The sequence below is a fragment of the Mesorhizobium sp. M1004 genome (assembly GCF_040318795.1).
Classification (GTDB): Bacteria; Pseudomonadota; Alphaproteobacteria; order Rhizobiales; family Rhizobiaceae; genus Mesorhizobium.
This window is the reverse complement of record NZ_JAMYNB010000014.1, coordinates 1-57671: the sequence shown is the minus strand read 5'-3', so window position 1 is coordinate 57671 and position 57671 is coordinate 1. Positions and strand designations below refer to the sequence as shown.

Annotated in this window: 49 protein-coding genes, 1 tRNA gene and 1 pseudogene (1 of these 51 running past the window's edge); 33 read left to right on the top strand and 18 right to left on the bottom strand. The window is 64.1% G+C overall.

The window, feature by feature from the left end:
• The 6 genes from NKH54_RS25620 to NKH54_RS25595 form a co-directional block, all read left to right on the top strand.
• Positions 1 to 985 carry the 3' portion of a COG4223 family protein gene (locus NKH54_RS25620; RefSeq protein ID WP_023821973.1) on the top strand. 506 nt of this gene lie to the left of the window's left edge, so 985 of the gene's 1491 nt are visible here — the last part of the coding sequence; its start codon lies off the left edge, out of view; it ends in the stop codon at positions 983 to 985.
• Between the two features lie 10 nt (positions 986 to 995).
• Positions 996 to 2594 (top strand): heme biosynthesis protein HemY, encoded by a 1599-nt coding sequence (locus NKH54_RS25615; RefSeq protein ID WP_023828723.1) that lies wholly within the window; start codon positions 996 to 998, stop codon positions 2592 to 2594.
• A 75-nt stretch (positions 2595 to 2669) separates the two neighbouring features.
• Positions 2670 to 3149 carry a tellurite resistance TerB family protein gene (locus tag NKH54_RS25610; protein WP_023702389.1) on the top strand — a complete coding sequence of 160 codons (480 nt, stop codon included), beginning with the start codon at positions 2670 to 2672 and terminating at the stop codon, positions 3147 to 3149.
• A gap of 14 nt (positions 3150 to 3163) precedes the next feature.
• Positions 3164 to 3880 (top strand): glutamine amidotransferase, encoded by a 717-nt coding sequence (locus tag NKH54_RS25605; protein ID WP_286487908.1) that lies wholly within the window; start codon positions 3164 to 3166, stop codon positions 3878 to 3880.
• 187 nt (positions 3881 to 4067) lie between these two features.
• Positions 4068 to 4331 carry a YMGG-like glycine zipper-containing protein gene (locus NKH54_RS25600; protein WP_023670477.1) on the top strand — a complete coding sequence of 88 codons (264 nt, stop codon included), beginning with the start codon at positions 4068 to 4070 and terminating at the stop codon, positions 4329 to 4331.
• 56 nt (positions 4332 to 4387) lie between these two features.
• Positions 4388 to 5023 carry a LolA family protein gene (locus NKH54_RS25595; protein WP_023828722.1) on the top strand — a complete coding sequence of 212 codons (636 nt, stop codon included), beginning with the start codon at positions 4388 to 4390 and terminating at the stop codon, positions 5021 to 5023.
• Positions 5024 to 5053: 30 nt separating this feature from the next.
• Here the strand turns inward: NKH54_RS25595 and NKH54_RS25590 are convergent.
• From NKH54_RS25590 to NKH54_RS25550, 9 genes and pseudogenes are all read right to left on the bottom strand, one after another.
• Positions 5054 to 8257 (bottom strand): annotated as a pseudogene (locus NKH54_RS25590) (efflux RND transporter permease subunit).
• Positions 8254 to 9360, bottom strand: coding sequence for an efflux RND transporter periplasmic adaptor subunit (locus tag NKH54_RS25585; protein WP_050589163.1), 1107 nt, complete (start codon positions 9358 to 9360; stop codon positions 8254 to 8256). Before NKH54_RS25585 ends, NKH54_RS25590 begins: the two are co-directional and overlap by 4 nt.
• Before the next feature lie 361 nt (positions 9361 to 9721).
• On the bottom strand, positions 9722 to 10963 hold the full coding sequence (locus tag NKH54_RS25580; protein WP_352546033.1) for an MFS transporter: 1242 nt from the start codon (positions 10961 to 10963) through the stop codon (positions 9722 to 9724).
• 158 nt (positions 10964 to 11121) lie between these two features.
• Positions 11122 to 12222, bottom strand: coding sequence for an aminotransferase class I/II-fold pyridoxal phosphate-dependent enzyme (locus NKH54_RS25575; RefSeq protein ID WP_023755618.1), 1101 nt, complete (start codon positions 12220 to 12222; stop codon positions 11122 to 11124).
• A 133-nt stretch (positions 12223 to 12355) separates the two neighbouring features.
• A complete protein-coding gene (locus tag NKH54_RS25570; RefSeq protein ID WP_023687743.1) occupies positions 12356 to 12820 on the bottom strand; it encodes a Ros/MucR family transcriptional regulator in 465 nt (154 codons plus the stop codon).
• A 214-nt stretch (positions 12821 to 13034) separates the two neighbouring features.
• Positions 13035 to 13739, bottom strand: coding sequence for an ROK family protein (locus NKH54_RS25565; RefSeq protein WP_023715876.1), 705 nt, complete (start codon positions 13737 to 13739; stop codon positions 13035 to 13037).
• A 117-nt stretch (positions 13740 to 13856) separates the two neighbouring features.
• The gene (zwf, locus tag NKH54_RS25560; RefSeq protein WP_023737960.1) at positions 13857 to 15230 is read right to left on the bottom strand and encodes a glucose-6-phosphate dehydrogenase; all 1374 of its coding nucleotides are present in this window, start codon (positions 15228 to 15230) and stop codon (positions 13857 to 13859) included.
• 23 nt (positions 15231 to 15253) lie between these two features.
• Entirely contained in the window at positions 15254 to 16267 is a 1014-nt protein-coding gene (gene gnd, locus NKH54_RS25555; RefSeq protein ID WP_031355699.1) for a phosphogluconate dehydrogenase (NAD(+)-dependent, decarboxylating), read from the bottom strand.
• A gap of 41 nt (positions 16268 to 16308) precedes the next feature.
• Complete coding sequence (locus tag NKH54_RS25550; RefSeq protein WP_353029254.1) at positions 16309 to 18729, bottom strand: glucan 1,4-alpha-glucosidase; 2421 nt, start codon at positions 18727 to 18729, stop codon at positions 16309 to 16311.
• 204 nt (positions 18730 to 18933) lie between these two features.
• Between NKH54_RS25550 and NKH54_RS25545 the strand changes: the two genes are divergently transcribed.
• The 8 genes from NKH54_RS25545 (at position 18934) to NKH54_RS25510 (ending at position 28272) form a co-directional block, all read left to right on the top strand.
• Complete coding sequence (locus NKH54_RS25545) at positions 18934 to 19947, top strand: ABC transporter substrate-binding protein (RefSeq protein WP_353029253.1); 1014 nt, start codon at positions 18934 to 18936, stop codon at positions 19945 to 19947.
• 48 nt (positions 19948 to 19995) lie between these two features.
• Positions 19996 to 21513, top strand: coding sequence for a sugar ABC transporter ATP-binding protein (locus NKH54_RS25540; protein ID WP_353029251.1), 1518 nt, complete (start codon positions 19996 to 19998; stop codon positions 21511 to 21513).
• A 1-nt stretch (position 21514) separates the two neighbouring features.
• The gene (locus NKH54_RS25535; protein WP_023694460.1) at positions 21515 to 22486 is read left to right on the top strand and encodes an ABC transporter permease; all 972 of its coding nucleotides are present in this window, start codon (positions 21515 to 21517) and stop codon (positions 22484 to 22486) included.
• A gap of 2 nt (positions 22487 to 22488) precedes the next feature.
• Entirely contained in the window at positions 22489 to 23436 is a 948-nt protein-coding gene (locus NKH54_RS25530) for an ABC transporter permease (RefSeq protein WP_023694459.1), read from the top strand.
• A 128-nt stretch (positions 23437 to 23564) separates the two neighbouring features.
• Complete coding sequence (locus NKH54_RS25525; protein ID WP_023670460.1) at positions 23565 to 24590, top strand: BMP family protein; 1026 nt, start codon at positions 23565 to 23567, stop codon at positions 24588 to 24590.
• 174 nt (positions 24591 to 24764) lie between these two features.
• Positions 24765 to 26276 (top strand): ABC transporter ATP-binding protein, encoded by a 1512-nt coding sequence (locus NKH54_RS25520; RefSeq protein WP_353029250.1) that lies wholly within the window; start codon positions 24765 to 24767, stop codon positions 26274 to 26276.
• The gene (locus NKH54_RS25515) at positions 26276 to 27331 is read left to right on the top strand and encodes an ABC transporter permease (RefSeq protein WP_023683937.1); all 1056 of its coding nucleotides are present in this window, start codon (positions 26276 to 26278) and stop codon (positions 27329 to 27331) included. The genes NKH54_RS25520 and NKH54_RS25515 overlap by 1 nt, the downstream gene beginning before the upstream one ends.
• Positions 27328 to 28272, top strand: a complete 945-nt coding sequence (locus NKH54_RS25510) for an ABC transporter permease (RefSeq protein ID WP_023694455.1) — start codon at positions 27328 to 27330, stop codon at positions 28270 to 28272. The genes NKH54_RS25515 and NKH54_RS25510 overlap by 4 nt, the downstream gene beginning before the upstream one ends.
• 71 nt (positions 28273 to 28343) lie before the next feature.
• Here the strand turns inward: NKH54_RS25510 and NKH54_RS25505 are convergent, their stop codons facing one another.
• A complete protein-coding gene (locus tag NKH54_RS25505; RefSeq protein WP_023730205.1) occupies positions 28344 to 29111 on the bottom strand; it encodes an SDR family NAD(P)-dependent oxidoreductase in 768 nt (255 codons plus the stop codon).
• 233 nt (positions 29112 to 29344) lie between these two features.
• On the opposite strand from NKH54_RS25505, the gene NKH54_RS25500 reads away from it, so the two are divergent.
• On the top strand, positions 29345 to 29500 hold the full coding sequence (locus tag NKH54_RS25500) for a hypothetical protein (protein ID WP_023670454.1): 156 nt from the start codon (positions 29345 to 29347) through the stop codon (positions 29498 to 29500).
• A gap of 158 nt (positions 29501 to 29658) precedes the next feature.
• The gene (locus NKH54_RS25495) at positions 29659 to 30615 is read left to right on the top strand and encodes an LLM class flavin-dependent oxidoreductase (RefSeq protein WP_023726079.1); all 957 of its coding nucleotides are present in this window, start codon (positions 29659 to 29661) and stop codon (positions 30613 to 30615) included.
• Between the two features lie 244 nt (positions 30616 to 30859).
• Here NKH54_RS25495 and NKH54_RS25490 read toward each other — a convergent pair whose 3' ends face one another.
• A complete protein-coding gene (locus NKH54_RS25490; RefSeq protein ID WP_353029249.1) occupies positions 30860 to 31534 on the bottom strand; it encodes a cysteine hydrolase family protein in 675 nt (224 codons plus the stop codon).
• 325 nt (positions 31535 to 31859) lie between these two features.
• Between NKH54_RS25490 and exbB the strand changes: the two genes are divergently transcribed.
• From exbB to NKH54_RS25430, 12 genes are all read left to right on the top strand, one after another.
• Entirely contained in the window at positions 31860 to 32849 is a 990-nt protein-coding gene (gene exbB, locus NKH54_RS25485; RefSeq protein ID WP_353029248.1) for a tonB-system energizer ExbB, read from the top strand.
• A gap of 6 nt (positions 32850 to 32855) precedes the next feature.
• Positions 32856 to 33314, top strand: a complete 459-nt coding sequence (gene exbD / locus NKH54_RS25480; protein ID WP_023710186.1) for a TonB system transport protein ExbD — start codon at positions 32856 to 32858, stop codon at positions 33312 to 33314.
• Positions 33311 to 34270 (top strand): energy transducer TonB family protein, encoded by a 960-nt coding sequence (locus tag NKH54_RS25475; RefSeq protein ID WP_023713408.1) that lies wholly within the window; start codon positions 33311 to 33313, stop codon positions 34268 to 34270. The genes exbD and NKH54_RS25475 overlap by 4 nt, the downstream gene beginning before the upstream one ends.
• Positions 34271 to 34441: 171 nt before the next feature.
• Positions 34442 to 35536 (top strand): transporter substrate-binding protein, encoded by a 1095-nt coding sequence (locus NKH54_RS25470; RefSeq protein ID WP_023698725.1) that lies wholly within the window; start codon positions 34442 to 34444, stop codon positions 35534 to 35536.
• On the top strand, positions 35533 to 36132 hold the full coding sequence (locus tag NKH54_RS25465; RefSeq protein WP_023693236.1) for an ANTAR domain-containing response regulator: 600 nt from the start codon (positions 35533 to 35535) through the stop codon (positions 36130 to 36132). The genes NKH54_RS25470 and NKH54_RS25465 overlap by 4 nt, the downstream gene beginning before the upstream one ends.
• Positions 36110 to 37012, top strand: coding sequence for an ABC transporter permease (locus NKH54_RS25460; protein ID WP_023693235.1), 903 nt, complete (start codon positions 36110 to 36112; stop codon positions 37010 to 37012). Before NKH54_RS25465 ends, NKH54_RS25460 begins: the two co-directional genes overlap by 23 nt.
• Before the next feature lie 13 nt (positions 37013 to 37025).
• A complete protein-coding gene (locus NKH54_RS25455) occupies positions 37026 to 37946 on the top strand; it encodes an ABC transporter permease (RefSeq protein WP_023693234.1) in 921 nt (306 codons plus the stop codon).
• Between the two features lie 76 nt (positions 37947 to 38022).
• Entirely contained in the window at positions 38023 to 39618 is a 1596-nt protein-coding gene (locus NKH54_RS25450) for an ABC transporter substrate-binding protein (RefSeq protein ID WP_460221783.1), read from the top strand.
• Entirely contained in the window at positions 39608 to 40552 is a 945-nt protein-coding gene (locus NKH54_RS25445; RefSeq protein ID WP_023693232.1) for an acetamidase/formamidase family protein, read from the top strand. Before NKH54_RS25450 ends, NKH54_RS25445 begins: the two co-directional genes overlap by 11 nt.
• A gap of 187 nt (positions 40553 to 40739) precedes the next feature.
• A complete protein-coding gene (locus tag NKH54_RS25440; RefSeq protein WP_023715886.1) occupies positions 40740 to 42521 on the top strand; it encodes an ABC transporter ATP-binding protein in 1782 nt (593 codons plus the stop codon).
• Between the two features lie 128 nt (positions 42522 to 42649).
• Positions 42650 to 43600 (top strand): hypothetical protein, encoded by a 951-nt coding sequence (locus tag NKH54_RS25435; RefSeq protein ID WP_031196424.1) that lies wholly within the window; start codon positions 42650 to 42652, stop codon positions 43598 to 43600.
• A 52-nt stretch (positions 43601 to 43652) separates the two neighbouring features.
• Positions 43653 to 44867, top strand: a complete 1215-nt coding sequence (locus NKH54_RS25430) for a hypothetical protein (protein ID WP_023668596.1) — start codon at positions 43653 to 43655, stop codon at positions 44865 to 44867.
• 47 nt (positions 44868 to 44914) lie between these two features.
• On the opposite strand, the gene NKH54_RS25425 is transcribed toward NKH54_RS25430, so the two are convergent.
• The 3 genes from NKH54_RS25425 to NKH54_RS25415 form a co-directional block, all read right to left on the bottom strand.
• The gene (locus NKH54_RS25425) at positions 44915 to 48340 is read right to left on the bottom strand and encodes an acyl-[ACP]--phospholipid O-acyltransferase (protein ID WP_353029247.1); all 3426 of its coding nucleotides are present in this window, start codon (positions 48338 to 48340) and stop codon (positions 44915 to 44917) included.
• Positions 48341 to 48431: 91 nt separating this feature from the next.
• On the bottom strand, positions 48432 to 48719 hold the full coding sequence (locus tag NKH54_RS25420; protein WP_023668598.1) for a YiaA/YiaB family inner membrane protein: 288 nt from the start codon (positions 48717 to 48719) through the stop codon (positions 48432 to 48434).
• Between the two features lie 111 nt (positions 48720 to 48830).
• Entirely contained in the window at positions 48831 to 49517 is a 687-nt protein-coding gene (locus tag NKH54_RS25415) for a PspA/IM30 family protein (protein WP_023681449.1), read from the bottom strand.
• A gap of 107 nt (positions 49518 to 49624) precedes the next feature.
• Between NKH54_RS25415 and NKH54_RS25410 the strand changes: the two genes are divergently transcribed.
• Positions 49625 to 50233 carry a TetR/AcrR family transcriptional regulator gene (locus NKH54_RS25410; protein ID WP_023681448.1) on the top strand — a complete coding sequence of 203 codons (609 nt, stop codon included), beginning with the start codon at positions 49625 to 49627 and terminating at the stop codon, positions 50231 to 50233.
• Positions 50234 to 50337: 104 nt separating this feature from the next.
• A complete protein-coding gene (locus tag NKH54_RS25405; RefSeq protein WP_084633816.1) occupies positions 50338 to 52299 on the top strand; it encodes an acyltransferase family protein in 1962 nt (653 codons plus the stop codon).
• Between the two features lie 47 nt (positions 52300 to 52346).
• Here NKH54_RS25405 and NKH54_RS25400 read toward each other — a convergent pair.
• A tRNA-Ala gene (locus NKH54_RS25400) sits at positions 52347 to 52422 on the bottom strand.
• Positions 52423 to 52570: 148 nt separating this feature from the next.
• Here NKH54_RS25400 and NKH54_RS25395 point away from each other — a divergent pair.
• The gene (locus tag NKH54_RS25395) at positions 52571 to 52861 is read left to right on the top strand and encodes a YggT family protein (RefSeq protein ID WP_023668602.1); all 291 of its coding nucleotides are present in this window, start codon (positions 52571 to 52573) and stop codon (positions 52859 to 52861) included.
• A 13-nt stretch (positions 52862 to 52874) separates the two neighbouring features.
• Positions 52875 to 53189: a DUF167 family protein gene (locus NKH54_RS25390; protein ID WP_023681446.1), complete on the top strand. Its 315-nt coding sequence runs from the start codon at positions 52875 to 52877 to the stop codon at positions 53187 to 53189.
• A gap of 3 nt (positions 53190 to 53192) precedes the next feature.
• On the opposite strand, the gene NKH54_RS25385 is transcribed toward NKH54_RS25390, so the two are convergent.
• From NKH54_RS25385 to NKH54_RS25375, 3 genes are read right to left on the bottom strand one after another with little or no spacing between them, the layout of a single operon-like run.
• Entirely contained in the window at positions 53193 to 54074 is an 882-nt protein-coding gene (locus NKH54_RS25385; protein ID WP_023681445.1) for a MurR/RpiR family transcriptional regulator, read from the bottom strand.
• A gap of 50 nt (positions 54075 to 54124) precedes the next feature.
• Positions 54125 to 55192 carry an ABC transporter ATP-binding protein gene (locus NKH54_RS25380; protein WP_353029246.1) on the bottom strand — a complete coding sequence of 356 codons (1068 nt, stop codon included), beginning with the start codon at positions 55190 to 55192 and terminating at the stop codon, positions 54125 to 54127.
• A 2-nt stretch (positions 55193 to 55194) separates the two neighbouring features.
• On the bottom strand, positions 55195 to 55965 hold the full coding sequence (locus tag NKH54_RS25375; protein ID WP_352543867.1) for an SDR family oxidoreductase: 771 nt from the start codon (positions 55963 to 55965) through the stop codon (positions 55195 to 55197).
• A 178-nt stretch (positions 55966 to 56143) separates the two neighbouring features.
• On the opposite strand from NKH54_RS25375, the gene NKH54_RS25370 reads away from it, so the two are divergent.
• Positions 56144 to 57376, top strand: coding sequence for an ABC transporter substrate-binding protein (locus tag NKH54_RS25370; RefSeq protein ID WP_353029245.1), 1233 nt, complete (start codon positions 56144 to 56146; stop codon positions 57374 to 57376).
• Positions 57377 to 57671 lie beyond the last annotated feature (295 nt).

Sequence of the window (57671 nt, the reverse complement as noted above, 5' to 3'; positions counted from 1 at the left end):
TGCCGCCGGCGGGCTGCAGTTTGCCGGCGTGCTTGGCGCTCCGGGCTCAGGGGCGGGCACGGTCTCGCTCGACGGCGTCAATGGCGAGATCGCTTCGCTGAAGCGCGAAATCGCCGACCTCAGGGAAGCCAGCGGCAATGGCGCCGCAACGGCCAAGGTCGACGGGCTGTCTTCGGCGCTGGATCAGGTCAAGGCCGATGTCGCATCGCTGAAATCGGCGGTCGAAAAGGGCGGCGCCGGCGACAATGCCGGGCTTGCCGCGCTTGGCGACAAGGTCAAGCAGATCGAGACCGCGGTCGCCGCCCTTGGCCAGGCCGGTGGTGCAGCGCCCGTCGATCTCGCGCCGCTCAATGAAAGACTGGCGGGCCTCGACGCACTGGTGAAATCGGCCGGCGAGGCAGCCAAGGCGCAGGAAGGCAAGATCGCCGCGCTGGAGCAGTCGGTGATGCAGCTCGCCGGCAAGGTCGATGCGCAGGCCTCGCAGCCAAAGATCGCGATGGCCATCGCCGCTTCGGCCTTGAAGGCGGCGCTTGACCGCGGCGCGCCGTTCGCCGCCGAGTTGGAGACCTTCGCGGCGATCTCGCCCGATGCACCGCAGATTGCAGCGCTGCGCCCCTACGCTGAAAAGGGCGTCCCGACCCGCACCGAGATCGCCGGCGAGGCCGACGCCGCGGCCAATGCGATGGTCGCGGCGGCGACGCCGGTCGATGAAAATGCCGGCTTCTTCCAGAACCTTTTGTCGAGCGCCGAATCGCTGGTCAAGGTCCGGCCGATCGGCGCCGTCGAAGGCGCCGGCGCGCCGGAAACCGTGGCGCGCATCGAAGTGGCGGTCAACCAGGGCGACTACGCCAAGGCGCTCAGCGAATACGCAACGCTGCCGGATGCGGTCAAGGCTGCCGGCGCCGACTTTGCCGGCAAACTGAAGGCGCGCATCGACGTCGAGACGCAGGTCGACGCGCTGATTGCAGGTGCGATGAAGGCATGAGGACGACACGATGATCCGCATTCTCATCTTTCTCGCCGCCGTCTTCGCGCTCGGCCTCGGCTTTGCCTGGCTGGCCGATCGTCCCGGCGAGATGGTCGTCACCTTCAACGGTTACCAATACCAGGTCAGCCTGATGGTGGCGGCGGTGGCGATCGTTGCCGTCGTCGCCGCGGTGATGATCGTCTGGTGGCTGATCAAGTCGCTGTGGAACAGCCCGTACACGATCTCGCGCTATTTCCGCGTCCGCCGCCGCGACCGCGGCTACCAGGCGCTGTCGACCGGCATGATCGCAGCCGGCGCCGGCGATGGCGCGCTGGCCCGCAAGAAGACCAAGGAAGCCGCCAAGCTGATCCGCTCCGACCAGGAGCCGCTGATCCAGTTGCTCGAAGCGCAAGCCTCGCTGCTCGAAGGCGACCATGGGGGCGCGCGCGAAAAATTCGAAGCCATGCTCGACGACCCCGAAATGCGGCTGCTTGGCCTGCGCGGGCTCTATCTCGAAGCCGAACGGCTCGGCGACCGCAACGCCGCGCGTCACTATGCCGGGCGCGCCGCTTCCGTCGCGCCGCAACTGGCTTGGGCCGCCGAATCGACGCTGGAGGATCTGACCGGGCGCGGCGACTGGGACGGCGCGCTGAAGCTGGTGGAGGCGCAGAAGTCGACCAGGCAGATCGAACGCGACGCCGCCAATCGCCGCCGCGCTGTGCTGTTGACCGCCAAGGCGCAGGCGCTGACAGATAGCGACCCCAATGCAGCCAAGACAGCGGCACTCGAGGCAAACAAGCTCGCGCCCGATTTCGCACCGGCCGCGGTTGCAGCCGCCAATCTTCTGTTCAAACAGAACGATGTGCGCAAAGGCTCGAAGATCCTTGAGGCAGCCTGGAAGGCGGAGCCGCATCCCGAGATCGCCGAGCTCTACACCCATGCAAGGCCGGGAGATGCCGTGGTCGATCGTCTCAACCGGGCGAAGAAGCTGCAGGAGCTGAAGCGCAACAATGCCGAATCGTCGATGACGGTGGCGCGCGCCGCGCTCGATGCGCAGGATTTTTCCACCGCCCGCCGCGAGGCGGAAGCCGCGATCCGCATGGATCGCCGGGAAGGCGCTTACCTGCTGCTGGCCGATATCGAGGAGGCAGAGACCGGCGACCAGGGCAAGATCAGGCAATTGCTGTCCAAGGCGGTCAGGGCGCCGCGCGATCCGGCCTGGGTCGCCGACGGCGTCGTCTCCGAACGCTGGGCGCCGGTATCGCCGGTCAGCGGCAAGCTCGACGCTTTCGCCTGGCGCGCACCGATGGAGCGGCTGGGCCAGCTCATCGACAGCCATGAAGACGAAGCCGATGTGCCGGTGCTTGCGGCACCCGCCAAGCCGACAAAGGAAGCCGAAGTGATCGATCATCCCGCCGTTGCCAGGAGCAGCGAGGCGCCGACCGAGTCGAAGCCCGCTGTGGGCGATGAGCAGGTCACACCGGTCACTTCCGCCGCTTTCGCCGCAATACCGCCCGATGCCGAACCCGTCGAACCTGCCGAGGAACTGGCTCGGCTGCCCGACGACCCTGGCGTCGACCCCGACGACGAAGCGGAGAAGTCACCGCGCCGCTTCCGCCTGTTTTGATCCCTGAAGCATGATCCCAAAAAGTGGATAGCGGTTTTGGAAAAGATCATGCTCCAATAAAGTGAAGTGAGCACCATGTTCGAACGCGTCCTGGCCTTTCTGAAAGACCTGCCCTCCGGGGCTGGGGCTCGCGCCAATGCGGACGATCCGCGCGTTGCGGCGTCGGCTTTGCTCTATCATGTGATGAATGCCGACGGCGTGCGCCAGGATGTCGAGTGGGAGCGGTTCAAGCAGGTGCTGGCGCAGAGCTATTCGATCAGCGGCGACGAGCTCGATGCACTGGCTGCCGCCGGCGAGCGCGCCGACAATGAGGCGATCGACCTCTATGCCTTCACCAGCGTCTTGAAGCGCCATCTCGACGCCGAGGCGCGCAAGGCTTTCATCGGCCTGATGTGGGAAATCGTCTATGCCGACGGCGAACTGCATGAACTGGAGGACAACACCGTCTGGCGCGTCGCCGAGCTAATCGGCGTCGAGCGCCAGGATCGCGTCGAGGCGCGCCGCAAGGCGGCGGCCGCCGCGCCCGGCGCCAGCGGAACGTCGAGCGACGAATAGGATTCCGCCTTTCCATGCCGCCCAGACCGAGCTCGAAACCAAAAATCCTGATCGTGCTGCATCAGGAGACTTCGAGCCCCGGCCGGGTTGGCCACATGCTGCTCGAGGAAGGTTTCGACCTCGACATCCGCCGGCCGCCTCTCGGCGACAGCCTGCCGGAGACGCTGGAGGGACACGCCGGCGCCGTGGTGTTCGGCGGGCCGATGAGCGCCAATGACGAAGATGAGTTCGTCCGCCGCGAGACCAACTGGCTCAATGTTCCGCTAAAGGAGAACCGGCCCTTCCTCGGCATCTGCCTTGGCGCGCAGATGCTGGCCAATCATCTCGGCGGCAAGGTCGAGGGGCATGGCGAGGGGCTGGTCGAGATCGGCTGGTATCCGCTGAAGCCGACCGAAGCCGGCAAAAAGCTGCTGCCCTGGCCCGACATGGTTTACCAGTTTCACCGCGAAGGCTTTTCGCTGCCCAGGGATGCGACGCTGCTGGCCACGGCGGAAACCTACCCCAACCAGGCTTTTCGCTATGGCGACAATGCCTGGGGCATCCAGTTCCATGGCGAACTGACCCAGTTGATGATGCAGCGCTGGGTGGTGCGCGGCGCACACCGTTTCGAATTGCCCGGCGCGCAGCCCGGCCGCGACCATCTCGGCGGCCGGCTGATCTGGGATATGCACCTCAAGCGCTGGCTGAGCGAGTTTTTGAGCCTGATCTTCGGCAAGCCTACTGAGGGATAGAGCAAATCCAACTACTCTGAACGGCCGAGCTTGCCCAAAGACGACTTACCTCTGGGAGGCGTGTACGATGGATCCGGGACCTTAGCCCGTTCCCGCAGATTTGGATTGCGCCCCAAACACTCCGATGGATCGAAAAACTCCGTGGCGCATTTAAGCTTCGGCTAATAACGGCCCCAGGAGAGAACCAATGAAGAAGACGCTGCTCATTTTAAGCCTACTCATTCCGCTCGCGGCATGCTCCCGCACCGAACAAGGCGCTGCCGTCGGTGGTTTGGGTGGCGCAGCTGTAGGCGCAGCAGTGGCCGGCGACCCGGTAAAAGGGGCGGTTGTTGGCGGGGCGGTCGGAGCGCTGGCCGGGGCGGTCATCGGGCACGCCAGCGAAGCCGGCCAGTGCAGATATCGCGGTCGGAACGGTCGAGTTTACGTTGCTCAGTGCCCGGACGGCTACTGATCTCAAAGGCGCGTGATCTCTTTCGATCACGCGCCTGCTCGGGGTAGGATAACTGAATGGCATATAACAGCAAAAGACTGCTGGCTTTCTGGTTCGCCGTTGTCAGCGCTGTCGCGATAAACGCCGAACTTTCGACCGCGGCCTTGGCCGCACCTGTAGAAGCGAAGACGATTGCCGATCACTTCTCATCGGTAAAGTCCATGTCCGGGGACTTTGTCCAGTCGGGCCCAAGAGCGGAAAGGACCAAAGGGAAATTTTTCCTCCAGCGGCCGGGCAAGATCCGGTTCAACTATGCAGGCCAATCAGGGGTCAGCGTAATTGCAGATGGAAAATCCTTGGTGGTCTATAACAAGAAGCTCAAGACATCGCGGCTTTATGCTCTCTCGAAGACGCCGCTCAAGCTGCTCCTCGACAATCAGGTCAACTTTTCCGGCAATCGCCTCAAAAGTATCAGGGACGATGGCGCCCAGGTGATCATCAGGCTGGCCGACAAGTCGGCCTTCGGCAATTCGAATATCACTATGGTGTTTGACAGGGAATCGCTCGATCTACGCAGATGGACCCTGACTGACGAGAGGGGCCTTACCTCGACAGTCACCATATCCAACGTGAAGCAGGGCGTTCGCGCTCCTGCGGGCACCTTCACTATCAACTATGCTGCAAACCGTGAATTCAACACCAAAACGAAATAGTCGGCAGCGCCACGAACTGCCCGTGTAACACTACTCGGCGGCCGTCTCGGACGGCACCTCTGCCGGTGCCGAAGACTCGGCCTCGGCATGCGGCTTGCGCCGTGAGAACAGCGACCTGAGCGTGACGTAGAACACCGGCGTCAGGAACAGGCCGACGAAAGTGACGCCCAGCATGCCGGAGAACACCGCGGTGCCGAGCGACTGGCGCATTTCCGCGCCCGGGCCCGTCGCGATCATCAGCGGCACGACGCCGAGGATGAACGAGAAGGCGGTCATCAGGATCGGCCGCAGCCTGAGCCGGCAGGCTTCGACGGCAGCCTCGGCTGCCGACAGGCCGCGTTCCTGGGCCTGCCGCGCGAACTCGACGATCAGGATCGCGTTCTTGGCGGCAAGCCCGATCAGCACGATGAGGCCGATCTGCACGAGGATGTTGTTGTCCAGCCCTCGGAACGACACGCCGAGCAACGCTGCGAGCACGCCGAGCGGCACCACCAGCACGATGGCGAACGGCAGCACCCAGCTTTCATATTGCGCCGCCAGCGCCAGGAACACGAACAGCACCGACAGTCCGAAGATATAGACAGCGGCATTGCCGGTGTTGCGCTCCTGATAGGCGAGTTCGGTCCATTCGTAGGAGGTACCGGCCGGCAACGTCTGTGCCGTGATCGCTTCCATCTTGGCAAGCGCATCGCCGGTGGAAACACCGGGCGCGGCGTTGCCCTGCAGCGGCACGGAGACGTACATGTTGTAGCGCTGGACCAGCGCCGGGCCGGTGACGTCGCGGATCTCGATCAACGTGCCCAGCGGAACCAGCGCGCCGGTCGCCGAGCGCACCTTCAGTTTCAAGATGTCGGCGCGATCGAGGCGGAACGCCTGGTCGGCCTGCGCGCGCACCTGGTAGACGCGCCCGAAAGCGTTGAAGTCGTTGACGTAGGCGGTGCCCAGATTGATCGACAGCGTCTCGAAGATGTTGGGGATCGGCACGTTCAGGATGCGCGCCTTGTCGCGATCGATCGCCAGGAAGAATTGCGGGCTGGACGCGGAGAAGGTGGTGAACACGCCGGTCAGCCCCGCCGTCTTGTTGGCCTTGCCGGCAATTTCATAGGCAAGCGCCAGGATCTGCCGCATGTCGGCGCTGTTGCGCTCCTGGATCTGCAGCTTGAAGCCGCCGGCATTGCCGACGCCGCGGATCGGCGGCGGCGGCAGTGCGATAATGAAGGCTTCCTAGATGCTTTGCAGGCTGCCGAACAAATTGCCGATGACCTGGGTCGCGGACTGGCCGGCTTCCAGTCGCTCGTCAAACGGCTTGAACCTGGCGAAGATCACGCCCGCGTTGCTGGCATTGGTAAAGGTGGCACCGGAGAAGCCGGCGAAGGCGACCGCGTAGTCGACGCCCGGCGTTTTCTGGATGATCTGCGACGCCTGCTGGATGACGGCATCGGTCCGCGATAGCGAGGCGCCGTCCGGCAACTGGACGACGACGATCGCATAGCCCTGGTCGAGCGACGGAATGAAACCGCGCGGCACCGTCTGAACCATATAGACCGTGGCGTAGATGAGGGCCGCGAAAACGGCCAGCGTGGCGGCGATCGCTATCCGCGAGCCGACCAACACGCGCACGATGCTCGAATACCAATGGGCGACCTTGTCGAAGCCGCGATTGAAGCCGTCGGCGAGCGCCCGTCCGAACCGCGCCAGGAAAAAGCGCGGCGGCGCCGCAGCAGTGTGGTGCGGCTTGAACAGCAGCGCGGCCAAGGCCGGCGAGAGCGTCAGCGAATTGAATGCCGAGATCGCCGTCGACACCGCGATGGTGATCGCAAACTGCAGGTAGAACTGCCCGGAAATGCCGGGAATGAAGGCTGTCGGCACGAACACGGCTATCAGCACCAGCGAGATCGCGATGACCGCCGTTCCGACTTCGTCCATGGTCAGATGCGACGCCGGATTGGGCGCCAGCCCGCTGGCGATATTTCGCTCGACGTTCTCGACCACGACGATCGCATCGTCGACGACGATGCCGATGGCCAGCACGAGGCCGAACAGCGTCAGCATGTTGAGGGAGAAGCCGGCGGCGTAAAGCACCGCCAGCGTGCCGATCAGCGACACGGGGATCGCCACGATCGGCACGATCGCCATGCGCCACGATTGCAGGAAGACGATGATGACGATGATGACCAGAACCATCGCCTCGAGGATCGTCTTGTAGACCTCCTGGATCGACTCGGCGACGAACTCGGTCGGATTGTAGACGATGTCGTAGCTCAATCCCTTCGGGAAGTCCTGGGAAAGCTCCTTCATCTTGTCCTGGATCTCCGCGGCTGCGGCGAGCGCATTGGTGCCTGGCCGCTGGAAGATGGCGAGCGCCACCGCCGGTTTGCCGTTGAGATAGGAGTTGGTGACGTAATCCTTGGCGCCGAGCTCGATGCGCGCCACGTCCTGCAGCTGGATCAGGCGGCCGTCTTCGGCCGATTTGACGATCACGTATCGGAAGTCCCGTGCGTCGTTGAAGCGGCCTTGCGTGGTGACCGTGTACTGGAACGCCGTGCCGGTATTGGTCGGCGGCGCGCCGATGGAGCCGCCTGACACCTGGACGTTCTGGTCGCGCAGCGCCTGCACCACATCGCCCGAGGTCATCCCCAGGGCGGACAGTTTTTCCGGATCGAGCCAGATGCGCAGCGAATATTCGCGTTCGCCAAAGATGATGAGGTCGCCGACGCCGTCCAACCTGAGCAGTATGTCGCGCACCCGCGAGCGGGCGTAGTTCGAGACGTAGAGCTGGTCGTAGGTATTGTCGGGCGACAGCATGTGCACGACCATCATCAGGTCGGGCGAGCTCTTGATGGTGGTGATGCCGAGGCGGCGGACTTCTTCGGGCAGGCGCGGCTCGGCGACCGACACGCGGTTCTGTACCAGCACCTGCGCCTGGTCGAGATCGGTGCCTAGCTTGAAGGTGATGGTCAGCGCCATCGCCCCGTCGCCCGACGAATAGGACGACATGTAAAGCATGCCCTCGACGCCGTTGATCTCCTGCTCGATCGGCGTTGCCACCGTCGCTGCCACTGTCTCGGCGTCGGCGCCCGGGTACTGGGCGCGAACGACGATGGTCGGCGGCGCGATCTCGGGATATTGCGCGATCGGCAGCTGGGTATAGGCAATCCCGCCGAGGATCAGCAGGACGATCGAAACCACCGATGCGAAGATCGGACGGTCGACGAAGAAATGGGCGAACCTCATTGCTGCAACCCGGCGGTCTCGACCTTGGGCGGCAACGTCACCATCTCGACTTTCACCTTGGTGCCGGGCCTGGCGTGCATCAGCCCGTTGACGATGATCGTCTCGTCGCCGGTCAGGCCCGCGCGGATCACCCGGTAGCCGTCGAGAAGCGGGCCGGTGCGCACGGGCTTCGCCGACACCATCCCGGCCTCATCCACCAGGTACACGATGCGGCGATCCTGATCGGCGCCGACCGCCTCGTCGGGCACCAGGACGCCGCTATGCGGCAGCGACCCCGGCACGTTGATGCGCCCGAACATGCCTGGCTGGAGAACGCCGTCGGCGTTGGCAAACCTTGCACGCACCCGCATGGTGCCGGTCGCGTTGTCGATCCGGTTCTCGGCAAAATCGAGCTTGCCCTTGAATACCGCCTCCGCGCGGTCGGCGACGCGAACCACCACCTCGAGCCCGCCGGCGCCTTCCTGCATGCTGCCGCCGCGCTCCTTCGCGTCGCGGGCGTAGCTGAAATACAGGCGCTCATCGACGTCGAAATAGAAGTCGATCGGATCGCGCGTGACGATAGTCGTCAGCAAGGTGGAATCCGGCTGCACGAGGTTGCCGACCGACACCAGCCGGCGGTCGATGCGGCCGGACAAGGGCGCCTTGATCTCGGTGAACTCCAGGTTCAGGTTGGCCGTCGTCAGCGCAGCCGTCGCGCCTTGCATCTGCGCCTGCGCCGAAAGGTATTCCCGCCGACGGTCGTCGACCGTCGCGGCCGAGATATTGCCGGTCTTGGCGAGTTCATCGGCGCGATCCAACTGCATCTTGGAGAATTCGAGCAGGGACTTGGCGACGTCTACTTGCGACTTGGCGGCATCGTAGGCCGCCTGGTACGGACGCTGGTCGATGGTGAAGAGCAGGTCGCCCTTGTTGACCAGTGCGCCGTCCTGGAAGCTGATGTTGTCCAGATAGCCGCTGACGCGCGAACGGATGGCGACCTCGTCGACGGCTTCGAAGCGCCCGACGAACTCGTCGTCTTCGACGATTTCACGCACCACCGGCTTGGCCGCCGTCACCACCGGCAGTTGCTGGTCCTGCGCAAACGCGTTGCTGCTGAAAGCCATGCCGAGCAGGAATGCCACTGGGACGGCGGAGCGGGCCAGCCAGCCGACCGATCGGCTGGGTCGCCCGCTTGCGTCGCGATGCGATTGCCGATTCCCTGAAGTGTCCATTTGCGTCCCCGCTAGCTGGACCCGGAGGTCGGGTGGTTCTCTTCTATATTTAAGGTTTCTCGTCGAGACCAGAGCACTGCAGTATTGTGCATGGCAACATAATCATTTTCCATATGGACTGAAATGTCCACCCTGTGGCTGCCCCGCCATCTGGCTAGTTCGCCCAGAACCGGCCCATCCGCTTCCGGCCCATCTCAGCCGTCATCGGCGCAAGCTGATTTGGACCGAGCGCCGGATCCTGCGGCTTACTCGATCAGTTGCGGCTGTTGAGATGCCGCACCCTTCGCAGTTGCGGAAACAGCACCGCCCACAGTCCGGCGACGGCAATCGCACCGACGCCGCCGATCACCACCGCCGGCACGGTGCCGATCAGCGCCGCCATGGTGCCGGCGCGGAACTCGCCGACTTCGTTGGAGGCGCCGACGAAGACCTGGTTGACGGCGTTGACGCGGCCGCGCACCTCGTCGGGTGTCCACAGCTGGATCAGCGTCTCCCTGATATAGACGCTGAACATGTCGGTGGCGCCGAGGCCGGCAAGGGCCAGGATCGACAGCCAGGTGATGGTCGAGACGCCGAACAGCACGGTGAAGGCGCCGAACCCGGCGACGAAGCCGAGCATGATCTTGCCGGCATTGTCGCGCAGCGGATGCCCGGCAAGCCAGACCGCGACACAGATGGCGCCGATGCCGGGCGCCGAGCGCAGCAGGCCGAGTCCCCACGGGCCGAGTTCCAGAATATCGCGGGCATAGACCGGCAGCAGCGCCGAGGCACCGGACAGAAGCACGGCGAAGAGGTCGAGCGAGATGGCGCCCAGGACGATCTTCTCGCTCCAGATGTATCGGAAGCCGGCAAACAGCGTCTCCATCGTCGGCTTGTCGGTGGCGCTCTGCTGGGCCGGTTTCGGAATGGTGAAGATCAGCAGACCGGCCACCAGCATCAGCACGGAGGCAACGGCGTAAGCGGCTTCGGCCGAGACGCCATAGAGCAGGCCGCCGGCGACCGGGCCGACAATGGTCGCCGTTTGCCAGGCGGACGAGTTCCAGGCGATCGCATTGCCGAAATCTTCCGGCGGAACAAGGTTGGCGAACAGCGACGACGAGGCCGGCCCATAAAAAGCGCGCGCCAGGCCGAACATAGCCAGCACGATGAAGATCGGCAGCGGGCTGACGAGACCGCGCAGCGTGAAGTACAACAGGACAAGCGCACAACCTGCCTCGACTACCGTCGCCAGCGCCATGATCAGGCGGCGGCCGAAACGGTCGGCGACAACGCCGGTGACCAGCACCAGCAGCAGCGACGGCAGGAACTGGACGATGCCGACAATGCCGAGATCGAAGGGATCGCGCGTCAGATCATAGATCTGCCAGCCGACGGCGACGGACACGATCATGGTGGCGAAGGTGGTCAGGAAACGCGCCGCCCAATAGCTCAGGAAGGAGTGATGGCGGAAGGCGGCGTAACGCCGGTCAGGCGGTGTATGGGAATGGGACGTCATGGATACAGGCCCCGTTGCTTGCATTGGCCGGCGGGGCACTTCCCGGAAATGGGCGCTGTTCCGGCCAATGAAACTTATCAAAGTTCGGGGCGCGTATGCGTGAAAATCGGGCCTGGATCAAGCGGTTTTCCAGCCGCTCGCCCGATTGCACGCGGACGTTACTGCCTCAGCGCGGCGGTGATGGCGTCGAGGCCGCCCTGTAATTCCGCCTCTTTCGGCCAGCCGAAACCGACGCGGAAGAAGCGCTTGGGCATATCGAACCAGTGGCCGGGACCGACATAGGCGCCGTGGTTTTCCAAGAGATTGACGTAGAAACGGTCGAGGTCGAAGTCTGGACTGACATTGAGCCTTGGAAATCCGACGACGCCGCCTTGTGGCCGCACCCAGTCGACCAGCGGCTCGCGGTCGATCCAGGCTTGCACGATGTCGCGGCGTTTCGCCATCTCGGGCAGCAGCGCGGCCAAGAAAGCGTCGCGGCGCTCCAGCATGCCGCGCGCAATTCCTTCGTCGATCACGCTGCCGCAAATGCCGATCTGCTCCTTGGCGGCGAGGAAGCGCTCCTGCAGTTCAGCATCGCTGGTGATCAGCCAGCCAATGCGGATGCCGGGAATGCCGAAGGCTTTCGACAGCGACGAGACACTGATCGCCTTGGGGCTGAGAGAAGCCGCCGCCGGCAGGCGCTGTCCATAGGAGAGGTCGCGATAGGTCTCGTCGACCAGCAGATGGCAGCCGCTCGCTTCGGCCAGCGCAATCAGCGCGTCGAGATCGGCCCGGCCCATCATCGTGCCGGTCGGGTTGTGCGGGCAGGTGACGCTGATCAGCTTGGTGTTCGGTTGCATGCTGGCGGCGACGCGGCCGAAATCGATGGCAAAGCCTGCGTCGAAATCGAGATCGACATAGGAGATGGCGCAGCCGATCGCCTTGGGGGTCTCGATGTTGGTGGCGTAGTTCGGCCGGACGACGACAAGATGGTCGCGCTCCGACAGAAGCGAGGTCGAAATGATGAAGAGCGCGCCCGCCGCACCGGCGGTCACCAGAACATCGTCAAGCGAAATGCCTTTGTCCTGCGCCGCGATCAGCGCCCGCAACTCCTTGTCGCCGCGATGCTCGCCGTAGAACAGCGTGAGATCCGGCAGCGACAGGCCAATGTCGGAGAGTTTCTGATCGGCGATCGAGCTTTCGGAGAGATTGAACCGAATGCGATCGTAGCCGTATTCCTCCGGCGCCTCTTTCTCGATCACCATTCTGGCGTAGTTCATGGCTGCTCCCCCAAAGCAATCTCTGCGGTGTATCCAAGCCACAAAAGCACGAAGCCTGCCAAGGCTCATTCGCCGGCAGGCTTCTGTTCCAGTCGTCCAAACGATTGGCTCAGCGCCGAGGCGCTGATCCGACTCAGGCCGGAACTTTGGCCTTCCGACCCTTGGCTTTCGCCGGCGCGGCCACTGCAGCCTTGCGGCCGAGGCCGATCGACTTGGCCAGCTCGGAGCGCGACGCCGCGTAGTTGGGGGCGACCATCGGATAGTCGGCCGGCAGGCCCCATTTGGTACGATAGGCTTCCGGCGTCAGGTTGAAATGGACGCCGAGATGGCGCTTCAGCGATTTGAATTTTTTGCCGTCCTCGAGGCAGATGATGTAGTCCGGCGTCACCGACCGCTTGGGATTGACGGCCGGGATCTGCGGCGCCGCCACTGGGGCCGGCGGCTGGCTGAGCCCGCCGATCGACGCCGCAACGCTGGCGATGAGATCGCTCAGGCCGGCAACGGGCAAGCGGTTCTTCTCGACGTAAGCGGACACGATATGGGCGGTAAGCTCGAGCAGGTCGATGTCCTTGTCAGAGTCGTTGCTGTCGTCGGCCAATTTATCTCTCCGTCGCTAGGGGGGTGGCGGAAACTCCCAGAGTGGTCCCAGCGGAGCCGGAAATCCGCTCTAGTCATTTGTCTTGCCGCATATGTGCGGTTGCGCCAGATGATTCCATCCGGTGCCACCGATCTAATCGCCAAATCTGCGTAACGCAATGACTTCGTATCGCGCCACACGTCATTTTGAACAACTATACTGAATTTTAATACTATCAGACGATGAGCGCCTTGTCGCGCCATAGTCGAAAACCGCCCTCGAAAGCGCGCGTATTGTCGCCGCGCCTGGATGTGGCGGGCAATTCATCCAGTCTGTCGACATTGCCGCCGCCGATCACGACATAATCCGGCTGCAGCGCCGCACGCAGCCGCCCGACGACGTCGAAAACGTATTTGCGCCATTTCTTCTTGCCGTATTTCTCCAGGCCGCGCTCGCCGACATAATCTTCGAAACTGCCGCCCTTGCGGTACGGCAGATGCGCCAGTTCCATCGGCTGGCCGACATTGTTGAGGATCATCGCCGCGCCCAGGCCGGTGCCGAGGCCGAGGAACAGCATGCGCCCGCCATCGTAGCTGCCGATCGCCTGCAGCAGCGCGTCGTTGACGACCTTGACCGGCTTGCCGAAGGCGGCGGCAAAATCGTAGCCGTCCCAGCCCTTGCCGAGATTGGCGGGATCGAGCGAAGGCCTGTTGTGCCTGACCGGGCCGGGATAGCCCATCGAGATCACGTCATAGGGCAGCCCTTCGGCCAGCGTCTTCACCGTGGCGACCATCTGCTGCGGCGTCAGATCCGGTCCGGAATCGGCCCGGCGCATCTCGCCGCCTGCGCTGGTGAGGATTTTTACGTGCGAGCCGCCGACATCGATCGTCAGCACGATCGGTTCCGCCTTGGCCTTCGCGGGCCTGGCTGCCTTGGCCATGTCGTTTCCTCCGCTCACTTGGCGCGTTCCCCGTTTCAGGGAAACGGGGGAATGCTCCAACTCTTTGTTTTTACGCAATTCCGGACGGAAAAACCGCTCGCACTTTCCTGGAATTGCTCAAGTCGGATTGATCCAGCCGTTGGGCGGCCCGAAGCTGGCCATGGCGTCGGCAGGCCCCCAGGTCTTCGGCTCATACATATGCGGCGGCGTGGTGTCGCCCAGCACCGGGCCGACAATGCGCCAGGCAAGCTCGCTGGCATCCTGGCGGGTGAACAATTGGCCATTGCCGTTCATGGCATCGCCGATCAGCCGCTCATAGGGCGGCATGTCGCCCTTCGAATCGTCGAGCGCGGTGAGCTCGACCTGCTCGCCGACCATATCGTCGCCGGGCGCCTTGCGTTGCGCGCCGATCGAGATCGCCACCTGCGGGTCGATGCGGAAGCGCACGTAATTTGCGTCGCTGGGCTTGATCGGATCGAAGACGTCGAGCGGCGGCCGCTTCAGCCGCACGATCACTTCGGTCACATGCACCGGCATGTTCTTGCCGGTGCGGATGAAGAACGGCACGTCCTGCCAGCGCCAGGTGTCGACCATGAAGCGCACGGCAGCAAAGGTTTCGACCGGCGAGTTCGGCTTCACGCCGGGTTCAGCGAGGTAGCCGGTGAACTGGCCGCGCACGACGTCGTCCTTGGTCAGCGTGCGGATGGCGCGCAGCACCTGCACCTTCTCGTCGATCAGATCGTCGGCCGAGCGGCCGACCGGCGGTTCCATGGCGAGCAGCAAAAGGATGTTGAGCAGATGGTTCTCGATCACATCGCGGATAGCGCCGACATCGTCATAGAATTTGCCACGGCCTTCGACGCCGAAGTCCTCGGCCATGGTGATCTGTACGCTTTCGACGAAGTTGCGGTTCCAGATCGGCTCGAGAAAGGAATTGGCAAAGCGGAAATAGAGCAGGTTCTGGATCGCCTCCTTGCCGAGATAGTGGTCGATGCGGAAGATCGACTGCTCTTCGAACACCAGATGCAGCACGCGGTTCAGCCAGCGCGCCGATTGGAGATCGTGGCCGAACGGCTTTTCCACCATCAGCCGCGCGCCATGCGCGGTACCGGATTGCTCCAGCCCCTGGACAACGGTCTCGAACATGGTCGGCGGCACCGCCATATAGTGCAGCGGCCGCTGCGCCGAGCCGAGCGCCGTCTTCAGCTTCTCGAAGGTCGCGCCGTCGCGGTAGTCGCCGCTGACATAGCGCAGCAGACTGGCGAATTTGGCGAAGATCTTTTCGTCGATCTTGCCGACAGCGTTGACGATGCCGTCGCGGGCCCGCGCCTGCAATTGGTTGATGTCCCAGGCATCGAAGGCGACGCCAATCACCGGCTCGGTCAGCGTCCCCTTGGCTACCATCTGGTAGAGGGCCGGAAATATCTTCTTGTGGGCAAGGTCGCCGGTTGCTCCGAAGAGCACCAGCGTGTCGGACCGTTCCGGGCTCATCTTGCGCGTCTCCCCTGCGGCCTTCACTTGCCGGCCTTCGGCTTTTCGACATGGCCGCCAAAGGCATAGCGCATGGCCGACAGCAGCTTGTCGGCGAATTCGGATTCGCCCTGCGAGGAGAAGCGGTCGAACAAAGCCGAGGACAGAACCGGCGCCGGCACGCCGGTGTCGATCGCCGCCTTCAGCGTCCAGCGGCCTTCACCGGAATCGGAGACGCGGCCGCCGAACTGGGCCAATGCCGGGTCGCTCTTCAGAGCGCCGGCGGTGAGGTCGAGCAGCCAGGAGCCGATCACACTGCCATGGCGCCAGACCTCGGCCACCTGCGGCAGGTCGATGTCGAACTGATAGTATTGCGGGTTTTCCAAAGGGCTGGTCTCGGCGTCCGCAGTGCGCTGTCTTTTGCCGGCATTGGCCGATTTCAGGATGTTCATGCCTTCGGCGTAGGCGGCCATGACGCCATATTCGATGCCGTTGTGGATCATCTTGACGAAATGGCCGGCGCCGCTCGGTCCGCAATGCAGGTAGCCAAAGGGTGCGGTCCCGCCCGCCTTGTCGGGCGTGGCGCCGGCATCGGCGCCGGGCGCCAGCGTGGCGAAGATCGGATCGAGGTGTTTGACCGCCGTATCGGGGCCGCCGATCATCAGGCAGTAGCCGCGCTCCAGGCCCCAAACGCCGCCGCTGGTGCCGACATCGACATAGTGCAGGCCCTTGGCCGCAAGCTCGGCCGCCTGGTCGACAGCGTCGTGATAATAGGAATTGCCGCCGTCGATAATGATGTCGCCGGGCTCCATCAGCGCCGCCACCTGGTCGGCGATCTTGCCGGTGATCGCCGCCGGCAGCATCAGCCAGGCGCTGCGCGGCTTGGAAAGCTTGCCGACGAACTCCTCCATCGATGCGGCGCCGATGGCGCCATCGGCAACCAGGGCGGCAACGCTTGCCGGGTTGATGTCGTAGACGACGCATTCATGGCCGTCGCGCATCAGGCGGCGCACCATGTTGGCGCCCATCCTGCCCAGTCCCATCATTCCGATCTGCATGGTCTTGTCCTAGTCGCTTGAGGAAAGAAATTGCTGGCGAGTTAGTTCTCAATGCCGACGGTGAAGTCGACATTCTCCCAACGGTCGCCGTCGGGCCAGAAAAAAGTGAAGACGATCGTATTACCTCGCGGAATATCGGTCACCGGCAGATCCGCCATATGGACGCCAAAGACATTCACGGACGTGTTGATTTCATGGTTGGTCTGCCACTGGTCGCCGCTCCAGCGGATCAGTGCCGGCTGCAGCAGTTCAACCCGCAGCGTCTTGCCGGCTTCCATGGTGCGCAGCCTGTTGTTGAAGCGCCATATCCTCAGCGGCGAGCCGGTCTTGTCCCTGACATAGCGCTTGACGCCTTGCGGCGGCATGTCGAAGACGGCGCCGTCGCGGAGCGAGCGCAACAGCTTGATGTGTTCCGAATGCGCCCAGACCAGCGGCATGGCGCTGCCCGACGGCTTGCCCAGCCACAATTCGCGCTCCGGTATGTCGGCGCCGTCCCAGACCTGTTCCGGCAGCAGACCGCCCACCCCAGCCGAAGCCTCGAATGTGTCGAGCAGGCTTGCCGCCTTGTCCTTGCGGCCGGCGGCCAGCTCGTAGTGAGCGCGTTCGCCGGCCAGCAACGGCCAGGGTCGGCCCTGGCCGTTGCCGTCGAAGGGGGCGCCGTCGGCGTGTTCGCCATAACCGTCGCTGGTGTAGCGGTACCATAGAGGCCCTTGCGGCAGGTCGCAGCGCAGTTGCGCGTCGATGATCTTGACCGTGCCGACGATGCGCGGATCGTCCGCGGCCCTGAGGCCGAAGCGGACCAGCGCCAGCGCGTCCGGGCTGACAATCGCTTCGGCCGGCTTGTCGGTATCGCCCGGCGGACGGTTCTTGATCGGTACGAAACCGTCCTTCGGCGATGCGGCGCCTGAAGCGTCGGCCGGCGCGATGCGGATGTAGTACCCGTCGACGCCAGCCTCGTGGCACTCCGGTGTGCCGCTGACATAGGTCCAGCGCTCGATCTGGTCGTTCCAGCAATCTGCGACCTCGCGCAAATAGTTAGCCGGCTCGGGTTTGCCGTTGACGTCGAACAGATCGGCGGCGCCAAGCAGTGCCGATATTTCGACGGCGAGCGTGAATGGGCTGTAGCCCGCGTCCTCTTCCCAGCGGTCCTGCCCGGTGACGGGGCCATTGCGCACGATATAGGACGCTGCTTTCTCGACCATCGGCATGAAGGCGGCGAGCTTTGCGCGCGGCAGGTGGCCGGCGCGGTGCAGCGCATCGGCAAGCAGCAGCGGGAAGGCGCATTCGTCCATCTGGATGCCCGGCCAATAGAGCGAGCCGTCGAGCCACACATTTTGTGGCCAGTGGCCGTCCGGCTGCTGGATGGAACGGAGATAGGCGAGGATCTCAAGCGCCTGCGCCGGATCGCCGGCGGCGAGGAAGCCGCCCGCAGTTTCGACGAGGTCGCGCGGCCAGACCAGATGATATCCGCCAAGGTCGTCGTCGCCCTTGCTGAACCCCCAGGGGATCGACAGGCTGGCGACGGCCGCACCGGGCCTCGCCAGCGACAGGTGTGTCGCCAGCACCGCTGTGCTGACGCGGTAGGTGTTGAGGCCGGATGCATCATGGTGGTCGAGCGCCGTCAGGCCTGCCTGCCATTTCCGCCATTTCGCGACATAGACCTTTGCCGCCGGCTCAAACCCGCGTTTCAGGCTGGCGGCGGCGTTTTCGGCCGCTTCATCCGGCGTTGCCCCAAACCCAAGCGCAAGCAAGGCTTTGCTGTTGCGTAAGGAAAAGCCGATCTCGCCGATCAGCGCGACATTGCCGTCCTCCGCCCTTTGGCAGGCCGGATTGAGCCGGCCGGCGCGGCTGAGTTGCTGCCAGCCGTCGGAAAAGCCTGCATAGCCGGCCGAGCAATCACCCCAGGGCAGCGAGGATGCAAGCGCCAGGCAGGTGCCGCGCCCGGACGCGAACAGCATCGGCCTCCCCTTGTGCTCGTCGGTCCAGGCGGTGTTGCCCATGCCGGCATTGACCAGATGCGGCGCCAGCAGGGCGTAGACGCGGTAGTCCGTGGCCACGCCCTCGAGTGCCGTGAAGCTGGTTTCCTGCAGCAAGGCCGGGCGCGCCGGATCCGCCAGGATGCGCTTTTCGATCTGGTAACGCGCCGTCGCGTTGATCAGCCGGTAGGCGGGCACGCCGTCCTCGAACGGCTCGATGGCATGTGTGGCGTCACGCTTCTCCTCGGAAAACCAGCCGCCGGGACCGGTGACCAGCAGTCCCATGTCGCGCGTGCAGGCGCTGTCGAGGCCGGGATAGTAGACTTCATTGACGATGCCATGGCTGAGCGTGAACCAGACGCGGCTCGCCGTCGAAAGCGCGGCACCTACGCCGCTCTTGGCGCTTGACGTCCAGCGCGCCGGAATTCCGGGCGCGCCCATTCTTTTGGGTGCACTGGGGGGAAGGGTCGGCGGCGTCGCTGCCATGCATGGTCTCCTGGGCCCTTCCCTAGACCAGCAGGCGAAGGCTTTTCAATCATCGCACCTGAAGTTGATCGCCAAAGCGTAACCGATCGCAGTTGACAAGCGAGCTCATCTGCATTTGTCTGACAATAGATAAAAAACAGGCAGCCAACGCCAAAACCATCAGCAACAGTCGGCGGGGCCGACAATCCATGGGAGGATTATGACATGAAGAAACTGCTCGTCCTGAGCGCTCTGGCGGCGATGCTCGCCTCGGGCACGGCGCTTGCCGACACCAGCGGCAAGAAGATCGCCTTCTCCAACAATTACGCCGGCAATTCGTGGCGCCAGGCGATGCTCGACAGCTACGGCATCGTCACCAAGAAGGCGGTGGAGGACAAGATCGTCGGCGCCGCCGACATCTTCACCACCGCCGACAAGGAAGTGCCGACGCAGGCTGCCCAGGTGCAGAACCTGATCCTGCAGGGTTATGACGCCATCGTCATCAATGCCGCATCGCCGGATGCGCTGAACGGCGCCATCAAGCAGGCCTGCGATGCCGGCATCGTCGTCGTCTCCTTCGACGGGACGGTCACCGAACCTTGCGCCTACCGCGTCGTCGTCGACTTCAAGGACATGGGCAAGCAGGAAGTCGAGCAGATGGCCAAGTTCCAGCCCAAGGGCGGCAATTTGCTGGAAATCCGCGGCCTTGCCGGCACCTCGATCGACGATGCCATCCATGCCGGCATCCTCGAAGGCGTCGCCGCCCATCCCGAGTTCAAGATCGTCGGTTCGGTGACCGGCGACTGGGACCAGACGACGGCGCAGAAGGCGGTCGCGACGATCCTGCCTTCGTTGCCCGACATCGTCGGCATCGTCGACCAGGGCGGTGACGGTTATGGCGCGGCACAAGCCTTTGCCGCCGCAGGCAAGCCGCGTCCGACCATCATCATGGGCAACCGCCAGGACGAGCTGAAATGGTGGAAGGAGCAGAAGGACAAGGATGGCTACCTGACCTGGTCGGCCTCGATCGCGCCCGGCGTGTCGTCGCTGGCCTTCTGGGTGGCGCAGCAGGTGCTCGACGGCCGCACCGACATTCCGCATGACCTTTTGGTGCCGTATCTCGCCTTTACCCAGGACAATTTCGAGACCGAGCTGCCGAAAATCAAGGAGGGCGGCGTCGCCACCCACGAATACAGCCAGGAAGACGCAATCGCGGCGATCAAAGCCAATATCAAGTGATGCATTGCATTCATTGCCAGCGGCATGACCGACCGGATATCGTTGAGCATGCCTGAGGCCAATACGGACATCATCAGACTGGGCGGCGCCGAAAAACATTTCGGCGCCGCCCATTTGGACATCATCAGGCTTAACGGCGCCGAAAAACATTTCGGCGCCGTTCGGGCGCTTAACGGCGTCGACTTCCATGTTGTATCAGGCGAATGCGTCGGGCTGGTCGGCCACAACGGAGCCGGCAAATCGACGCTGATGCATATGGTGGCCGGTACGCTGCAGCCCGATGGCGGTGAGATCGCGGTGCGTGGCAATGCCGAAACCGACTACTCGGTGGCGCGCGCGCTGAAACTCGGCATACGCTGCGTGTTCCAGGAACTGTCGCTCTGCCCTAACCTCAGTATCGCGGAGAATACGCGCATCAACCATCCGGCGCTCACCGGCTTCAGCTGGCGACGCAAGGCGGCTGCTCTCATTGCCGCCAAGCTGGACGAAATCTTTCCGGATCACGGCATCTCGGCAGACGACATTGCCGGCGATCTCTCCATCGGCCGGCGGCAGATGGTCGAGGTGGCGCGCGCCTTCACGGTGACGCGCGATCCGCTCGACTTGGTCATTCTCGACGAGCCGACCTCTTCGCTGGACGCGCATACTGCGGGCCAGCTGCTTGCCTTCGTGCGCCGTTTCGTAGCCACCGGGGGCAGCTGCATCCTGATCTCGCATGTGCTGGGCGAGGTGCTGCAGAATGCCGACCGCATCGTGGTCATGCGCGACGGCAAGGTGGTCGCCACGGACGTTGCAAAAGCGTTCGACCGCGACCGGCTGGTGGCCACCATGGGCGGCGCGGAAGCGCGCGAGAAGATCGCGGCGGAGATCGCCGCCAGGCCGGCGGCGGGCCCGCTCAGGGTGCGGGCGCGGCCCGAGCGGCAGCAGGACGGCAAGGAGCTTGTCGCTCGCGCCGGCGAGATCATCGGGCTTGCCGGGCTTGCCGGCCATGGCCAGACCGACCTGTTGCTGGCGATCTTTGCCGCCGCGACGCGTAGAAGGCTTGATATCGAGGTGACCGCCCCGGTGGCGCTGGTGGCCGGAGACCGCCAATCGGACGGCATTTTCCCGCAATGGTCTATTGCCGAAAACATCGGCATCCGCTCGCTGGCGCGGCTGCGCAAAGGGTTGCTGGTCTCGCCGCAGCGCGAGGCCGAGCTTGCCGAGTTCTGGAAGCAGAAGATCGGCATCCGCACGCCTGACATGACCAACAACATCTTCTCGCTGTCCGGCGGCAACCAGCAGAAGGCGCTGTTTGCCCGCGCACTGGGTTCCGATGCGCAGATCGTGCTGATGGACGATCCGATGCGCGGCGTGGACATCGGCACCAAGCTTGAGGTCTACGATCTCGTGCGCGAGGAGGCGGCCAAGGGCCGGACCTTCCTCTGGTACACCACCGAGACCGAAGAGCTCGACAATTGCGACCACATCCATGTCTTCAAGAACGGCCGCATCGTCGCCAATCTCACGCGCGACGAGCTGACCGAGGAAAAGATCATCCAGTCCTCATTCGGCGACGCGGCCTGAGATGACGGCAGTCGCTCCCGGCCCTACGTCCTCGCCGCGCAGCAGCGCGGCCCGCGCGCGCCTGCTGCGCAGCCTGTTGCCGGCGCTGTCGCTGGCGCTGGTGGTTATCGCCATCGCCTGGCTCAACCCACGCGCCATCAGCTATTTCGGCTTCAGCCTGATGTTGAACCTCGCTATTCCGATCGCGCTGGCGACGATCGCCCAGATGTTCGTCATCGCCGGCAATGAGCTCGATCTGTCGATCGGCACCTTTGTCGGCTTTGTCGGCTGCGTCACCGCGACCTGGCTGAAGGACGCGCCGCTGCTCGGCGTGATCATCCTGCTCGGCTCCATAGGCGTTTATGCGCTGCTCGGCGCACTGATCCATCTGCGCAATCTGCCGTCGATCGTGGTGACGCTGGGCATGAGCTTCGTCTGGCAGGGACTTGCCATTCTGGTGCTGCCCAAGCCCGGTGGCAAGGCGCCGGACTGGCTCTTGTCGCTGATGGCCTTCAAGCCGCCCTTCATTCCGTTCCCTATCATCGCCGCGCTGGCGATCGCAGCGGTGGTGCATTTTGGGCTGATGCGCACCTCCTATGGCGTCATCCTGCGGGGATCCGGCGGCAATCCGGCGGCGCTCAGGCGCGCTGGCTGGTCGCTGCTTCGAACCAAGATCGTGCTGTTTGCGCTGACCGGCCTATTCGGCGTTCTGTCCGGCATGGCGCTGATCGGCATCACCACCTCGGCCGACGCCAATATCGGCAATGGCTACACGCTGCTGGCGATCGCCGGCGTCATTCTCGGCGGCGGCGAGTTCGTCGGCGGCCGGGTGTCGCCGATCGGCGCCGTGCTCGGCGCGCTGACACTGGCGCTGGCGGCATCGCCTCTGCTCACCTTCATGCACATTCCGCCGGATTGGCAGGTCGCCGCCAACGGCGCCATCCTGATCATCGTGCTGGCAGCCCGCGTCCTGATCAGCCGCAGGGAGAGGTAGCGATGACGCTGGTTAAATCGCTGGCCGCCAAACCCTGGATATGGTCGTTCATCGGCGCGATGTTCGTCTGGCTGGCGACCATCGCTTTCACTGGCGGCTATGGCGGCGGCGGCATGGTCACGGCGGCACTGTCGCTGGCGGTGTTCACCGTCATCGTCGGAGTCGGCCAAATGTTCGTCATCACGCTCGGGCCAGGCAATGTCGACCTGTCGCTGCCGGCCAATATCGGGCTCGCCAGTGCCGTCGCCATGAAGGTCATGGGCGGCAGCGATTCCATGATCGTGGTCGGGCTGCTCGCCGCGCTCGCCTGCGGCGCCGCCATCGGTGCCGTCAACTATCTCCTGATCTGGGCGCTGAGGATCCCGCCGATCATCGCCACTCTGTCGGCCAGCTTCATCATCCAGTCGATCGACATCAGCTATGGGCGTGGCCTGCAGATCAAGCCGCCGCCCGGCTTTGCCGATTTTGCCAACTGGCAAATCCTGGGCATTCCAGTGCTGGCGATCCTTACCGTATTGTTCAGCATCGGTGCGGCCATCGCCTTGCAGCGCATGATCTATGGCCGCTCGGTGCTGGCGATCGGCCAGAACATCCGCGCCGCGTGGCTTGCCGGCGTCAATGTCGGCCGCACCCGCTTCCTGACTTACACGCTGTCGGGCGCGCTCGGCGGCATGGATGGGGCGCTGCTCGCCGGCTATTTCCGCGGCGCCAATGTCGATATCGGCAACGAGTACCTGCTGGCCTCGATCGCCGTCGTCGTCATCGGCGGCACCTCGGTCGCCGGTGGCAAGGCCAATGTTCCCGGTGTCTGGGGCGCGGCGCTGTTCCTGGTACTGCTTCTGACCATGCTCAACACGTTCGGCGTCAGCGCCGGCGTTCGGCTGTTGCTGACCGGGCTGATCATCGTCGGCGTCATCACCGTAGCCGGCGGCGAGAAGGCGCTGCGCTAAAAGGCGTGAGCCCGGCAGCAGTCCCGCTAAATTTGACCATGTGGACAAAAGTCCGCACCCGTTCCATAGTTCCGCGTCTGATTTCGGAACAGCCGGCTCGACACGGCTGTCAAACAGAGGGGCACTAGATGGAAAACCGGAAAAACAAATCGCAATCGACCGGCCTGTCGCGGCGCGACGTGCTGGAACTCGGCGCACTTGGCCTGGCCGCAGCCATGCTGCCGGGTGCAGCCTTCGCCAAGGACAAGAAGCTGAAGGTGGCGGCGATCTTCGCCACGCCGATCGAGGAGCCGTGGGACAACCAGATCCACGTCGCCCTGCAGAAGGCCGAGAAGGAACTCGGCATCGAATACAAATGGTCGGAAAAGGTGCAGACCGCCGATTTCAGCCGCGTCATGCGCGAATATGCGCAAGGCGGGTACCAGCTGGTGCTGGGCGACGCCTTCGCCGCCGAGCGTGAATCGCGCCGCACGGCAAAGCAGTTCCCGAAGACGGCATGGCTGTTCGGCTCGGGCGCCGGCCCGGCCGAGCCCAATTTCGGCGTCTTCGACAACTGGATCCACGAGCCGGCCTACCTCTCCGGCATGATCGCCGGCAAGATGTCGAAGTCGGGCACGATCGGCGCGGTGGCGGCCATGGGCATTCCGGAAGTGAACCGGCTGGTCAACGCCTTCTTTGCCGGCGCCAAGGAGGTCAATCCCAACATCAAGAAGAAGGTCGCCTTCATTGGCTCGTTCTTCGATCCGCCCAAGGCCAAGGAAGCGGCGGTCGCCCAGATCGATGCCGGCGTCGATGTCATCTATGCCGAGCGCTTCGGCGTCATCGAGGCGGCGGTGGATAAGAAGATCCTCGCCATCTCCAACATGTCCGACCAGTCGAGCCTCGGCCCCGACACGGTCATAACCGGGCCGGTCTGGGACATGTACCCGACGGTCGAGCAGGCGATCAAGCTGGTCAAGGCCGGTGTCTTCACCGCGCAGGACTATGGCGATTTCTCGCGCATGGCCAAGGGCGGGTCGTTCCTGGCGCCCTACCATAAATTCGACAAGACGCTGCCGGCGGATGTGAAGGATCTGGTCGAGAAGAAGAAGGCCGAGATCCTGGAAGGCAATTTCCGGGTGGATGTGGATGAGAACACGCCGGTTTCGGATTAGCTCGGCGCACCCCCTCCCCCTTGAGGGGAGGGTGGCCCGCAGGGCCGGGTGGGGTCCTCCGCGAAGTGCTCCATCCTGCTAAGTCATGGGTTGAGGCAGTTGAGGTGACCCCACCCGCCTCGCTTCGCTAGCACCCTCCCCTCGAGGGGGAGGGGTATCTCCGCAGGAGCATCCTTGTCCGCCCCTCTCATCGAAATGCGCGGCATCACCAAGAGCTTCGGCGCCGTCAAGGCGAATGAGGCTGTCGATCTAAGCGTCGCCCCAGGTGAGATCCTCGGCCTGCTGGGCGAAAACGGCGCCGGCAAGACGACGCTGATGAATGTGCTGTTCGGCGCCTATGCGCCGGATGCCGGCGAAATTCTTATCCAGGGCAAGACCGTGCGGATCACCAGTTCGGCCGATGCGCTGGCCGCCGGCATCGGCATGGTGCACCAGCATTTTCATTTGGCGCCAAGGCTGACGGTCCTGGAAAACCTTCTGATTGGCATTCCCGGCAAATCCGGCCGCATCGACCGCGCCGGCGGACTTGCCCGGTTGTCCGACATCAGCCGTCAGCATGGGCTGACGCTGGACCCCAACCTGCCTGTCTCCGCGCTGTCGGTCGGCGAGCAGCAGCGGCTCGAAATCGTCAAGGCGCTGTTTCGCGGCGCCAGGCTGTTAATCCTCGACGAGCCGACGGCGGTGTTGGCGCCGGGCGAGGTCGACGGGCTGTTTTCGGCGCTGCGCTCGATGGCGGCGCAGGGGCTCGGCATCATCTTCATCTCGCATAAATTGAACGAGGTGCGGGCGCTCACCCATCGCTGCACCGTATTGCGGCACGGCCGCGTCGCCGGCCGTGTCGACGATCCGGCGAACACGACATCGGCAGAAATGGCGCAGCTGATGTGCGGCCATGAGATCGTGCCGCCGGCAAGAGGACCTTCGACCCCAGGCGCGGCGGTGCTGACGCTCGACGGTATTTCCACCTCACGGCATTCGGGGACGCCGCTGCGCGATGTATCGCTTGCCGTTCGCGCGGGCGAAATCCTCGGCATTGCCGGGGTCTCCGGCAATGGCCAGCGGGCGCTGGCCGAGGTGATTTCCGGCACGCGCGCGCCCGACGCCGGCGCGATGACGATAGCCGGCAAACCTGTTACGCGGTTCTCGCCGCGCGAGGTGCAGGCGCTCGGCCTTGGCCGCATCCCGGAAGACCGTATGACGACCGGGCTGGTCACCAATCTGCCGCTCGCCGATTCCATGGTGTTGCCGCGCATTGGTACTGCGGCTTTCAGCAGCCGGGGCCTGCTCAAGCCAGATGCGATCCGCGCCTTCGCCGAAGAACAGATCAAGGCCTATGACATCAGGTGCCCCGGGCCGATGACCCGCGCCGGCGCGCTGTCGGGCGGCAATCTGCAGAAGGCGCTGCTGGCGCGCGAACTGGCTTTCGACCCGAAGGTGCTGATCGTCTCGCAGCCGACGCGCGGCCTCGACATCGGCGCCGCCCGCTTCATCCACGAAAAATTCCTCGACATGCGCGCCAAGGGCTGCGGGATCATCGTCATCGGCGAAGATCTCGAAGAGCTGCTGGTGCTCTGCGACCGCATCGCGGTGATGTATGAGGGCCGCATCGCCGGCACGCTGGACAGCGCCGATGCGACCATCGCGCGGCTTGGGCTGCTGATGACCGGGGCGGAGGGGCATAGCTGATGTTCCGCCTCGAAGCCCGCAGTTCCACCCCCGCCTGGTTCAATCTCGCTTTGCCGCTGCTGGCCATCGGCGCAGCGCTGGTCCTGTGCAGCGGCCTCATCGCGCTGGCCGGCGCCGGCGTGCTTGAGGCCTATGGCGTGATGCTGTCGGCCTCGTTCGGCGACAGCTATGCCATCACCGAAACGCTGGTGCGCGCCGCCCCGATGATCTTCACCGGGCTGGCTGTGGCCGTCGCCTTCCGGGCCAAATTCTGGAACATCGGCGCCGAGGGCCAATTGCTGGCCGGCGCCGTGGCCAGCTGCTTCGTCGGCGCCATCCCAATGCCGGGTGCGCTGGCGATCCTGTCGATGGCGCTGGCGGGCGCTGCTGCCGGTGCCGCGGTAGCGCTGGTGCCCGCGACGCTCAGGGTCAAATTCAAGGTGGACGACGTCGTCAGTTCGCTGCTGCTCAATTCGGTCATCTACTATGCGCTGATGGCGCTGATCGAGGGGCCGTGGAAGGACTCGTTCAGCGGCTATCCGATCTCGCCGCCGATCGAGGATTCGGCGAATTTCCCGGTGCTGCTCGAAGGCACAAGGCTGCATCTGGGTGTCATCGCCGCGTTGATCGCGGCCCCGTTGATCTGGTTCCTGATCGTGCGCACCACGCTCGGCTTCCGGATCAGGGTCACCGGCGAAAGCCCGGAAGCCGCCCGCTATGGCGGAATACATGTCGAGCGGGTGCTGATCTCGACGGCGCTGCTGTCGGGCGCGCTGGCCGGGCTTGCCGGCGTCGGCGAGGTCGGCGGCGTGCATTTCCAGGTGATGAGCGACATTTCGCCGGGCTATGGCTATTCCGGCATCGTCGTTGCCATGCTGGCCAGGCTCAATCCGCTCGGCGTCGTACCGGCGGCGATCTTCCTGGCCGCCGTGATGACCGGCGCCGAAGCGATGTCGCGCGCCACCGGCGTGCCGGCGTTCCTCAGCGATGTCATCCAGGGCACGGCGCTACTCGCCATGCTGGTGGCGCTGCTGTTCACGGCCTATCGCATCCGCCGCGTCGGTGCCGCCTTATGAGCGCGGTGTTCGAACAGATCTTTCAGGTCGGCTTCCTCGCCGCCATTATCCGCATCGCCACGCCGCTGGCATTTGCCACGCTGGGCGAGATGTTCTCCGAGCGGGCCGGCGTGCTCAATCTCGGTATCGAAGGCATCATGCTGCTCTGCGCGATGACCGGCTTCACCGCCGCCAGCCTCAGCGGCAGCCTGTGGCTCGGCGTGCTGGCCGCGGTGTTGACCGGCATGGCGATGAGTGCGCTGCATGCGCTGTTCACGGTGGCGCTCGGCCTCAGCCAGCATGTCTGCGGCATCGGCGTTACTTTGTTCTCGTCCGGCCTTGCCTATTTCCTCTACCGTCTGACCTTCGGCCAGCAATCGGTGCCGCCCAGCATCAAGGGTTTTCAGACGGTGCCGATCCCGCTGCTGTCGGATATTCCGGTTCTGGGGTCAGCGGTTTTCAACCAGTTTGCGCTGGTCTACTTGGCAATCATTGCCATCCCGCTCGCTGCTTTCGTGCTCTACCGCACGCCTTGGGGGCTGTCGGTGCGGATGGTCGGCGAGAACCCGCGCGCCGCTGATTCCGCTGGGGTCAGCGTCATCGCCACGCGCTTCCAGGCGGTCATCCTCGGCGGTGCGCTGATGGGGCTTGCGGGCGCCTTCCTCACCATGGCACAGTTCAACGCCTTCACCTTTGGTGTCGTGTCGGGCCGTGGCTGGGTGGCGATCGCGCTGGTCGTGTTCGGCCGCTGGGACCCGTGGCGCTCTGCGGGCGCGGCGCTGCTGTTCGCCTTCGTCGATGCGCTACAATTGCGCATGCAGGCGAGCGGCCTCGGGCATATTCCCTATGAGACGTTCTTGATGCTGCCGTTCATTTTCACCATCGTCGCGATGGCCGTGATGTCACGCAACGCGGTTGCGCCGTCGGCGCTGCTGAAGCCGTTTCGACGAGAAGAGCGGTAAGCGAGTAGGACTTGGCGCCCTTCCTCTCCCCCGATCGACGGGGGAGAGGAAGGGCGCCAAGCCTGGGATACTCACATCGCCGTAAAACCATTATCGACAAACAGATGCGTGCCGTTAACGAAGCTGGACTCATCGCTGGCGAGGTACAGCGCTGCCTTGGCCACTTCCTCCGGCTCACCGATGCGGCCCTGCTGTGCGGCCAATGCGGCGTCCGATACGTCGACGCCGATCTTGCCGAGATCGGCGACCTCGCGCAGGCCGTGCGGCGTGCGGATGAAGCCGGGACAGACGGCGTTGCAGCGTATGTTGCGGTCGCGGAATTCGACTGCGATGGCGCGCGCGAACATGTGGCAGGCGCCCTTGGTGGTGTCGTAGAGCACCTCCATGGGTGTGGCCGCCACAGCCGAGATCGACGAGGTGCAGACGATCGAACCGCCACCGGCAGCGATCATGCCCGGGAGCACGGCGCGCGTCATCAGGAACATCGAGCGGACATTGACCGCATGCAGCCAGTCCCATTCCTGCACTGTCGTCTCCAGGAACGGCTTTATCACGATGGTGCCGGCATGGTTGAACAACACCGTGGCCGGGCCGAGCCTGGCAGCCGCCGCCTTCACTGCGGCCTCGACCTGCGCCTCGTCCGAGACGTCGGCCACCCAGTGTTCGGCGATATGTCCCCGCGCGCGTATCGCCGCCGCAGTGGCTGCCGCCGCCTCGCCATTGCGGTCGATGATCGCCACCTTGGCGCCCTCGGCGGCGAACAATTCCGAGGCCGCTCCGCCTATTCCGGTCGCGCCGCCCGAGATGATTGCAATCTTGCCGGCTAGTCTTGTACCCATGTTCTGTTCCCCGTTCCCGATCGAAATGATCCGCATTTACGCCGGAATGGCGATGCTATCGCCTATGCAGACGTCGGCCAAGCTTGTCGCTCGCTTGTCTCCAACAGGGGTCTCCCAGCAATGCCAAACCAAATAATAAGGAATACTGAGAAAATCATTCTACATATCTCCAAAAAATAGCACTCGACAAAGTCTACTGATTTTATAGATTAATCCGCAAGACGGAGGTCGATATGTCCTATATCCAGAACGCCGAGACGGACCGCACCAGCCAGAGGCTGGCCAATAGCCAGGCTTTCCGCCCGGCCTATGCCGGCGCTTTCGCCTATCTCGTCTTTGCCCTTGCGTTCGTGTTCACCGGGGCAGTCGTGCTCGGCTTGATTCCCTGACCGATCAGGCCGAAAGGGTGGCGACCTAGCGCTTTCAGTGAGTGACCGGAGTTGATGAACCGAACGCGGACGCGCTTTGGCGCTGATGCTTGTTTTTACGCATGTCGTCGTCTCAAAACCGGGGGCGACATACATCCAACGTGATGGAGGAGATGGCAATGCCGATCGAGTTCACGCATGTTCCCGGTAAAACGCACGCCGCCGATGCCGGTTCGGCCGTACCGTTCTTCTATGATTTCGTCGAGACGGCGACCAAGCTGTCGCTGATCGAGGATTCCGGCTTCCAGAACATCGTCGTCGACGACCCGGCCGGGCTGTTGACCAATATGGACATCGCCGCCCAGGCGCTGGACCGCACCTCGTCGCTGGAAGTGGTGCTGACGCACTGGGCCGGCGTGATCGCGCCAGCCGTTGCGGCGCGGCAACTGGCGGCGCTCGACGCCAGGAGCGGCGGCCGGCTGGCGCTGAGGATGCTGAGCGAGCCGCTGGATGACGACGATGCCGAGACGCGTCCGGTCGGCCACACCGTGGTCTGGCAGCGTATCGACGAATATCTGGTGCTGCTGAAGCGGCTGTGGTCGAACGACCGGCCCTTCGACCATGAAGGTGCATTCTACAGCATCAAGGGTGGCTATGTGCCGCGCAAGGGGCCGCATGGCGTCGACGTGATCATCCGCATGGGTGGCCAGTCCGGCACCGCGCTCAAGGTCGCCGGCCGCCATGCCGACGTGTTTGAACTCACGGCTGGTTCGCTCGACGAGATCCGCCAGCTGATGGAACGGGCGCGCAGCGCCGCCGCCGAGCATGGCCGCGCCGGCAAGCTGCGTTTTGCGCTTCCGGTCCGGGTCCGCTCGGAGGGTGGCGCCTCTACCGTCGGCCACAAGGCGGTCGAACTTTCCGGACCACCGGCGCAGATCGCCCTGTCGCTGCTGCCCTATGCGGCGCTGGGCATCAGCGAGTTCATGATCGTCGGTGTCGACCGGCCGCGCGAGATCGCCAGCGTCGGCCGCGAGACGATCGCGCTCTTGCGCAACTCGCTGGCACGCCGGGAGGCGGAGGTGCCGCAGCCCGGCGCGTTTGCCTCGCGGGGCGGGTCGGATATTCACGCAGGGTGAATTTGCGGGTGGAATGAAAGCTATTTCGTAGCGTTCCTTCACACCCCCCTCTGCCCTGCCGGGCATCTCCCCCGCAAGGGGGGAGATTGGCAGCTTCGAGGTATCGCTCAGCTCTTCGACGTTGGAGAGTGGCGAAAGCGGTTGAGCACTTGATCTCCCTCCTTGCGGGGAGATGGCCGGCAGGCCAGAGGGGGGTGCTGCCCCTCCAGCGTCAAATGGTTCCCAACGCCTTCGCTTTGGTAATCTAACCAGCTTTCCCACTCGACCGCTCCAGCGCCTCCAGCACCGCGCCAGATTCCGTCAGCACACCAAACACCCCGTCCTCCACCGTCACCATATGCAGCGCCGCGTCATGCGCGTATTGGTCGCCGCTGGCGCAGGCGTCGGCGATGGTCAGGCACTGGAAATTGAGGTCGCAGGCCTCGCGCAGCGTCGTGTGCACGCAGACATCGGTCGTGCAGCCGGAAAAGATCAGATGGGTGATGCCGCGTGCGCGCAGCACAAGCTCCAGATCCGTATAGGTGAAGGCGCTGTTGCAGGTCTTGTCGACGATGATGTCGTGCGGCGCGACGTCGATCTCGGCGACGATCTGAAAGCCGGGGCCGGAGCGCAGCAGCACGTCGGTGCCTTCGAGACCCGCCCGCTTGCGGCGCCATCTCTCGTACGGCGTCATGTCGGCCATGTCGCCGCGATATCCCTGCCTGGTGTGAATGATGGTGAGGCCGGCCGCGCGTGCCGCTGATATCAGTCGGTTGACTGTCGGCAGGATGGCGCGCAGCGGCGCGGGGTCATAACCCTTCCTGGCGAAATAGCCGGTCGGCGAGAGGAAATCCTCCTGCAGGTCGATGACCAGCAACGCGGTGTTTGCCGGCACCAGCCGGCCGTCATAGGGGAAATCGAACGGTATCGCCTTGATCATCGCAGCCTGCCTCAATTGCTGCCCGGTATCGTGGCCCAGCAACCCTGCGGCCGTCCATCCCTCAGTGCGACGACACCAGGTAGACCGACGCCAGGACGATGTGCCGCTGAGACATCGCGCCGATAATCGTTGGCCAAAAAAGCCATCTTGTTTGTTGACTAGTAAACTCATGTTTTATAGTCAAGCAGGGCACTCGGCCGCCTGAATTGTTTCCAGCGGCTGTGCCGCGTTTGAGAGAAGCCAGAACCAGTGGCTGGATTTCCGGGGTCGACATTCCGTCACCGACCAGCCGATCGTACGTGCAATGACGAAGCGAGGAAGAAGCGTGTCCAGAAATGGTTTGTTGGCGGCGCTGGCCGCGGTCATGCTGTCGGCCGGCAGCGCTGCTGCGCAAGAGCAGCCAAACACGCAGCCCAGGGTGACGACGGAACCCGCTGCAGCTGCCCGGTCGGCGGCCCAGCCTTCCCCGGTCGCAGTCGAACGGCCCGCACCGGCTGCGCCTGTCGCGCCGGCTTCGCCAACTGCCGGGCAGGCGGCGCCGACCGCGCCACAGCCGGCACCCCAGCCCGGTGCATCCGCGCAGGCCGAGCCTTCGGCAATATCGCTGACGCTGCCGCACGATCTGTCGCCCTGGGGCATGTTCATGGCCGCCGACATCATCGTCAAGGCGGTGATGATCGGGTTGGCCTTCGCCTCGCTGGTCACCTGGACGGTGTGGCTGGCCAAATCGCTGGAGATTCTCTTCGGCAAGCTCGGCGCCCGTCGCGCTGCGCGCGCCATCGGCAATGCCGCCACGCTGCGCCAGGCCGGGCGCGCGCTTGGCAACAGTGGCGGCCCCGGTGCGCTTTTGGTGCGGGCGGCCGAGGAAGAGACTGCCCTTTCGGCCGGTGCGCTCGGCCATGTCACCGGCGACGGGCTGAAGGAACGCGTGACGTCGCGCCTGTCGCGCATCGAAGCGGCGGCGGCGCGGCGCATGTCGCGCGGCACCGGCGTGCTGGCGACGATCGGCTCGACGGCGCCCTTCGTGGGCTTGTTCGGCACCGTCTGGGGCATCATGAACGCCTTCATCGGCATCTCGCAGGCGCAGACCACCAACCTCGCGGTCGTCGCGCCCGGCATCGCCGAGGCGCTGCTCGCCACGGCGATGGGCCTGGTCGCGGCCATTCCCGCGGTGGTCATCTACAACGTCTTTGCGCGGTCGATAGCCGGCTACCGGCAGCTCCTTGCCGATGCCTCGGCCGGGGTCGAGCGGCTGGTCAGCCGCGATCTCGATTTCCGCACGGTGCCGCAGGCGCCCGCGCTGGCGGCGGAGTGATGGGCTATGGCGGCTAGAATTCGCGAGGCTATCGATGGCGATCTCGAGGAAAACCACGAGATCAATGTCACCCCGTTCATCGATGTCATCCTGGTGCTGCTGATCATCTTCATGGTCGCTGCACCCTTGGCGACAGTCGACGTCAATGTCGATCTGCCGGGTTCGACGGCGACGCCAGCACCCCGGCCGGAAACGCCGCTGTTCCTGACCCTGAAGGACGATCTGACGCTCGCGATCGGCAATGACAGCGTGCCGCGCCAGGCTTTCGCCGCGGTGCTCGACGGCAGAACCAAGGGCGACAAGCAGACCCGCATCTTCCTGCGTGCCGACAAGGCGGTCGGTTATGGCGAGCTGATGGAGGTGATGAACCTGCTGCGCGGCGCTGGTTATCTGAAGATCGCGCTGGTGGGGCTGGAGACGGTGCCGGCGGACGCATCCGCGGCGCACCGGGGCGCCGCCCCGTGACGCAACTGGCCGCCGCCGCACCCGCGGCCGACCCGCCACGCGCCGGCCTGCGCGAAATTGGCTTGTGGGCGGCTGCGGCCATTGTCATTGTCGGCGCGCATGTCGCGATCGCCTATGCCGTCCAGAGCTTCAGCCTGGCCAACATGGCCGATGGCGGCCCGCCGCCGGCTGTGGCTATCGAGCTGTCGCCGATGATGGTGGCGCCGGCGGTGCAGGAGGACTCGATGGCCGACGTGGTGACGCCTGAGCCGCCGAACCAGATCGAGGAGGCGGTTGCCGAACTGAAGCCCGTCGTGGAGCCCGAGCCCGGTCAGCCGGGGCCGGTCGCCGAGAAGACGGAAGCGGTTCAACCCGCCGCTCCGATCGAGACGGCAGCGGCCGAGCAGCCCGATCAATCGCCGCCGCTGGATGAGGTGGTGCCCGACATCGTCCCGACCATAGCGCCGGATGTGGTCATTCCGCCGCCCCAGACCAAGCCGGCGGAGACCAAGCCGGCGGAGACCAAGCCGATCGAGAAGGCGAAGAAGGCTGCCGAAAAACCCAAGCCGAAAGCAAAGAAAGAGAAGAAGGAAAAGGCCGCGCCGGCGAAAGCGGTCGTGACCGCCAGTGTCGATCAAAAGGCAGCGGCGAAGGCGTCGGCGCCGAAGGCTTCGCAATCGAGTGGATCATCAGTCAGTGCAAGCAAATGGAACTCCCAGCTGATCGGATGGATCAATCGGCACAAGCGCTACCCGAGCGCGGCAAGGTCGCGGCGCGCCGTGGGTACCGCAAATGTGACCTTCGTCGTCAGCGCTTCGGGCAAGGTGACCTCCGTCCGGCTGACCCGATCTTCGGGGGACGCCGATCTCGATCGCGCCGCGCTCGGCATTCTGCAGGGTGCGACGGTGCCCGCGCCACCGCCTGAGAAGGCCGGTACGGCTGTCGTGGCGCCTTTGATGTTCACGCTGCGGAACTAGAAGCAGCCGGACAAGGCCGATCCCATGACCACGTACTTTCCCGCTTGACTGACCCGCCGGACCGAATACGCTAGCGCAAAATACCGGCCTTGGTCGCCGGGCGGCAAATATGCCTCGTATGCCTCGCCCTCCGGCGCTGGCTGCGGGGCATTGTCATTTCTGAGGATCGGTTTGAAACGGCGTATCGAGATCGGCATCCTGTATTCCCGCTCGGGCAGCTACCAGTTGGTCTCCGATGCGTGCCGGATGGGCGCCACGCGCGCCATCGCCGACATCAATCTCGATCGGAGCTATGGCATCGAACTGGTTCCGGTCGAGCGCGATCCGCAAAGTAATGCCGATCGCTACGCGACTTTGTGCGAGGACATTTTCAGGACCAGCAGCGCGCGCCATGTCGTCGGTTGCGTCACCTCGTGGAGCCGCAAGGAAACCATCCCGGTGCTGGAGAAGGCCGGCGGCATGCTCTGGTATGCCTGCCCCTATGAAGGGTTCGAGGCCAACGAGCATGTCGTCTACATGCACGCCTGCCCCAACCAGCATCTGGTTCCGCTGATGGCGCATGTCGTGCCGCGTTTCGGCGCCAACGGCTTCCTGCTCGGCTCGAACTACATTTGGGGCTGGGAGATGAACCGCGTGGCGCGCGACCTGATCGCGGATGCCGGCGGCAAAGTGCTGGGCGAGCGCTATCTGCGCATCGGCGAGACCGACGTGTCGCGGTTGATCGCGGAAATCCGGGCGACGAGGCCGAGCTTCATCCTCAACAATCTGATCGGCACCTCGTCGTATGCCTTCCTGGCGGCTTACCGCGAGTTGGGCGATGAGGATGCGGCATTCAGGCCGGAAAACTGCCCCGTCATCTCCTGCAACCTCACGGAAGGCGAGTTGCCGGCGATCGGCGAGACAGGGAAAGGGCATCTGTCGGTCGGGCCCTATTTCGCGCCCCGGCCGGCTGCCTTCGCTTCGTCCTTCGAGGCCTCCGCCTATGCCTCGGTGCAGGTGATGGCCGACGTGCTGTCGCGCAACACTGATGCCGGCCCGGCGGAATTTTCCAAGGCCTTCGCCGAGCGGCGCTTCTCCACCCGGCTCGGGCCGATCGCCATCGACGCCCACTCCCAGCACGCGACGCTGCCAGTGATCATCGGCCGGATCGCCGATGGCTTCTTCGAGGTCGTCAGCCAGGAGGATGAGGTCGCGCCGGATCCCTATCTGTCGCGCTACGACCCCGCCAAGACATTCGGCCGTCCGCGTCTGAGGGTGGTGTCATGACGCGGACGCGCATCCCCAATCTCGGCGGCGCGCGGGCTTTCATCCTGCATCGCCCGCATCCGACGGTGCAGGCCATCACCAGGCAATTGTCGGCCATCGGCCTGGCTACGATCGACTGCTGGCCGGAATTGCCGCCGGAAGCTCTCGCCGCCGATTTCGTCTTCTTCGATGCCGATCTCGGTTTCGACGAGCAGTTCCCGTGGGAAGCCGGTGAGGCGCCGATGCCGCTGGTGGCGCTGATCGGTTCCGAGGCGCCGGGGCGTATCGAATGGGCGCTGTCGCACAAGGCCGATGCGCAGCTGCTGAAGCCGGTCGGCAATGCCGGTGTGTACAGCGCATTGCTGATCGCAAGGCAGAGCTTCGAGGCACGCAAGCATTTAGCCGGCGAGATAGCGTCGCTGCGCCAGCGCGTCGCCGAGCGCCAGACCATTGTGCGCGCGGTGACGGCGCTGTCGAAAGGCAGCGATGACGAGCGTGCCTATGCACAACTGCGATCGCTGGCGATGAGCTGGCAGATCAGCGTCGAGGATGCCGCGCGCAGGATCGTGGCAATGACGGATGAGGAAGGCGGCGATGACCAGTCCCATCGCGCCTGATCTCCCGGTACGCATGCCGGCAAAACCGCGCGCCGGCGTCTGGCGTCGGCTGGTCAAACGCCGCCTGGCGCTGCTCGGGCTGGTCATCGTCGCCATTGTTGTCGCCGGCGCCGTGCTGGCGCCCCGGCTGACCGGCTACGATCCCAACGAGCAGATGTTCGACGGCCTGACCATCGAGGGCTCGCCGCTGCCGCCCAGCGCCCAGTATTGGCTCGGCACCGACCTGCTCGGACGTGACCTCTTGACCCGCATCCTCTACGGCGCCCGCACCTCGCTGATCATCGGCATCGTCGCCAATGGCGTGGCGCTTTTGATCGGCACTTTGGTGGGCGTCACCGCAGGCTATTTCCGCGGCTGGATCGGCAGTGCGCTGATGCGCTTCACCGATCTGATGATGGCGTTCCCGGCGCTGCTGCTCGCCATCTGCCTGGCGGCAGTGTTTCAGCCGAGTCTGTGGATCGTCGCCATGGTCATCGCGCTGGTCAACTGGGTGCAGACGGCGCGTGTCATCTACACCGAGACCTCATCGCTGGCCGAGCGCGAGTTCATCGATGCCGAGCGCAGCATCGGGGCGAGTGCGCCGCGCATCCTATTTCGCCACATCCTGCCGCATCTGCTGCCGACCATCATCGTCTGGGGCACGCTCGGCATCTCGACCACGGTTCTGCTCGAGGCGACGCTTTCCTTCCTCGGCATCGGTGTGCAGCCGCCGACCGCGTCGTGGGGCAACATCATTTTCGAGAACCAGACCTATTTCCAGGCCGCGCCCTGGCTGGTGTTCTTCCCCGGCGCCGCAATCCTCGCGTTGGCGCTGGCCTTCAATCTGATCGGCGACGCGTTGCGCGACATCCTCGATCCGACGCAAAGGGGCCGGGAATAATGGGGGGCCGGTCATGATCGCCTATCTCGGCCGCCGGCTGATCCAGTCGCTGCTCATCCTGCTTGGCGTCTCGCTGATCACTTTTGCGCTGCTCTACCTCTTGCCGGCCGACCCGGTGCGGCAGATCGCCGGCCGCAGTGCCACGCCGCAGACGGTGGAAAACATCCGCCAGCAACTCGGCCTCGACCAGCCTTTCGTGGTCCAGTACTGGCACTATCTGACGAAGCTACTCAGCGGCGATCTCGGCCGCTCCTACATCCAGCGCTCGGAGGTCACCGAACTCATCGTCTCGCGGCTGCCGGCCAGCCTGCTTTTGATGGTCGGCGCCATCCTTTGCGAATTGCTGATCGGGCTCTCGATGGGGCTGATCGCCGCCGTCAAGCGCGGCTCCGCCACCGACCAGACCCTGATGGTGGCCTCCTTCGTCGGCGTCTCGGCGCCGCAATTCGTCGTCGGCTTGTTGCTGCTCTACGTCTTTGCCGTGCGGCTAAGCTGGTTTCCGATCGGCGGCTACGGCACATGGCGCCATCTGGTGCTGCCGTCGCTGACCATGGGCATACTCGGCGCCGGCTGGTACGCGCGCATGATGCGTTCGTCGATGATTGACGTCCTGCGCCAGGATTATGTCCGCACGGCGCGGGCCAAGGGCCTGGCGCGCAGCGCCATCATATTCCGCCACGCACTGCCGAATGCCATCCTGCCGGTCATCGCCATGATCGGCATCGACATCGGCATCTTCATGGGCGGCATCGTCGTCGTCGAAAGCGTGTTCGGCTGGCCGGGTATCGGTCAGCTGGCGTGGCAGGCGATCCAGCGCGTCGACATTCCGATCATCATGGGCGTCACGCTGGTCTCGGCCTTCGCCATCGTGCTCGGCAATCTGCTCGCCGACATCATCGCGCCGTTCATCGATCCCCGCATCAAGCTCAGATGAAAATGAAACAGAGAAAGGGAACACAACAATGAAAAAGTTTCTCGCATCCACAGTCGCGGCATCGGCCTTGGCCCTCATGCTCGGCATGACAAGCGTCCGCGCCGAAGACACGGTCGATCCCAACGCCAAGCAAGGCGGCGCCATCACCATCACCTACAAGGACGATGTTGCGACCCTCGATCCGGCGATCGGCTATGACTGGCAGAACTGGTCGATGATCAAGAGCCTGTTCGATGGGCTGATGGATTACGAGCCGGGCACCACCAATTTGAAGCCCGATCTGGCAGAAAGCTACGAGATTTCGCCCGACGGCCAGACCTTCACCTTCAAGCTGCGCCATGGCGTGAAATTCCACAATGGCCGCGAGATGACGGCCGACGACGTGAAATATTCGCTCGACCGCGTCACCAATCCGAAGACGCAGAGCCCCGGCGCCGGCTTCTTCGGCTCGATCAAGGGCTATGACGATGTCGCCGCCGGCAAGGCCGAAGGCCTGTCCGGTGTCACCGTCGTCGACCCCTACACGGTCAAGTTCGAACTGACCCGGCCCGACGCCACCTTCCTGCATGTCATGGCCATCAATTTCGCCCATGTCGTGCCGAAGGAAGAGGTCGAGAAATATGGCGCCGATTTCGGCAAGCATCCGGTCGGCACCGGCGCCTTCAAGCTCGCCGAGTGGACGCTGGGACAGCGCATCGTCTTCGAGCGCAATGCGGACTATTGGCACAAGGGCCTGCCGCATCTCGACAAGATCACCTTCGAGATCGGCCAGGAGCCGATCGTGGCGCTGCTGCGCTTGCAGAAGGGCGAGATCGATGTTCCCGGCGACGGCATTCCGCCGGCCAAGTTCCAGGAGGTGATGGCCGATCCCGAGCAGAAGGCGCGTGTCGTCGAAGGCGGTCAGCTGCACACCGGCTACGTCACCATGAACACCACCATGGCGCCGTTCGACAATGTTAAGGTGCGTCAGGCCGTCAACATGGCGCTCAACAAGGCGCGCATCATCCAGATCATCAACGGCCGCGCCGTGCCGGCCAACCAGCCGCTGCCGCCGTCGATGCCGGGCTACGACAAGGACTACAAGGGTTATCCCTATGACGTAGCCAAAGCCAAGGCGCTGCTGGCCGAGGCCGGTCATGCCGATGGTTTCGACACGCAGCTGTTCGCCATGAACACCGATCCCAACCCGCGCATTGCCCAAGCGATCCAGCAGGACCTGGCGGCGATCGGCATCAAGGCCAGCATCCAGTCGCTGGCGCAGGCCAATGTCATCGCCGCCGGCGGTGACAAGGCCGGCGCGCCGATGATCTGGTCGGGCGGCATGGCCTGGATCGCCGACTTCCCCGATCCGTCGAATTTCTACGGCCCGATCCTCGGCTGCGCCGGCGCGGTGCCCGGCGGCTGGAACTGGTCGTGGTATTGCAACAAGGATCTCGACGCCAAGGCGGCCGAGGCGGATTCGGTGGTCGACCCGGCAAAGGCCGGCGAACGCGACAAGATGTGGAGCGCCATCTACGACAAGGTGATGGAAGACGCGCCCTGGGCGCCGGTCTTCAACGAACAGCGCTTCACCATGAAATCCGCGCGCATGGGCGGCGCCGACAACCTCTATGTCGACCCGGTCCATATCCCGATCAACTACGACAATGTGTACGTAAAAGATGTGCAATAACTGCGACTACACCATCCATGGGCGCCACCACCATTTCGGCTGGGACAATTCCTTTGTCCCGGCCGAGCGGGTGGCGCCCGGCGCGACCATCGAGTTCCAGTGCCTCGATGCCGCCGGCGGCCAGCTGAACGCCGACAGCACGGTTGCCGAAATCGCCAAGCTCGACTTCGCCGGGGTCAACCCGGTGACCGGGCCGATCTTCGTCGAGGGCGCCGAGCCGGGTGACGCGCTCAAGGTGACGATCGAGATGTTCAAACCGTCCGGCTTCGGCTGGACGGCGAACATTCCGGGTTTCGGCCTGCTCGCCGACGACTTCACGGAACCGGCGCTGAACATCTGGAAATACGATGCAGCCGCGCTCGAACCGGCGCTGTTCGGGAAAAACGCGCGCGTACCACTGAAGCCGTTCGCCGGCACCATCGGCAATGCGCCGGCTGAGATGGGGCTTCACTCGGTGGTGCCGCCACGGCGGGTCGGCGGCAATCTCGACATCCGCGATCTCGCTGCCGGCACGACGCTCTATCTGCCGGTTGAGGTGGCCGGCGCGCTGTTCTCGGTCGGCGATACGCACGCCGCACAAGGCGATGGCGAGGTCTGCGGCACGGCGATCGAGAGCCCGATGGACGTCGTGCTCAAGCTCGACCTTGTCAAGGACGCCAGGCTGAAGACGCCGCGCTTCACCACCGCCGGTCCGGTGACGCGCCATCTCGACGCCAAGGGCTATGAGGTGACGACGGGTATCGGGCCGGACCTGATGACCGGCGCCAAGGAGGCGGTGGCGCAGATGGTCGATCTGCTTGCTGGGCGGTATCAGATCGATCCGGTCGAGGCCTATATGCTGGCCTCGGTGTGCGGGGACCTGCGCATCAGCGAGATCGTCGACATGCCGAACTGGGTGGTGTCGTTCTATTTTCCGCGTTGCGTGTTTGAATGACGGTACGTCGGCGCCGCACCCCCACCCCGCTGCTTCGCAGCGACCCTCCCCACAAGGGGGAGGGTAAAGCGCTGCCACCCTACCTCCCCCTTGTGGGGAGGTCGGACCGGAGGTCCGGGTGGGGGTCAGCGCCAAGGTTTGTGCGAATGGTGCGACGGAACCAATCCGTCGCAGGGCTCCACCCACAATGACCCTCGCCGACAACCCCATCCTCTCCATCGCCAACCTCTCCGTCAGCGTGCGCGGCGAGGACGGCGAGCGCGATGTCGTCTCCAACCTGTCGCTGACGCTGGCGCGCGGCGAGACGCTCTGCATTGCCGGCGAATCCGGCTCCGGCAAGTCGATGACCGCGCTGGCGATCATGCAGCTTTTGCCGCAGCCGGCGGCGCGCATATCGTCAGGCATGATCCGTCTTCGGGATGGGAATCGGGGCGACACCGACCTAGCAACCCTCGACGAACGCCAGATGCGGCGCATTCGCGGCGACCGCATCGCCATGATCTTCCAGGAGCCGATGACCTCGCTCAACCCGGTTCTGTCGATCGGCCGGCAACTCACCGAATCAATCGAGGCGCATACCAGCCTGTCGTCGGCGCAAGCCCGCCGGCGCGCCATCGAGGCGTTGAAGGCGGTGCGCATTTCGGAGGCGGAAAGCCGGTTAAAGCAGTTTCCGCACGAACTCTCCGGCGGCATGCGCCAGCGGGTGATGATCGCCATGGCGCTGGCGCTCGAGCCCGACGTGCTGATCGCCGACGAACCGACGACGGCGCTCGACGTCACCGTGCAAGGCGAAGTGCTGGAGCTGTTGCGCGACCTGCAGCGCCAGCATGGCACCAGCGTCATCCTGATCACCCACGATATGGGCGTGGTTGCCGAAATGGCCGACCGGGTCATCGTCATGCGCGACGGCCGCATGGTCGAAGAAGGCACGACATCGGATATTTTTGTCCAGCCGCAGGCCGACTATACGCGCGAACTGCTGGCTGCCGTGCCGCGCATCGGCAGTGGCGTCGGTCGACAGAAATCCAGGGATGCGATTGACGTCTTGAAACCGGCCAATGTCGCCGAGATCAACGACCTGCATGTCCGCTTCGATCTGCGTGGCGGCATCTTTGGCCAGGTCACCCGCCGCGTCCACGCCGTCGAGGGCGTCAGCTTCTCGATCGCGCCCAACGAAACGCTTGCTCTGGTCGGCGAATCCGGCTGCGGCAAGTCGACGACCGCCAAGGCGCTGGCCGGACTGGCGCCGTATAGCGGCGACATCGTCATTGGCGGGCGCAATCTCTCCGGTCTTGGCCGCGACGAGCGCAAGGCGGTGCGCCGTGACGTCCAGATGATTTTCCAGGATCCCTTCGCTTCGCTCGATCCGCGCATGCGCGTCGGCGAGCTCGTCGCCGAGCCGCTGGTGATTCATGGCATCGCCTCCAAGGACGAGCGCCGCGAACGAGTGGGGGCGCTGTTCGAGCGCGTCGGCCTGTCGGCCGACCAGATGGAGCTTTACCCGCACGAATTCTCCGGTGGCCAGCGCCAGCGCGTCTGCATCGCCCGAGCGCTGGCGCTACGACCAAAACTGATCATCGCTGACGAAAGCGTCTCCGCGCTCGACGTCTCGGTGCAGGCGCGTGTGCTCGATTTGCTGAAGGAATTGCAGCGCGAATTCGGCGTCGCCTATCTCTTCATCTCGCACGACATGGCGGTGGTCGAGAACATTTCCGACCGCGTTGCCGTCATGTATCTCGGCCAGATCGTCGAGATGGGCACGCGCGACCAGGTGTTTTCCAACCCGCGCCATCCCTACACCAGGCGGCTGATCGACGCCGTGCCGGTGCCCGATCCGGCGCAGCGCAGAACGCGCTTCGCGCGCCTCGACCAGGAAATCCCGAGCGCCACCCGCAGGATCGGGGAGGCGCCGCTGAAGCTGGCGCTGAACGATGTCGGCGGCGGCCATCTGGTTGCTGCGGAAAGCTGAGCCCGCACTGGCTGGCAGCTGTTCTTTTACTTTGTTGAGTACAACCAAGAACTGCCGTCTCGGGTTTACCGCGTCTTAGGTGGACGGCGGCCACTATACGGTCGGAGTTCTTGCCACGGGGAAAAATAGTGCTCAAGGCGGTTCTGCAGCTGCTGCCGGGTCGGTTCATGGATGTGCGCATGCGCGTATCCGCCGACTACGAGACGCGTGTCGTGGAGCGGCCCGGGCGCTGGATGAAGGCGGCCGAGCTGGAGCAGTTGAGCAGCGATCTGCGGCTGGTGGCGTCGAAGACGCTGAAAGTCGGCAGCCTGACCTACGGTGTGTTTTCCGGCGACCGCAGCCGGCTGGAACATTCCATCATCACCATCGTCTATCGCCGCAGCGACGGGCGGCCGATCGCCTTCAACGCGCTGGCGCTGATGGAGATTTCGCTGGCCGGCAAGCCCTATGAAGTCTTGCACCTCGGTCTGGTCATGATCGATCCGGACGAGCGCAGCCGCGGTCTCAGCTGGATCCTCTACGGCCTGACCTGCTTCCTGATGTTTTTGCGCAACCAGTTCAGGCCGATCTGGATCTCCAACGTCAGCCAGGTGCCGGCCGTCGTCGGCATGGTCGCGGAGGCGTTCAGCAATGTGTTTCCCGGACCGCATGCCGGCGCGCGGCGCTCGCTGACCCATGTGCTTCTGGCGCGGCAGATCATGGCGCGGCACCGCCATGTCTTCGGCGTCGGCCCCGAAGCGGGTTTCGACGAAGAGCGTTTCGTCATCACCAATGCCTATACGGGCGGCTCGGACGATCTGAAGAAAACCTTCGACGAGACGGCCAAGCACCGCGAGGAGACCTTTAACGAGTTCTGCCGCAAGGAACTCGACTACGGGCGCGGCGACGATGTGCTGCAGATCGGCCAGATGAGCTTCCAGTCGGCGCGCACCTTTCTCGCCGACACGGTTCCGCGCCGCTCGCTTGCAGCACTTGCCGTGGCCGGCGCGGCCGCCACGCTGCAGCGGCTGGTGCTGCCGGTGGTTCACTGGGCCGATAGCACCCGCCAATGGAATGTGCTGAGACCATGGACACGCTGATGGCTTCATTCGTGGCGTCTCGGTTTATCCGCAAGCTGATGGCAGCCGGCCGATGATGAACCTCGACGGCACGCTCGTCGCCGACACCATCACCTCGCTAGCGGCGCTGGTTGGCCTGCTTGTCGTGATATCGATCATAGGCGGGCGCGACACGGGCGATCCGCTGTCGCGGCGCTTTCTATTCGGCCTCAAGGTGCTGGCAGTGCTGCTTGCCTGCCGCATCCTCGACTGGACCACGGGTCTTGCCTTTTTCCGGTTCGTCACCATCACGGCGGCGGGTCTGCTGCCGCTGGCCGCACTGCTGCTGACCGAAGGCCTGCTGCGCCGGCACGCGCCGTTCGCTCTCAAATTGTTCGCCGCCGGCGGTGCCCTGCTGTTCTTCCTTCTGGCGCCGATCCCGGCACGTTTCGCTGAACCATGGCGAATGGCGGTACTACTTGCCTTCCAGTTCGGAGGTTTTCTCGCCATCGGCTGGCTGGTGATGACGCGCGATCGCGACAGCCTGTCGGCGGCCGAAAACCGCACGGTCGAGCGCATGGCGCTGTCGCTGCTGTTGATCATTCCGTTCATGGTCACCGACTACCGGCCCGGCCTGTTCGAAGTGCCGGTTCGGCTTGGCGGCATCGCCATCCTGTTCCTGTGCTGGCTGACGATCGGCCTTGGACGCGCCAGCCTCGGCCATCGCGACACGATCGGCGCCTTTACCGTGATTACGCTGAGCTCGGTTTTCGCCGGGCTGGCGCTGGGCGGCATCGACGATCTCGGCTGGCGCGGCAGTGTGCAGGGCGTGGTGATCGTGCTGTCGGCGACGCTGCTGGCAGTCATCTACAATGACAGCGTCAGCCTCACCGCGGAGAAGCGCCGCGACTCGTTGCTGAAGCATATGGCCGAGGGCGACCTCACCGATTCGGCGCGCTTCCTGCGCGGCCTGCAGAGCCATATCCTTGTCGACGGTGCGCTGATCCTGCCGGCAGGGGACCTCGGCGACTTCGACCTGAAGGTGCTGGCCCGTGCACTGGAGCAGGAGCCCGTGCGCTCGCTCGCCGATACGCAGCCGGGGGCGCCAGTCGACCAGGATATACGCGAGCAGCTGGCATGGCTGTTCGAGAAATTTGAGGCGACCCATGTGCTGCTGGCGACGCTCGAGCCGTTGACCGTGGTGGCGCTCAACATGCCGGCGCTGGCATCGTCGCCGGGCGTGGAAATGGAGCTGCGGGCAGTCCAGCGCATGGCGATGCTGATCTCGCAGCGGCATGCGAAGGGTTGATCATCTGAACGGGCCGGCTCTTGCGTCGGCCCGTTGCCGTAGCCGGGTCAGGCGGCCTTGGTCTTCAAGGCCTCTTCGTCGCGCACCATTTTTGTCACGGCGGCGAAGTCGAGCTTGCCGGAGCCAAGGACCGGTACCTTTGAGACCACCCGCACTTCGGCCGGGACCATCAGGTCCATGGCGCCGTTGGCCTTGGCGTAGGCGAGGAATTCCGCTCGTGTGGCGCCGGATGCCTCAGTGATGAGGATCAGCTTTTCGCCCTTGCGCGCGTCGGGCACCGTGGCGACCGCCGACAGCGAGCCCTTCCACAATTCGCCGGCCAGCGCTTCGACAGCGGCGAGCGAGATCATCTCGCCGCCGATCTTGGCGAAGCGCTTGGCGCGGCCGCGAATGGTGATGAAGCCGCCTTCGTCGATAGCGACGACGTCGCCCGTATCATGCCAGCCGTCGTCGAGCGGTTCGAGCACGCCGGGCTTCTCGGCCCGGAGATAACCGGCCATGACATTGGGGCCGCGCACGAACAGCCGGCCGCCTTCGTCGACGCCGGGGACCGGATCGAGGCGGTATTCCATGCCGGGCATGATCTTGCCGACGGTTCCGGAGCGATTGTACATCGGCGTGTTGATGGAGATCACCGGCGCCGTCTCGGTGACGCCGTAGCCCTCGAGGATGCGTAGGCCGAACTTCTCCATATAGGTCATGCGCGTCGCTGTCTTGACCGGTTCCGCGCCGGCAAAGCAATAGCGTATCGAGCGGAAGTCGTAGGGGTGAGCGGTGCGCGCATAGCCGGAGAGGAAGGTGTCGGTGCCGAAGATGATCGTCGCGTTCGAGCCGTAGATCAGTTCCGGCACGAGGCGGTAGTGCAGCGGCGAGGGGTAGAAATAGACCGGCACGCCGGAGATCAACGGCAGCACCGTGCCCGCGGTCATGCCGAAGGAGTGGAAGATCGGCAGCACGTTGAACACCTTGTCGCCCGAATGGAAGTCGATACGCGACGCCGCCTGGGCGGCGTTGGCCAGGATGTTGCGGTGGCTCAGAACGACGCCCTTCGGCGTGCCTTCCGAACCCGAGGTGAACAAGATCACCGCCGCATCGCCGGGCTTGCGTTTCGCGCGCGGCGTCGACTTGCGCAGCAAGCCGAGCAGCTTATCCTTGAGACTGATGGTCTTTCTGAGATCGTCGAGCCACACGATGTCGACCGAGCGACCGAGTTCCTCGACTACAGCGCCGAGCTTTGCCTGTTCGACGAACGCGCGGGACGTCAGCACGGTGCGGACTTCGGCGGCCTTGCAGGCGGACAGAATATTGGCAGCACCTGCGGTGAAGTTCATCATCGCCGGAACCTTGCCGGCGGACATGACGCCGAGCAGCGTCGCGCAAGAGCCGTTGGCGTTGGGCAGCATGATGCCCAGCGTCTGCTGGTCGGCATAAAGGTTCTGGAACTTCTCACCAAGCACGGCGGCAGCCGTGAGCAGCTTGCTGTAGCTGAGAGAACCGGTGACCGGATCCTGAACTGCGAGCTGATTCATGCCGCGTTCGTTCGCCGTCTCGATGATCTTTTCCAGTACGGTCTTGTCGATGTCCTGGGTGCGGAAAACGAGATCCGACATCACCTGGTAGAGCGCGGAACCCGCCGCGGCGCGGCGCTTGCGGCCCTTCAGCTCTTGCGGCACCTCGAGCTTGACCGGTTCCAGAATGGTCACCTTGACCTTCGGGAACAGGCGGCGGCGCACATGCTGCGAGCTCAACCGCGAGAAGTAGGTCTTCTCCAGCCCGTCGATGCGCACCGGCACAACCATCGAGCCGGTCTTGTCGGCAACCATGGCGGCGCCGTCATAGACCTTCATCAGGCCGCCGGTCACCGTGATGCGTCCCTCCGGGAAGATCACCAGCGGATCGCCGCCCTGCACGATCTTGATCAGCGTGCGGGTCGACATCGGCTTGGCCGGGTTGAGCGGCAAAGCGCGGGCAAGTTTCATGAACGGCTTCATCCACCAGGCCTGGGCAATGGTGTAGTCGATGGCGAAGACCGGCTCCTCATCGGTCAGCGTCAAGGCGAGCGGACCGTCGAGGAAGCTGACATGGTTGAGCGCCAGGATCGGCGCCTTGCCGGCCGCCTTGAGGTTTTCCATACCCTCGACTTCGAGGCGCAGGAAAGCGCGGAACAGGATGGAGACGAAGTCACGGAAGGGGTTCGTCGGCAAATATTTCAGCATCAGCCAGGCGGCAATCGCATTGGCCGCGACGAGGCCGAACAGGATGCCGCCGGTCGAGACCTTCGTCTGGATCAGGGCCATGATGATGCCGCCGCCAGTCATGAAGCCGGCATTGACGATACTGACGGCGGCGACGACCCGGGCGCGCCGCGCTTCGGGCGACCAGGCCTGCACGGCGGCGAAGGTCGGCACCACCAGGAAAGCGGCTGCAATGGCCATGCCGGCGAGGTCGATGGCGACGCGGATCGTGTTTGGGCCGGCGAAGAATGCGCCAAGGGTTTCCGCCTGGGGCGACGGCGTCATGCCGGAGATGGTCCAGGCGAGATGCAGGCCGAACAGGGCGAGCAGCGCCGTGCCGACCGGTGCCGGCAACAGCACGATGCGGCCCTGCGACATCCAGGCGGCGATGGCCGAACCGATGGCGATCGAGACGGCGAACACGGCGAGGTAGACGGTGACGGCCATTTCGTTGCCGCCGAGCGAATCCTTGATCAGGACCGGCAGGAGCGAGAGCACGATGGCGCCGATCAGCCAGAACCACGACGTCATCAGGCCGGCGCGCCAGATGCGCGTGTCGGTGCGCAATTCGGCGACCTGGCGCCAGGTCGAGCGGAAGATGTTCTTGTCGATGACAAGGTCGGGCGCCGCCGAACCGGTGGACGGGATATAGCGGCTGACGAGCCAGCAACCGACGGCGAGCGCCATCATGATCGGTCCGAACACCGCGACGCCGATGCCATCGGCGGAAACGACGCCGCCGGCTATGGTGCCGCCGAGAATCGCGGCAAACGTGGCTGACTCGATCCAGGCGTTGGCCTTGGGCAGTTCCTTGCGTTCGAGGTGATCGGGCAGGATTCCGTATTTGATCGGTCCGAACAGCGCCGAGATAACGCCGAACATCAACAGCGCCGTCATCAGCACGGGAATGGACGACAGGGCGATGCCGACGACGGAGACACCCGCCGCGGCGATCTCGGCGAATTTCAGACGCTTGGCTATGAGAGCCTTGTCGAAGCGGTCGGCGAGCTCGCCGCCGAGCGCCGACAGGAGCAGGAAGGGGGCCATGAAGACGGCGCCCGCCAAGGTGACCAGTGATGCCGCCTGGTCCGCCGCCAGCGTGAACAGAATAAGGAACACCAGCGTGTTCTTGAGGAAATTATCGTTGAAGGCGGACAGGAACTGCGTCCAGAACAAGGGCGCAAAGCGCCTGGAGGTCATCAGATGAGCTGTCGGTCGGTTGATCGGGGCGATTTCCATAGCGGCGACTTCCATTGGGCAAGACCGGTGAAAATCCTGACTGGATTGATCAGCGGTCTTGCGCGTTGAGCCTTGTTTAGCGGGAACCCGGTTACACTTCGTTACTGCGGCTGACTTCCATCAGCAACTTCTCGGTCTTGGCGTCTTCCAGCCGGTTGATGAAGCGGCTTGCCTCTTCCGAGTCGCGCAGCGTCTTGGTGATGGTGATCGAGGTGTGCACGAGCATGATGGCGGCCATCGCATAAAACCCCTTGGCGGCGAAGCTCGCCTCCATGAAGTAGATGCCGCCGGCCATCATTGTGGCGGCAACGGCGAAACTGGCCATGGTGAAGGTCTTCCAGGCGCTTGAGTCCTTGGGGGAATAGGTGTTCGGGGTCATCGATATGGTCCTTTCGTTTCAAGGTTAGGTTGGTTGGGCGTGGGTCTGTTTGAGGCTGGATACAATCAGGCCGGATACAATCAGACTGGATAACAATCAGGCCGGGTACGATCAGGCCGGCTTGGTCATGGTCTTCGTGAGCCGTTCGAGCACGGCGTCGGCGCTGCTTCTCAGCGGCGCGCCGCAGCCGGCGGCCGCAAGCTTCTCTGAGACCGCGGCAGGATCGCCCGACTGTTCCATCTCGGCCATGGCGGCCGCGGTGGCGTCGATCTGCTTTTGCCTGGTGCGCAGGCGCAGCAGCGTCTCCTCGGCGTCCCTGAGCGCCGACAGGCTGGAGCCGGGCGCGCTTTCTCGCAGGCGCTGGGTCGAGTCGACCGCGGCAACGATGCGCTGGCCGCGCTGCAATTCGCGCAGGCGCATTTCGGAGACGCGGATAATCCGCTTGAGACGCTCGATCTCGGTGCCGAAGCTTTTCTGCGCCTCGGCGGAGGCGTCGCGTTCGGCTTCCAGCATGGCGATGGTTTCGGCGGCTTCGCGGGCCAGTTCATTCTGTCCCTGCTCGATCGCGGCGATCGTGCGCTTCTCCAAATCGTCGATGCGGAGGACAAGCTTCTTGAACTGCGCGACTTCCTGTTCGTTCTGGGCGATGGCAATTGCAACCGCCCGGCGGGCGGCCGCGATAGCGTCGGCGCAATCGCGGATCTGCTGGCGCAGGATTATCAGCGCGTTGCGGTCGACGACCGCCTCGGCGGCTTCGTAGCTTCGGCCGCGAACGAGAGCAAAAAACTGTTTCAACATTTCCGTTTCTCCTCTATGAACGTTGTTCACGACACAACGTAGCACATTGTGAACGGCGTTCAAGGAGAAAATGAACGGTGTTCATGAATTGCGCATAAGGAAGGTTAATGACCGCAAAACGGGACGCCAAACGCGAGGATCTCAAAGGCAGGCTGATCGAGGCCGCGCAAGCGCGCATCCAGTCCTTGGGGCTCGCCGGGCTGCGTGCACGCGACATCACGGCCGATGCCGGCTGCGCGCTCGGCGCGCTCTACACGGCCTTCGCCGACCTCGACGAGCTCATCCTGCACGTCAATTCGATCACGCTGGCAAGACTTGGGGCGGCGTTGGAACAGGAGGCGACCGCCGCCGCCGAGCCAAGGGCCAAGCTGAAGGCACTGGCCAAGGCCTATCTCGGCTTCGCCCGCGGCAACCGCATGGCGTGGAAGGCGCTGTTCGAGCATCGCATGGCGCCAGGCGTGGCGGTGCCCGGATGGCATCTGGCCGAACATGCCGTGCTGATCCAGCATCTGGTCGAGCCGCTGGCGGCGCTGCTCCCGGCGGCGGCAACGCCGGAGCTTTTGGCCCGCGCGCGCACGCTGTTCTCCGCCGTGCATGGGATCGTCGCCATCTCGCTCGAAGACCGTTTCATTGGCCTGGCGTCCACCGATCTCGAAAGTGAGCTGCTGGGTTTCGTCGACACGCTGGTGAGCGGGCTGGAGACGGAAAGGGAATGAACTGCTGCGATCGGCTCTTGCTTCACGGCACTCTGCCCTTATGAAGATCGTGGCGGGGACTGGCCGGTTGATCCAGGCCGGCTGAGACTGTTGGGGGATACCCGGTGACAATCGATCAGAACCGCCGGTTTCAACCCGAAATACAAGGGTTGCGCGGACTGGCCGTCGCTCTGGTCGTCGTCTTTCACCTGTGGCCCCATGCTCTTCCCGGCGGATATATCGGCGTCGACGTCTTTTTCGTCATCTCTGGCTATCTGATCACCGGCCTGCTGGCGCAGATGGCGCTGCGCGACGGTCGCGTCTCGCTGATCGAATTCTATTCGCGACGGGTGCGACGGTTGTTGCCTGCAGCAACCTTGGTGCTGCTGGTGGCATTGCTGGGCACGCTGCTTTTCATCTCAAAGGCGCGCTGGGAGGAAATAGGCAACCAGATCGTGGCGAGCGCTCTTTATGTCGAGAACTGGCGGCTGGCCTCGATTGCCGTCAGCTATCTCGAGGCCGACACCTTGCCGAGCCCGGTGCAACACTACTGGTCGCTTTCCATCGAAGAGCAGTTCTACATCGCCTGGCCGTTGGTGATGATCGGCGTGATCTGGCTGGCGCGCCGCCGTGACCTTCCGCTGAGGGCCTGCTTGATCGGGGCGTTGTCGCTCATTTTCGCGGCATCACTTGTTGCCTCTGTGGTTTTGACGGCGACGGATCCGGCCCAGGCCTATTTCGTCAGCCATACCCGCCTGTGGGAATTGGCGCTGGGTGGTCTGCTGGTGCTGACCGAACACCAGTTTCGACTGGCGGCACTCACTAGACAGTGGCTGGCGATCGCCGGCATCCTGGGCATCGTTGCGTCCGCCTTGCTGTTTTCCGCTGCAACTCCATTTCCCGGCGTCAGTGCGTTGTTGCCGACCTTGGCCACAGTGCTGGTCATCCTGGCTGGCGAGGTTGAAGTCGGCCGGTTTCGTGGGCTCGATTCGTTGCCACTTCGTTTCATCGGCGATCGCTCCTACTCGGTCTATCTATGGCATTGGCCGCTGATCACCATCTTCCAGGCGCAGGGTCATTCGCTGACCCTTGCCGGCGGCTTCGGCCTGATTGCGGCGACCCTGCTTCTATCGGATCTGTCCTATCGATATGTTGAGCAGCGCTACCGGCAAGCTCGGGGCGGCGCCTGGTGGAAGCCGCTGGGATACGGCACCGCGGCGGTTCTCACATGCGTGGCCGCATCCGGCAGCCTGCTGCTCTTTCTGAAGACCGAACGCATCGACACCGCGCTGATCGGCACGCCTTCCTACCCCGGGCCCGCCGCTCTCGTCTCCGGCGCCGTGGTCCCGGACGGTGTGAACCTTCTGCCGCCGCTGGCCCGGCTGAGGCGGGACGTGCCGGTCGTGTATGCAAGGAAGTGCCACCAGGAGGAAAGCTCGGAGCCCAAACGATGCTCTCTAGGCGATCCCACGGGTGCGAAAACAATGGTTCTGGTGGGAGATTCTCATGCAGCCCAGTGGGTGCCGGCACTGGACAAGATCGCAAAGGACCGCAACTTCAAACTGGTTACCTTTACAAAATCCGCCTGCCCATTCACCCGCGTGGCCATCACGGCGAATGGCAAACCCAACGTCTTATGCGCGCAGTGGCACGAAAAGGTGCTGGCCGAGATCCTAAAGCTGAAACCGGATCTGATCTTCACCAGCCAGTCCAATTACGGAGCGGTTCAGCAAGACGTGATGATCGAGGGGCTGCGAAGTCTCTGGGGCGGGCTGACGGACGCCGGCTCGCAAATCGTTGCCATCCGCAACACGCCCTATATGAAATTCGACCCGGGCGATTGCCTGAGTTCGACCCCAACGAAATGCGTCACCAAACTGAGCGATATTGAGCGGAGCAACGTGTTGGCGCTGGCCGCGGAAGGACAGAAAAATGTGCGCGCCATCGATATGCTCGATGCCATTTGCGGGCCGCAACTATGCCCGGCAGTTGTCGGCAACATCATCGTCTGGCGGGACAGTCATCATCTGACCGCCAGCTACTCGCTTGCCCTGGCGCCCTATCTCGCAGCGAAGGCGGGGCTTTGACGAGACGTCTCGGAACTTAGATGTGTCGACAGGCAGGAAAATTCCGCTGGTGGAGCTGAGGAGGATCGAACTCCTGACCTCGTCATTGCGAACGACGCGCTCTCCCAGCTGAGCTACAGCCCCGTCCAGCGGATGGCGCATTTATCGAAGGCTGCGGTTTCCTGTCAAGGCGGGGTTTTGCCGAAATCCCTTGTGCCCGGTGCTTGTAGGCGACCGGCCCTTGCCGGTTTCGCGCGCAATGGCTACATGTCGACAACAATCGGAGACCGGCATGCTCGCCCTCATTCAAACAATCGTCATGGCGCTGGACCTGTACTGGTGGGTCATCATCGCCTCGGCGATCTTCTCCTGGCTCTATGCGTTCAACGTCGTCAACTCGCGCAATCAGTTTGTCGGCAGCATCGGCAACATGCTCTACCGGCTGACCGAGCCGGCGCTGCGGCCGATCCGTCGATTCATGCCCGACCTCGGCGGCGTCGACATTTCGCCGATCATCCTGCTTCTGCTCCTGTTCTTTCTCAGGCAGCTCATTCTCACCACGATAGCGCCGCTGGTCCTGTGAACCTGACGATGGCATGAGCGCGCCATTCCGCTTGCGCGCTGACGGCATCGACCTGTTTATCCGGCTGACGCCGAAGTCTTCTGTGGACAGGCTCGAAGCCGTAGAAACATGGGCCGACGGGCGCAGTCATTTGAAGGCGCGCGTGCGCGCCGTGCCGGAGAATGGCGCGGCCAATGCGGCGCTGGAACGGCTGGTGGCCAAGGCGCTGGGCGTTCCGGTATCGGTCGTGTCGGTCATTGCAGGCGGCACGGCGCGGCTGAAGACGGTGCGTGTGGTTGGCGAACCATCGACGCTGGTGAAGAGCATCGAGACACTGGCCGCCGGATAATCCTCAATCCCCCAGCGGCAATTTCGGATCGTCGACCTTCAGCGTGTTCACGCTCTGCTTGATGCGGCGCAGGTTTTCGAGAACCCTGGGTCCGCGCGTCTCGGCCACGGAGGTGACGATCATGTCGACGATCGACAGCAGCGCGTAGCGCGAAGAGGTCGGCTTGTAGATGTTGCCGTCTTCCAGCGACTGGAACTGGATGACGGTATCGGCGGCCTTGGCCAGCGCTGATTCCGGCGGGGTTACGGCGATGGTGGTGGCGCCATATTGCTGGGCCACCTGAACGGCGTCGATCACCGAGCGCGCATAGCCGGACACCGAGAACGCGATCAGCGTCGTCTCCGATGTGGCGACCGCGGCATACATGCGCTGCAATTGCCCGTCGATCTGCGCCAGCACCGGCACGCCGAGCCGAAACAGCCGGTTCTGCATCTCGGTCGCCATCATCGAGGAAATGCCGCCGGAGCCGATGCACAGCACATTGCCCGAACTGACGATGCGCGCGGCCACGCCCACCAGCGTCTTCATGTCGAGGTTTTCGCTGGCGCGCTGGATGGCGGCGATTGCCGCTTCGGTGATGGCCGACGCAATGCGCTGCTCGCGCGCGTCGCGGTTCAGCGGTTCGGGCGACAGATACTGGCCGCCAATGGCAATCGCCTGCGCCAGGTAGAATTTGAAATCGCGCAGACCCTCGCAGCCGAGATTGCGGCAGAAACGGGTGACCGTCGGCTCGCTGACGCCGACGCGCGCGGCAATTTCCGAGATTGCCGCCTTGGAGGCGAAGTCGAGATCGGTCAGCACGAGGCCGGCCAGGCGGCGGTCCGATTTGGTGCCGTCCTGCGACATCAGCTGCAGGCGCGTGATGATGTCGGCCGGCGTTTTCATTTCTGGGTTGTCGTCTTCATCGTGGTGTTTTCGTTTTCATGCCGGAGCTCTCATAGCGGCAGGCCTGTCGCCGTGTCGAACAGATGGATGTTTGCAGGCGCGACCGAGACCGGCAGCATTTCACCCGGCTTGACCTGTATCCGATCGCGGAACACGGCGCGCACCGTGTCAGCGCCGATGGCGCCATAGACATGGGTTTCCGAGCCGGTCGGCTCGACGACATCGACCTTGATCGCCATCGCGTCGACAGCCTCGCCGATGACGAAGTGTTCGGGCCGTATGCCGGCCTCGACCGTGCTGCCAGCCGGCACCGTCTTGCTGCCGAGCGCCAGTCGCCCTCCGCCGGCCGATTCGAACCAGCTTTTCTCGGGCGTCGTCTTCAGGGCGCCGGAGACAAAACTCATCGACGGCGAGCCGATGAAGGAGGCGACGAATTTGTTGGCGGGACGGTCGTAGAGTTCCAGCGGTGCGCCGACCTGCTGGATCTTGCCGCGATCCATCACCACGATGCGGTCGGCCATGGTCATGGCCTCGATCTGGTCGTGGGTGACGTAGACGATGGTCGATTTTAGCCGCTGGTGCAGCGCCTTGATCTCGGTGCGCATCTGCACGCGCAGTTGCGCGTCGAGATTGCTGAGCGGCTCGTCGAACAGGAACACCGAGGGTTCGCGCACGATGGCGCGGCCCATGGCGACGCGCTGGCGCTGGCCGCCCGACAACTCCCGGGGATAGCGGTCGAGATAGGAGAACAGGTTGAGGACGCCGGAGGCCTTTTTCACCTTGTCGTCGATTGCCGTGCGGCTTTCGCCGCGGATCTTTGGGCCAAAGCCGATATTGTCGGCCGCTTTCAGATGCGGAAACAGCGCATAGGACTGAAAGACCATTGCAATATTGCGCTGCTGTGGCGGCAAATCGTTGGCGCGCATTCCGCCGATCAAGAGGTCGCCTGAGGTGATCGGCTCCAGCCCGGCCAGCATGCGCAGCAAGGTCGACTTGCCGCAGCCGGAAGGGCCGACCAGCACGACGAACTCGCCGCTCTTGATGTCGAGGCTGATGTTTTCGAGGATCTTGTGGCGTCCGAAGGATTTCGACAGGTCGCGGAACTCGACATCGGTCATGGTCAGGCTCCCAATATGTCGTCGATGAAGGGCAGGAAGCCGGCGGTCAGTCCAGCGTCGACCGGCACCACCGCGCCGGTTATCCCCGATGCGCGATCCGAAACAAGGAAGGCCACTGCTTCGGCCACTTCCGTGGCGTCGACGATGCGGCCGAGCGGATAGAGCCGTTTGAGCTTGCCGAGAACATCCGGGTTCTTGGCCAGCCGATGGTCCCATGCGGCGGTGCGGATCGAGCCGGGGCAGACGACATTGGCGCGCAGCCCGTTGCGGCCGAGTTCCACAGCGACCGCTTTGGCATAGGCATTGATGCCGGCCTTGGCTGCGGCATAGGCCGGGTTGCCGAAGTGGGCGATGGCGTTGACGGAAGAGATGAAGACGACGCTGCCCGAACCGCGCGCGGCCATCGCCTTGATCAGTGGATCGGCGAACAGCATCACCCCGGTCAGATTGAGGTCGAGCTCATGCGTGATCTTGTCGGGGGTCAGGGCTGCAAGAGTCTCGGCGCGCGTCCAGCCGGCATTGTTGATCAGGATGTCGGGCACGCCGTCTTTCCCGAGGATCGCCGTGATCGCGGCATCGGTGGAGATCCGGTCGAGAAGGTCGAAGACGTGGCGCGACGCCAGATGCGGACTGCCGAGCTGGTCTTGCGACTGGTCGCAGCCGACGACGCGCGCGCCTCGTTCGGCCAGCAGCGCCACAATAGCCGAGCCGAGCCCGCCGCCGGCGCCGGTCACCAGCACGGTCTTGCCCGCGAATTCGGCCGTTGAAACCACCCTGCGCGCCTCCCTGGGATCCACGATAGTCGGAAAACGCTATTTTAGGAAATGTAATTAAGCAACAGGATAATCCGCTTGCACAGCGTGAAATGAAGGATAATGTAGGAAAGTCACATTAAGCCTTGGTCGCCTGGAAGCCGCAAGAGCGCAGGCGCAATCAAATGGGAGAGATCGAATGAAGCTTGCAAAATGGACTGTCGGCCTGATGGCCGGAATGAGCCTGCTCGCCCTGGCCGCGCAGGCAGATGCCGGCGAGGTGCGCGTAACCGTCGCCGAATACAGCGCCAAGACCGGCCCGTATTTCGAAGCCGTGAAAAAGGAATTCGAGGCAGCCAACCCGGGTATCACCGTCAAGTTCGAAGTTGTGCCGTGGGACGTGCTGCTGCAGAAGCTGACCACCGACATCACCGCCGGCACCAATGCCGACCTGTCGATCATCGGCACCCGCTGGCTGATCGATTTCGTCCAGCAGGATGTCGCCGAGCCGCTCGACGGCTACATCAAGCCAGACTTCAAGGACCGCTTCATCGACACCTTCCTGTCGCCGTCGATCATGGAGGGCAAGACCTACGGCCTGCCGATCGCGGCCTCGGCGCGCGCCATGTACTACAACAAGGAATTGTTCGAGAAGGCCGGAATCGCCAACCCGCCGGCAACCTGGACCGAGTTGCAGGAGGATGCGCGCAAGATCAAGGCGCTGGGTACCGGCACGTTCGGCTTCGGCCTGCAGGGCAAGGAGATCGAGACCGACGTCTATTACTACTATGCGATGTGGTCGCAAGGCACCGAGATCCTCAACAAGGATGGCACGTCGGGCCTCGGCACGCCCGGCGCGCTCGAAGCCGCCAAGCTCTACAAGTCGATGATCGACGAAGGCCTGACGGAACCCGGCGTCACCTCCAACAACCGCGAGGACGTCCAGAACCTGTTCAAGCAGGGCAAGGTCGGCATGATGATCACCGCGCCCTTCCTGTCCAACCAGATCAAGGACGAGGCGCCGAACCTGAAATATGGCGTGGCCGCTATCCCCGCCGGACCGACCGGCGCGCGCGGCACGTACGGCGTCACCGATTCCACCATCATGTTCAAGAATTCCAAGAACAAGGATGAGGCCTGGAAGCTGCTCGACTTCCTGTTCACCACCGAACAGCGCGCCAAGTTCACGCAAGGGGAAGGCTTCCTGCCGGTGAACAAGGAAGAGGCCAAGATGGACTATTACGTCAACAATGCCGATCTGGCAGCGTTCACCGCGCTGCTGCCCGACGCCCGCTTTGCGCCGGTCATCCCCGGCTGGGAAGAAGTCGCCCAGATCACCTCGGATGCCATGCAGAAGATCTATCTCGGCGGCGACCCCGAGGCAGGCTTGAAGGAAGCGGCTGCCAAGGCCAACGCCGTGATCAAGAAATAGGGCGTATCTCCCTGCGCCCGGCGCGCCCCTGAGATCGGGGCGCGCCACACTTTCCTCTCCCTCCGGAGGGGGAGAGGTGGCTCGGCGAAGCCGAGACGGAGTGGGGGAACCACCTGGCAACCGCCGCGAACGGACATAGGAAGGGCAATAGGGGCAAACATCACCTCGCCTTGCGCCCCAAGGGTCGACATCCACTCCGTCGACCCCCCCCCCCCCGCCGGGGGGGGGGGCCCCCAAAACCCCCCCCCCACCCGGGGGGGGCGGGGGGAGCCCCGCCACCCCGAGCGGGGGGGGG

What these genes read in the sequence shown, in the direction of transcription:
- NKH54_RS25425 (WP_353029247.1), bottom strand. Translation starts at nt 48,340, where the DNA reads ATGGAAATCGCCCCGATCAACCGACCGACAGCTCATCTGATGACCTCC.
- NKH54_RS25430 (WP_023668596.1), top strand. Translation starts at nt 43,653, where the DNA reads ATGATGAACCTCGACGGCACGCTCGTCGCCGACACCATCACCTCGCTA.
- NKH54_RS25530 (WP_023694459.1), top strand. Translation starts at nt 22,489, where the DNA reads ATGACGCTGGTTAAATCGCTGGCCGCCAAACCCTGGATATGGTCGTTC.
- NKH54_RS25385 (WP_023681445.1), bottom strand. Translation starts at nt 54,074, where the DNA reads ATGAAAACGCCGGCCGACATCATCACGCGCCTGCAGCTGATGTCGCAG.
- NKH54_RS25545 (WP_353029253.1), top strand. Translation starts at nt 18,934, where the DNA reads ATGAAGAAACTGCTCGTCCTGAGCGCTCTGGCGGCGATGCTCGCCTCG.
- NKH54_RS25495 (WP_023726079.1), top strand. Translation starts at nt 29,659, where the DNA reads ATGCCGATCGAGTTCACGCATGTTCCCGGTAAAACGCACGCCGCCGAT.
- NKH54_RS25440 (WP_023715886.1), top strand. Translation starts at nt 40,740, where the DNA reads ATGACCCTCGCCGACAACCCCATCCTCTCCATCGCCAACCTCTCCGTC.
- NKH54_RS25390 (WP_023681446.1), top strand. Translation starts at nt 52,875, where the DNA reads ATGAGCGCGCCATTCCGCTTGCGCGCTGACGGCATCGACCTGTTTATC.
- NKH54_RS25410 (WP_023681448.1), top strand. Translation starts at nt 49,625, where the DNA reads ATGACCGCAAAACGGGACGCCAAACGCGAGGATCTCAAAGGCAGGCTG.
- NKH54_RS25550 (WP_353029254.1), bottom strand. Translation starts at nt 18,729, where the DNA reads ATGGCAGCGACGCCGCCGACCCTTCCCCCCAGTGCACCCAAAAGAATG.
- NKH54_RS25600 (WP_023670477.1), top strand. Translation starts at nt 4,068, where the DNA reads ATGAAGAAGACGCTGCTCATTTTAAGCCTACTCATTCCGCTCGCGGCA.
- NKH54_RS25525 (WP_023670460.1), top strand. Translation starts at nt 23,565, where the DNA reads ATGGAAAACCGGAAAAACAAATCGCAATCGACCGGCCTGTCGCGGCGC.
- NKH54_RS25370 (WP_353029245.1), top strand. Translation starts at nt 56,144, where the DNA reads ATGAAGCTTGCAAAATGGACTGTCGGCCTGATGGCCGGAATGAGCCTG.
- NKH54_RS25510 (WP_023694455.1), top strand. Translation starts at nt 27,328, where the DNA reads ATGAGCGCGGTGTTCGAACAGATCTTTCAGGTCGGCTTCCTCGCCGCC.
- NKH54_RS25465 (WP_023693236.1), top strand. Translation starts at nt 35,533, where the DNA reads ATGACGCGGACGCGCATCCCCAATCTCGGCGGCGCGCGGGCTTTCATC.
- NKH54_RS25610 (WP_023702389.1), top strand. Translation starts at nt 2,670, where the DNA reads ATGTTCGAACGCGTCCTGGCCTTTCTGAAAGACCTGCCCTCCGGGGCT.
- NKH54_RS25460 (WP_023693235.1), top strand. Translation starts at nt 36,110, where the DNA reads ATGACCAGTCCCATCGCGCCTGATCTCCCGGTACGCATGCCGGCAAAA.
- NKH54_RS25540 (WP_353029251.1), top strand. Translation starts at nt 19,996, where the DNA reads ATGCCTGAGGCCAATACGGACATCATCAGACTGGGCGGCGCCGAAAAA.
- NKH54_RS25580 (WP_352546033.1), bottom strand. Translation starts at nt 10,963, where the DNA reads ATGACGTCCCATTCCCATACACCGCCTGACCGGCGTTACGCCGCCTTC.
- NKH54_RS25380 (WP_353029246.1), bottom strand. Translation starts at nt 55,192, where the DNA reads ATGACCGATGTCGAGTTCCGCGACCTGTCGAAATCCTTCGGACGCCAC.
- NKH54_RS25450 (WP_460221783.1), top strand. Translation starts at nt 38,023, where the DNA reads ATGCTCGGCATGACAAGCGTCCGCGCCGAAGACACGGTCGATCCCAAC.
- NKH54_RS25455 (WP_023693234.1), top strand. Translation starts at nt 37,026, where the DNA reads ATGATCGCCTATCTCGGCCGCCGGCTGATCCAGTCGCTGCTCATCCTG.
- NKH54_RS25595 (WP_023828722.1), top strand. Translation starts at nt 4,388, where the DNA reads ATGGCATATAACAGCAAAAGACTGCTGGCTTTCTGGTTCGCCGTTGTC.
- NKH54_RS25505 (WP_023730205.1), bottom strand. Translation starts at nt 29,111, where the DNA reads ATGGGTACAAGACTAGCCGGCAAGATTGCAATCATCTCGGGCGGCGCG.
- NKH54_RS25515 (WP_023683937.1), top strand. Translation starts at nt 26,276, where the DNA reads ATGTTCCGCCTCGAAGCCCGCAGTTCCACCCCCGCCTGGTTCAATCTC.
- NKH54_RS25535 (WP_023694460.1), top strand. Translation starts at nt 21,515, where the DNA reads ATGACGGCAGTCGCTCCCGGCCCTACGTCCTCGCCGCGCAGCAGCGCG.
- NKH54_RS25490 (WP_353029249.1), bottom strand. Translation starts at nt 31,534, where the DNA reads ATGATCAAGGCGATACCGTTCGATTTCCCCTATGACGGCCGGCTGGTG.
- NKH54_RS25395 (WP_023668602.1), top strand. Translation starts at nt 52,571, where the DNA reads ATGCTCGCCCTCATTCAAACAATCGTCATGGCGCTGGACCTGTACTGG.
- NKH54_RS25565 (WP_023715876.1), bottom strand. Translation starts at nt 13,739, where the DNA reads ATGGCCAAGGCAGCCAGGCCCGCGAAGGCCAAGGCGGAACCGATCGTG.
- NKH54_RS25445 (WP_023693232.1), top strand. Translation starts at nt 39,608, where the DNA reads ATGTGCAATAACTGCGACTACACCATCCATGGGCGCCACCACCATTTC.
- exbD (WP_023710186.1), top strand. Translation starts at nt 32,856, where the DNA reads ATGGCGGCTAGAATTCGCGAGGCTATCGATGGCGATCTCGAGGAAAAC.
- NKH54_RS25575 (WP_023755618.1), bottom strand. Translation starts at nt 12,222, where the DNA reads ATGAACTACGCCAGAATGGTGATCGAGAAAGAGGCGCCGGAGGAATAC.
- NKH54_RS25605 (WP_286487908.1), top strand. Translation starts at nt 3,164, where the DNA reads ATGCCGCCCAGACCGAGCTCGAAACCAAAAATCCTGATCGTGCTGCAT.
- NKH54_RS25415 (WP_023681449.1), bottom strand. Translation starts at nt 49,517, where the DNA reads ATGTTGAAACAGTTTTTTGCTCTCGTTCGCGGCCGAAGCTACGAAGCC.
- NKH54_RS25615 (WP_023828723.1), top strand. Translation starts at nt 996, where the DNA reads ATGATCCGCATTCTCATCTTTCTCGCCGCCGTCTTCGCGCTCGGCCTC.
- NKH54_RS25500 (WP_023670454.1), top strand. Translation starts at nt 29,345, where the DNA reads ATGTCCTATATCCAGAACGCCGAGACGGACCGCACCAGCCAGAGGCTG.
- NKH54_RS25585 (WP_050589163.1), bottom strand. Translation starts at nt 9,360, where the DNA reads ATGGCTTTCAGCAGCAACGCGTTTGCGCAGGACCAGCAACTGCCGGTG.
- zwf (WP_023737960.1), bottom strand. Translation starts at nt 15,230, where the DNA reads ATGAGCCCGGAACGGTCCGACACGCTGGTGCTCTTCGGAGCAACCGGC.
- NKH54_RS25420 (WP_023668598.1), bottom strand. Translation starts at nt 48,719, where the DNA reads ATGACCCCGAACACCTATTCCCCCAAGGACTCAAGCGCCTGGAAGACC.
- gnd (WP_031355699.1), bottom strand. Translation starts at nt 16,267, where the DNA reads ATGCAGATCGGAATGATGGGACTGGGCAGGATGGGCGCCAACATGGTG.